We start from the raw sequence: 56,113 nt of genomic DNA, 5'->3' as shown, positions 1-56,113 counted from the left end.
CGGGGCGCTCCAAAGACTCCGCCAACCCATCAATCGACAGCGACGAGGTATTGGACGCCAACCAGGCGTCCTCACCCAGCTGCTCTTCCACAGCCCGCAGGGCACCCACCTTCAGGTCCCAGTTCTCGGGCACAGCCTCAACCACCAGCTGGCGGTCGGCAAAATCACCGTAATCCACCGACACCGCAAACCGCTCGGTTAGCTCATCAAAATTACCGTCAAAAGCCCCGCGCTCCAGCGACTTAGCCAAATCGCGCTCCACGCGCTCGCGGGCAGCCTCGGCCGCCTGGGCGTCCCGCTCAACCACCACAACCTGGGCCCCGGCTAGCAGAAAAGCATGGGCAATACCCGCGCCCATGCGTCCGCCGCCCAGCACGCCCACGCGGGCAGGGACCTTCAACTCGTGAATTTCAGTCATCACTTACCTCTACTTCTTCTTCCGATCAAGAAAAGCCTGCATACGGTCAAACTTGGCCTGGGACTCAAACAAAATCGCCTGGGCCAGCTCGTCAATGTGGGGGTGGGCCTCGCGCGGGGCTCCAAAAACCCGCTTGGTCACACGCACCGCCAGCGGATCCTGGGCCCCAATACGGTCTGCCAGAGAGTGGGCGGCAGATAGAAGCTCGGACGGCTCGTGCAGCTCAGTGACCAGGCGCAACTCAAGCGCCTCGTCGGCAGACAGGATTCGACCGGCCATGAGAATCTCAAGAGCCACCGGCTCACCGACCAGCTCTTTGAGCCGCCAGAGGGCACCGGCGGCGGCGATAATGCCCAGGTTGGTTTCGGGCTGGCCCATCTTGATGTAGGGGGTACCCAGACGGAAGTCAGCCGCATAGGCCAGCTCCGCCCCGCCACCCAGGGCGTAGCCGTCAATGGAGGCAATCACCGGCATGGGGAGCTTGTGAATGCGGTCAAAAATTTGCGAATTGACCCCGCGCAGGGCGTCCTCCCGGCGGCGCTCGCGCAGCTGGGCAATGTCTGCCCCCGAGGCGAAAATTCCGCGTCCGTTGACCTCGCACCCGGTCAGAATCAGAATCTTGGGGGTGACCTCTAGGTAGGCGCAGACCTCGTGCAGTTCAGCGACCATGGTGGCGTCAATAGCGTTGCGCACTTCGGGGCGGTTCATGCGAACCAGCAGGCGGTCCTCACCCTCTTCAACGGTCAGGGCGGTGAAATGCTCAAACATTAGACAGCCTCCACCAGCAGGGCAGCGCCCTGGCCCACGCCAATGCACATGGTGGCCAGGCCCTTAGTGGCCCCCTCGCGCTCCATGCGGCCCAGCAGGGTAATGACAATGCGGGATCCGGACGAACCCAGCGGGTGACCCAGGGAGATGGCCCCGCCGTCGCGGTTGACAATCTCCTCGCTCAGGCCCAGGCGGCGCATGGAGGCCAGGGACTGGGAGGCAAAGGCCTCGTTGAGTTCTACGGCCTCCAGGTCGGCCACCGTCCACCCGGCCTTGGCCAGGGCCTTTTCGGTGGCCGGAACCGGGCCCAGACCCATGATTTCGGGGGCCAGGCCAGCGGACGCCCCGGCGACGACGCGGGCTCGGGGGGTGAGTCCGTACTTCTTCACGGCTTCTTCGGAGGCCACGATAATGGCTGAGGCCCCGTCGTTGAGGGTGGATGAGTTACCCGCCGTCACTACAGACCCGCCAGCGACAACCGGCCGCAGCCCAGCCAAGACCTCAGTGGTCGTGCCGGGGCGGGGGCCTTCATCGGTATCAACGACGGTTTCCCGGCCCTTGCGGTCGCGCACGATTACGGGCACGATTTCGTCCTTAAAGTGCCCGGCCTCAATGGCCGCGATAGCCCGCTCGTGGGAGCGGACGGCAAAGGCGTCGCAGTCTTCACGGGAAATCGACTCAACCCGGGCCACCTCTTCTGCGGTTTCAGGCATGGAGTAGGTGAACTTGTCGCGGGCTGCAAAAACAGGGTTGACGAAGCGCCAGCCGATGGCGGTATCGAAGCTCTGGCCGGGCTTGGCGAAGGCGGTGGTGGGTTTTTCCGTGACCCAGGGGGCGCGGGACATAGACTCAACACCGCCCGCAATGACGATGTCGGCGTCCCCTGCCTTAATCATCTGGGTGGCCAGGGTAATAGCGCTGAGCCCTGAGGCGCAGAGGCGGTTGACGGTGATGCCGGGGACGCTCTCGGGGTAGTCGTTGAGGAGCCAGGCCATGCGGGCGACGTTACGGTTTTCTTCACCGGCCCCGTTGGCGTTGCCCAGGATCACCTCGTCAACAGCCGCCGGGTCAAGTCCGGCCTTGTCGATGACGTCCTTAATCACCAGGGCGGCAAGGTCGTCGGGGCGGACGGACGAGAGGGCACCACCGTAGCGGCCGACGGGGGTGCGGGAGCCCCCCACCAGATATACCTGGGACATTCTTACTCCTTCGTGAGAACGCTATGGTTCGGTCAGGCCAGAAATAACTGACCAATCGTTCACTAAATCTTGTCACTTTAAGTGATGCAGGTCAAGAGAGACCAAAGACCCCCGTAACCTTTCCGCACAGAGAACGGGAGGTGACGGGGGTCTGGGACGGGGGCTTGCGGGCAGGGTATGCCCTCCTGTGTCTAGCCCCGCGCTACCTAGAGCGGCAGGCTATGAGTTCTTCGCAGGCTGGGGAGCGGTGCCCTCGTCCTCGGGGTGCAGGTCGATTTCCTGGATTCCCTTGGGGACCAGGCTGACCGCAATGAGGGAGACCAGGGTGATAACAACCAGGTAGACACCAATCATCCAGGACTGGCCGGTTTCCCGCAGGATCATCTGGGCAATCATGGGGGCAAAAGCTCCACCCAGAATCGCACCGATGGCGTAGCCGATAGAGATACCTGAGAAGCGGACGGAGGCCGGGAACATCTCAGCGTACATAGCCGACTGCGGGCCGTAGGAGGGGCCCAGGCCGATAGTCAGGACGAAGATGGCCAGGGTGAAGAGGAAGACGCTGCCGGAATCTACCAGGAACCACATGGGGATTGACCAGAGGAGCATGATGCCGTAGCCAATCTGGAAGGTGCGGACGCGGCCGAACTTGTCGGACATCCAGCCGCCCAGCATAGTGAAGGTCAGCCAGCCGAGGCCGCCGATCAGGGAGGCGGTCATGGCGTCGCCGCGGCTCATGCCCAGGGACTTGACGCCGTAGGAGATGAAGAAGGCGATGACCAGGTAGCCTGCAGCGTTATTGGCGATGAAGATGAGGGCCGCCAGGATGACTTCCTTGGTGTTGGACTTGAAGAGCTGCTTGAGGGGGGCTGATTCTTCCTTCTTGAGGTTCTGCATTTCCTTGAAGACGGGGGATTCTTCAACAGAGTGGCGGATGTAGAAGCCCACCAGAATCAGGATGATGGAAGACCAGAAGGGGATACGCCAGCCGAAGCTCAGGAACTGCTCTTCGGTCAAAATAGCGTTGAGCAGCAGGTTGACCAGGGTTGCCAGGATCATACCCAGGGGGACGCCGACCTGGGGGAAGGCGCCGAAGAAGCCGCGCTTGTTGCGCGGAGCGTGCTCAACGGACATGAGGGCCGCGCCACCCCATTCGCCACCGGCGGAGAAACCCTGCAGGACGCGGAGGGCAATAATGATGAGGGGGGCTGCAATGCCAATCTGGGCGTAGGTGGGGACGAAGCCGATACCGACGGTGGCAACACCCATCAGAATGAGGGTGAGCACCAGGGTAATCCGGCGGCCGAACTTATCACCGATATGGCCTGCGACGATTGCGCCGAGGGGGCGGAAGATGAAGCTGATACCGAGGGAGGCCCAGGAGACGATCTGGGCGATGGTCTTGTCTTCACCTTCGGGGGTGAAGTACTGGGTGGCCAGAATCAGGCCTGCGGCCTGGGCGTAAATGAAGAAGTCGTACCACTCGATGGTGGTGCCAATCAGGGTGCCTGCGAGCACCTTGCGTTCTTCGCGACTCACCTTGTGAGGCATGGTGGCTGTTGAAGACATCAGTGTCTCCTTGTGTGCTGGGGTGTGGATAGAACCGCTGTGAGGCGGGTGTCACATTTTGTGTATGCAGAGAATCATATACGAAGCGAGGGACTTCGCAACAGGGGTTGGGCAAAAAATTTTTTACCGTTTGGTCAGTAAATCATGCCCGGGGTGCTATTTCCCGTGGTGGCAAGGCAAAGGGGCCGGTGGGCGTCCTGGTAAAAAAATCAGGACGGACGCGCCCCGCCCCGCCTGACGCAAGGCCGGGCGGGGCGGGGTAAAGAATCTGCTGGGACCTATTCGCAAATAACCTGGGGGATACCCATATGCTTGAGGCCCTCGACGCCGAACTCAAGGCCGTAGCCAGAGGTTTTGATGCCACCGAAGGGAACCCGGGGGTCAATGGCGCCGTGCTTGTTGATCCAGACGGTGCCAGCCTGAATCTTGGCAGCTACCTCCCGGGCCCGCTCGATATTGGAAGACCAAACCGAGGCACCCAGGCCAACATTCAGCTTATTGGCTTCTTCTAGGGCTTCCTCCAGGGTGGAGTAGCGGATAATCGGCAGGGCCGGGCCGAACTGCTCTTCAACCACCAGGGGGTTATCCTTGGCGATGTCGGCCACCAGGGTGGTGGGATAGAAGAAGCCCTTGGCCTCTTCGTCCGGGTTGCCACCCAGCAGGACGCGGGCGCCGCCGTCCTTAGCCTTTTGCACCAGGTCAGCCACGATGTCGTACTGGGCCTTGTTTTGCAGGGGGCCCAGGACGTTCTGCTCCTCAAGGCCCACACCCATGGGCATGTTCTGGGCGACGGCAACCAGCTCCTCGCAGACGGCGTCGTAGAGGGAATCGGGCACGTAGAGGCGCTTGAGGGCTGCGCAGGTCTGGCCGGTGTTGATGAAGGCACCCCAGAAGAGGCCCTCGGCAATGGCCTTGGGGTCGGCGTCGTCCAGGACGATACCGGCGTCGTTGCCGCCCAGTTCCAGGGTGAGGCGCTTGAGGGTGTCGGCGGTGGAGGCGGCAATCTTCTTGCCGGTTGCGGTGGAGCCGGTAAAGGTGATCTTGTCGATTCCCGGGTGGGTGCTCATAGCCGCGCCGACCTCGGGGGTGGCGGGAATGATCTGCACCAGGCCCTCGGGCAGGACGCTGTTGATAACCTCAACCAGGGCCAGGACGCTCAGGGTGGTGTACTCGGAGGGCTTGAGCACAATGGTGTTACCCATACGGAGGGCCGGGGCGATCTGCCAGATGGTGATCAGCATGGGCCAGTTCCAGGGGCCAATGCCGCCCACGACGCCAATGGGGCGGTAGTTCATGACGGCGCGGGTTTCGCCGTCGTCCACCAGGGTTTCTTCTTCCAGGCCGAAGGAGGCGGTGGCGCGGGTCCAGGCGGCGCAACCCCCCACCTCAAAACGGGCATTGGGGCCGTTGAGGGGCTTGCCCTGCTCGCGGGACAGTAGTTCAGCCAGGGGCTCGGCGGCAGCTTCAATGGCGTCGGCCATTTTCATGAGGTAGTCGCTGCGCTCGGCATGGCTCAGGGCGGCCCAGGCGGGCTGGGCGGCGCGGGCCTTGGCAACCATTTCGTCGAGGACGTCGGTGCCCAGCTCGGGTGCCAAGCCGATGAGTTCCTCGGTGGCCGGGTTGAAGACTTCCCGGGTGCCACCTGCGGTAACGCGCTCTAGGAGTTCTGCGTAGGTGGTGGGTAGTGACGACATTGTCATCTCCTTGATGTTGGGTACGGTTACATCTATGATGTAAGTCACCACCCCTGCTGTGTTAGGTGGCCCGTGCAGAAACTTTGTCTTACTGTGCTGTAGGTCACGAATTCTGGTGGGGGCCGCCCAATCACCTGTGAAAGGCAGTTCATGCGCGAGACAGAAGCCCCCGAACCCTACAGCTTCCGCCAGCACGAACACATGAACCTGCCCCAATGGATCGCCGGGGCCCGGGAAAGCTTCGGCCTACTCAACATCACTGCCCCCGATTCCGAAAACTTTATCGCCAGCGTCCGCACCGCCTCCCTGGGGGAAGTCCACCTCTTCGACATGCACACCCCCGCCCACACCGTCACCCGCGAACCCACCGCCGACGACCTAGTCCACGGCGGCTACTGTAAGCTCAGCCTGCAGCTGGAGGGACAGGCAACCATCACCCAGGACGGACGCACCTGCACCCTGGGGCCAGGAGATCTAGCCCTCTACGTCACCAAACGCCCCTACCAGTTGGACTATATCGATAATCAACGCAGCCTCATCGTCCTCTTCCCCCAAAACTTCATCCACCTGGGAGCAGACTACCTGGGGGTTATCACCGCAACCCCGGTGTCAGACTCCCAGGGGCTCGGAAAGTTCGCCGTGCCCCTCTTTGAGCAGCTGGCCGCCAACATTGAAGAACTGAGCGGGCCGCACGCCCTGGCCCTGGTGCGGTCAGCCCTCGAAATGGTGATTACCGTGATGGTGGCAGAATCCAGTGAAGCCGGGCGCCAGCCGGGCAATATGCTCTACCACCAGGCGGTTGCCTACATTGAAGAACACCTCTCAGACCCCGACCTGGGGCCGGGCAAGATTGCCGAAGCCCTCTATATCTCCCTGCGGCAGCTGCACGGGCGGTTCGCTGCCCAGCAGCAGACGGTGTCGAGCTTTATCCGCTCCCGCCGCCTGGAGTGCATTCGGGAGGATCTTGCTAATCCCCTCTACCGGGGGGATTCGGTGCAGACCATTAGCGCCCGCTATGCCCTGTTTGACCCGTCGCATGTGAGCAAGGCTTTTAAGGCCGAGTATGGGGAGTCACCTTCGGTCTATCGGGCGCGGATGATTCTTGAGTAGGGGTGGGGTCTAGCCCCCAAAATGCTTTCCTGGTAAAGTAATGCCTGTAAGGAAAACTACCCTGAAAGGCATACAATCATGGCACCTAAAATAGGCTTCCTCTCCTTCGGTCACTACGGCGACTACCCCGGCTCCAAAACCCGCACAGGAGCCGACATGCTCCACCAGGCCATCGACCTGGCCGTCGGCGCCGAAGACATCGGACTGGACGGGGCCTTCTACCGCGTCCACCACTTCGCCCAACAGCAGATGTCCCCCTTCCCCCTGCTGGCCGCAGCCGGGGCCCGCACCTCCGCCATCGAGCTGGGCACCGGCGTCATCGACATGCGCTACGAAAACCCGCTCTACATGGCAGAACAGGCTGCCATGGTCGATCTGATTGCCGGTAACGAGCGCCTGCAGCTGGGTATCTCCCGCGGGTCCCCCGAAACCGTCTACAAGGGCTTTGCCCACTTCGGTTACCTGCCCGCCGAGGGCGAGGACGAGGCTGACATGGCCCGCCGCCACACCGCCCTCTTCCGCGAGGCCATTGCCGGTAAGGGCATTGCCCAGAGCATTTCTGACCCCACCCAGCTCGACCCCATTACACCCCAGTCACCCGGCCTGCCGCGTCGTATCTGGTGGGGCGCTGGTACACGCGATACCGCCCGCTGGACCGGCGAGCAGGGCATGAACCTTATGTCCTCCACCCTGCTGCTGGAAGATACCGGTGTGCCCTTTGATCAGCTGCAGGCCGAGCAGCTACGTATTTTCAAGCAGGCTTGGGCGGACGCCGGGCACGAGGGTACCCCGCGCACTTCGGTCTCGCGCTCGATTATCCCGATTATCGATGAGCAGAGTAACTACTACTTCGGCCTGCGTGCTCAGGCTGAGGGGCAAGACCAGGTCGGTATTCTGGACGGTGCTGTCTCCCGCTTCGGCAAGAGCTACATTGGTGAGCCCGACAAAATCGCCGAGGAACTGGCCCAGGACGAGGCTGTGGCAGAGGCAGACACCCTGCTGGTGACCATTCCCAACATGCTGGGAGTGGACTTCAACCTGCGCCAGCTGGAGGCAATCGTCCGCGACATCAAGCCCGCGCTCTAACCCCGTCCCGCCCCTAGCAAGGGGACCTCATTTCTTCAAAAGGACCGCATAATATGCGGTCCTTTTGAAGTTTTGCGATCCCCTTGAGAATGAGGAGTTACTTGACCCCTTCAATCTCGGATTCAGTGACCCACTTATGGTTCTTCATGGTCATGCCACCGGCAGTGAAGTCCACCATATAAACGGTCTCATCGGTGGACGATTCAACCGTCCCCTCAGCTCCCTTCATGCCGGTCATGTGCTCAGCCTCGATGGTCACGGGGGTGCCGTCGGAAAGGCGCTCGCTCCCGGCGTCCGCCAGTTCTTCCTGCACAACCCACTTGTGGTCAGTGACGGGGTCAGACCCGTCGGTAGGGGTGTAGTTCACCGAGTAGGTGTAGGTCTGATAGGCGCCCACGATGGTGGCGGTAGCCCCGTCCATGCCACTCATGTGGTCAGCGGCGAGAACAACCTCGGTGCCAACCGGGTAGGTGGGGTCTGATGCTTCAGCGATACCGGCAGGTGCGGGCCCGCCATCTGTCGGGTGGTTGGCGTGATCAGCGTGGGCTGCGGCAGCTGACGAGACCAGAGCCTCAGCCTCGTTTTTAGCATTTGACTCGTTGGACCCGCAGGCGGTCAGAGCCAGCAGAGATAGGGCAGCGAGGGTGAGGACGCGGGTGGGTAGGGTTTTCATAGGTGCCTCCTGGGGCGTTGGTTGGGGTGTTAGGAAAAGCGGAGCAGGCGGGTGGAGTTGAGTACCACGAAAACCGAGGAGAAGGCCATGGCTGCTGCTGCAATCATGGGGTTGAGCAGGCCAGCTGCTGCCACCGGAATAGCCACCGTGTTATAGGCAAAGGCCCAGAAGAGGTTGCTCTTAATGAGTCGCAAGGTGGCCCGCGAGAGTCGAATGGCTGTCGGCAGTGAGCCCAGGTCGCTGCGCACAATGGTCATGTCGGCAGCCTCCATAGCCACGTCGGTGCCCGACCCCATGGCCACGCCCACATCGGCCTTGGCCAGGGCGGCCGCGTCATTCACGCCGTCGCCCACCATGGCGACCCCCACCCCGCCCTCTTGCAGGCGGGTGATGGTGGCCAGCTTATCGGAGGGGCTAACTCCCGCATAAACATTCGCGGAGTCAATGCCCACCCGGGCAGCTACCGCACGGGCGACGGGTTCGGCGTCCCCGGTCAGTAGAACCGGGGTGAGCCCCAGGGCCTTGAGTTCTGCCAGGGCTTCGGACGCCCCCGGCTTGGGGGTATCTTGCAGGGCCAGCAGGGCCGCGGGCTGCCCGTTGAGAGCAAGGACGACGGTGGTGCGCCCGGCCTCCTGCCCGGCCAGTAGGGTGCGGGTGTGGGCTTCGCTCAGCTCGATACCTTCGGCAGCCAAGAAGCTAACCTGACCCACTAGAGCCGTGATTTCTCGGCTTTCACCTGGGGAAACCTCTTCCAGTAGGGTGGCTCGCACACCCCCGCCTGGGGCTGACTCAAAGGCGGTGACTTCAGGCAGGGAGGAACCCGCCCCAGCAGTCTGGGCTGCCTGGGTGATAGCCCGGGCAATGGGGTGCTCAGAGCGGCTCTCAGCCGCCCCGGCCGCCGCCAGCAGACGTCCGGCGTCCTGGGCTTCAAAGCCCGCTAAGGGGGTTACCTCAGCCAGGGTGAAGGCACCGGTGGTGACGGTGCCGGTCTTATCGAGAACCACGGTGCGCAGGTGCTTGGTGGATTCGAGCACCTGGGCTGAACGAATCAGAATACCCAGCTGGGAACCGCGCGAGGTGCCTGCCAACAGGGCCGTAGGGGTAGCCAGACCCAGGGCGCAGGGGCAGGCGATGACCAGCACCGACACGGCTGCGGTAAAGGCGGCGTTGAGGTCGCCTGTCACCAGCAGCCAGCCCGCCAGGGTGGCCAGAGCCAGCCCAATGACAATCGGAACAAAAACCGCAGAAACCCTATCTGCCAGGCGGGCGATAGGAGCCTTGGTGGACTGGGCCTCCGCCACGGTGCGACTCATCTGGGCCAGCACGGTATCGGCCCCCACCCGGGTTGCCCGCACCGTCAGGGAGCCGGACGTATTGACGGTCGCCCCGACAACGGCGTCCCCAACCCCCACCTCAACCGGCACAGACTCACCGGTCAGCAAGGAGGTATCAACCGCCGAGCGGCCCTCGACAACCTCGCCGTCCACCGCGATTTTCTCGCCGGGGCGCACCAGAAAGATGTCTCCGGGCAGCAAGTCCTTGACGGGAATCTGCACTTCCCGCCCGCCCTGCAGCACCGTGGCCGACTTTGCCCCCAGGTTCAGCAGGGCCCGCAGGGCCTGGGACGAGCGCCGGGCGGTACGGTGCTCAATGGTGCGGCCAGCCAGCAGGAAGAGGGTAATCATGGCGGCGGCATCGAAGTAGAGCATGTGGTCCATGCCGTGGCTGCCAGGCGAGGACGCCCCGTGCCCGGCATGGGCGGTCATAGCCGGATCCATGGCCAGCTGCCAGAGCGAAAAAGCGTAGGAGGCAACCACACCCAGAGAAATGAGGGTGTCCATGGTGAAAGAGCCGTGCCGCAGGTTAGTCCAGGCCGGGCGGTGGAAGGGCATAGCCGCCCAGGTGGCTACCGGCAGGGTCAGGGCAGCGACCACCCAGCCCCAGTGGGGGAACTGGAAGGTGGCAAACATAGATATCAGAAAGACCGGCAGAGTGAAGAGCGCCGCCACCCACAGTCGCGGGACGAGCGAATCCTGCCCGGCCTCGTCCGCCTGCTCCACAGCGTCCTGCTTGAGACTGGCCGAGTAGCCGGCCTTCTCAATGGTTTCAATCAGCTGCTCATCGGTGATAGAGGCGGGTGCAACCACGCGGGCGGTCTCCAGCGGCAGGTTGACCGAGGGCTCCACCCCAATTTTCTTGAGCTTGCGCTCCACCCGCCCCACGCAGGACGCGCAGGTCATGCCTCCCACGTTCAGATTCACGATGCGGGTATCACCGGTGAAAACCTCAGCGGTGGATTGGGTGGGCATGACGCCTTCTTTCACTTAGTTCGTGGTGTTTGGTGCTTGCAGGGTGCGGACGCGCGTCGTCCCCTGAACCAGGGATTAGGCGACGGGGGTGAACCCGGCTTCTTCGATGGCGGCTGAGACGGCTGCGGCGTCCAGGTCGCCGGTGTGGTTGATGGTGACGGTGGATTCGCCGCCCTTGACCACATCGACCTCGACTCCGGTGACGTTCTCAATCTCTTCGATTTCTTCGCGGACGCTCATGGCGCAGTGGTTGCAGGTGAGGCCGGTTGCCTTGACGATAGTTGCTGACATGGGGTTTCTCCTTGTTCGGTAGGGGGCGCGGACGCCCGTACTTGGGGTGGCGGGAAGCGGTGGGCTTCCGCCGGGTTTAGCTCTTGATCAGACGGGTAATGGCTGCCATGGCCTCGCTGATTTTGTCGTCGAGCGGGGCGGTGTCGCCGGTGGCCTCTGCCTGGGTGGCAGCTTCGACGACGCAGTGCCGCACATGGTCTTCTAATAGCTGGATGGAGACGCTGTGCAGGGCCTTGTTGATGGCAGAGACTTGGGTGAGGATGTCGATGCAGTAGACGTCCTCGTCGACCATGCGCTGGATGCCGCGCACCTGCCCCTCGATGCGGCGCAGGCGCTTGAGGTAGGCGTCCTTGTCGGCGGTGTAGCCGTGCTGGTGCCCCTCGTGCGGGCTGGCCTGGTGGGTTGCGCAGTGTTCTTTGCTCATGACTTAAGCATATACCCCCCAGGGGTATATTTGCAAGGGGGTGAATCTCGAATGCCCACGAAATTGCCCAAAGTGCGACATTAGAGGGCACGGATGAAAATTTCGGAGACATTCGGCACCGCCAGCCAATACTAAGCGCCCTGTTAGACTGGTTCTATGGCTTCTTTCATCGAGGATTACGCCCTACTCTCAGACATGAACACCGGTGCGCTGGTTTCCCGCAGCGGCTCCATTGACTGGTTCTGCGCCCCCCGCTTCGACTCCCGGGCAGTCTTCGCGGCCCTCCTAGGCGAACGAGAACACGGCCGCTGGCTCCTAGCCCCCCTCGAATCAGTCAACCCCGCCCCCGTCGAAGAAGTCCGTACCGAACGCTCCTACCTCGAAAACACCTTTATTCTGCAAACCGTCTGGTCAGTCGGGGAAGCCTCCGTGCGCGTCACCGAATTCATGCCCCTCTCCGGCGGAACCACTATCGTCCGCAACGTCGAAGGACTCACCGGCGACATCACCATGTACCACGAGCTCGCCCTCCGCTTCGACTACGGCAAAACTATCCCCTGGGTCACCCGCTACGAAAGCACCGACCCCGCAGGCAACCCCGACCCGGCCGCCTCCATGCTCGTCGGCATGGCAGGGCCCCACGCCCTCGTCTTCCGGGGGGACTCCCTGCCCGACGGCGACCCCGAATCCAAGGCCGAAACCTTCACTGTCTCTGCAGGCCAGAGCTACACCTTCACCCTGTCCTACTTCGCCTCCAACCACAATCCCCCCGCCCCCGTTGACTACCTCGCCGCCCTCACCTACACCCAGGACCAATGGCGCGAATGGTCAGACCTCTACACCCCCGCCCCGACCGTCCCCGCTGGCCAGGACGTCCCCGCCCCGGCCTCCACCACTATCTCAGCTGAACTAGAACCACCGGCTGACCTGGAGGTATCCCCCGCCGAAGAGCCCCGCCCCTCCCTCCTGCGGGAGGCCGGCTCCAACACAGCTACCCCCGAAGTCGACCACGACACCTACCAGGAACTCGCCCAAACAGCCGCCCAGCGCGTCGTCCCCACTGAAGCAGACCACCGCGAAGAAGCCAACGCCCGCTACCGAGAAGCCCGCCTGCGCTCCCTCCTTCTGTTACGCTCCCTCATCTCCCGTGAAACCGGGGCCCTGGTCGCCTCCGTCACCACCTCCCTGCCCGAAGTCATCGGCGGCAAACGCAACTACGACTTCCGCTTCACCTGGCTCCGTGACGTCGCCATGACCATGGACGTCATGCTCACCCACGGCCACGAACGCGAAACCGCCCAGCTGCGCAACTGGATCCTGCGGGCCCTTGCCAACAACCCCCGCCGCGTCCACGCCGTCTACGGGCTGGCAGGCGAAAAGGACGACATCGAGCGCCGCCTGGCCCTGCCCGGCTATGAGGGCTCCCAGCCGGTGAGAAGCGGAAACGGGTCGGGCGACCAGTTCCAGGGGGACGCCCTGGGCCAGGTGCTCGTCACCTTCGCCAACCTGCGCGAAGCGGGCGTGGCAGAAGACCACCTCTCCTGGCCCCTGCAAAAGGCCCTACTCAATGCTGCAGCCGACCGGATCGGGGAGCCTGACCGCTCCATGTGGGAAACCTTCGGGGAACCCGCCGTCTACACCCACTCCCAGGCCATGCTCTGGGCCGCCTTTGACGCCGGGGTTTCGGCGGTGCGTGATTTCGGGTTGGACGGGGACGCCGCCACCTGGGAACACTGCCGGGACGCTGTTGCTGAAGAGATCCTTGACCGGGGTTTCAACGCTGATTTGGGCTGTTTCGTCTCCACCTACGGCGGGTCATCGGTTGATGCTTCCCTGCTGCAGCTGCCCCAGATTGGTCTGGTGGCCTGGGACGATGAGCGTATGCTGGCGACCGTTGCGAAAATTGAGCAGACAATCTCCCACCCCTCGGGCATGATTTACCGCTACGACAACTCCGACTCCCACGACGGTTTTGAGGGACAGGATAACCCCCACTTCATCTCCTCCCTCTGGCTGGCCGAGCAGTACATTCGCTCGGGTCGTGAGGAGGACGGCCGCGCCCTGCTTGATACCGTGCTGGATTGCGCCAATGACCTGGGGCTGATGAGTTCTGAGTACGACTTTGACCAGCAACGCCTGACCGGCAACTTCCCGCAGGCCCTGGCCCATATTTCCCTGATCCGGGCAGTGGAGGCCCTGGGGCTCTAGGCAGACACCCCCACCCCCGAGTAGGTACCATCTAAATCAGAAAAACCCACCAACTAGGTGGGTTTTTCCGATTTAAATGGTCCTTTCCGTATGGGCGTACCACCCAGGCTGCCCTAGAGCAGCTTGTGGGCCGCCTCTACCAGAATCAGCACACCAAAGACCAGGAGCACCGCCCCGGCGATTCCGTCGATGATGAGGGTGGCACGCGGATGCAGCAGCCACTTCATGGCCAAGGCTGCCAGTGAGATAATCAGGGTAAACCAGAGCACGTTAATGCCGCCGTGGATCAGGGCCAGTAGGCTACCCATAATGAAGGGGTGTACGCTGGCCACCATAAAGGGCGGCACACTGGCAATGTAGAAGACCGCGATTTTCGGGTTGAGAATGTTGGCGATGAAGCCCGCCAGAAAGTCCTTACCCACCTTTTTCTCGTTGGCCGGGGCGGGGCCGTCCTTGCCCTCGGGTAAGGACGCCGCGCGACCAGGCAACGAGGCCAGGGCGGCCTGTTCGGTTTTGAGGACGGTCACCTGCCCCCAGCGCCTGAGGTTGAGCAGGAATTTGATGCCCAGGTAAATCAGGTAGAGGCCGCCCGCCACGGTGATGAGGTCAAAGATGAGGGGCGCGGCGGCCATGAGCACGGCCAGGCCGGTGGCGGCTGTGACGCCCCAGATCAGCAGGCCAGCCGTAATGCCAAAGACACAGGCGTAGGCGCTTCTTTTGCCCCCGGCTACGAGAGAGCGCAGCACCAGGGCGGTGTCTGTGGCCGGGATAATCGTAATCAGAAAAGCGATTCCGGCGAAGCCAAGGAGGGCCTGGGTAAGGGTCATGGGCACTACTGTAAGCGAGAGAGTAAACCCGGTTCAATTCCATGTATGTAACCGATTCCAGCTGGCAGCTGCACTCGGCCTTTGGGCGGCTATGCCACCGCCCGCCTGCTCATTGATATTCTGCGGGAGTTGAACCCGGGAACGTCCTAACCCACCCAGCGGTAGCCGGTTCCCTTGCGTCCTCGCTCGCCCACCATCGCAACGAGGCCTGCCTTAAGGAGTTGCTCTACAGCGTAGCGAACCTGGGCTGGGCTGAGCCCGGTCTGGTCGACGAGCTGAGAGCGCGTCAGTACCTGCCCGGAGGCAAGCGCCTGTGCAATAAGAGGGGTATTCTTGCCGACTCCCTGGGGTAAAACCGGAGCAGGGGCTTGGGGCTGAGCGCTTGGGGCGGCTACCGAAGCAGGACGTACCGGTTGGTTCTGACGGACAGGCAGGGGGTTCTCTGCAAACCAGAGAACCACCCGAAACTTGACCCCGGTATCGGTGAAAATAGGGGCGGGTGCTCCTACCTCTTCAAGGGCCTGCCGGATCTCCCGAATCCCTCCACCCTCGCCCTCAATCACCCGGGCCCCATCTGGGGTTTCGCTTTGCTTCATCAGGTGATAGAGCCTCTGGTTGACCGCTGCCTGAGCGTGTTCTTCGCTTAAGAGTTGGTGGGTAGATAGACCGCGTAACCCACCGGGGCTCTCAACGATGAGGCACCGTTCGGTGATGCGGACCTGCACAGACTTGCCGGTGCTGAGCGTTAGGGGGCTGAGATCACGGTGAACTAGGGCATTGGCAATGACCTCGCGCACTGCGGTCATGGGGAGAACTGTTTGGTCGTAGAGGTCCCCGCTGGTGCTGTAGACCTGGTAGGTGGGGAGGTTGGCCTCCACCCAGTTCGTGAGGTCTGCAAGCAGGTCAGGCACGGCTCCATCGAAATGTTCAAGATTGCGGCTTCGTGACGTGCCGTTGCGGGTGGTGAGGACGGCAGCAGTCACCCCGAGAGCAGGTTCAGGGCCCTGCGGGTAAAAACCTAGTCCGTACACACCCGCTACCGTGGGGACGCCCTGGGGGTCTAGGACGCCTGTTGCCCTGAGAATATCTTCGTCCTCTAGCTGCCGCATACGCCTGCTGCTTGCCCGAGCGTGCTCCAGGTAGCTCTTGACGAGCCGGGGGTTTAGGTCCTCCCTGGAGGTATTGGGGGCAGGCTGGGCGTCGTACCGAATGTGCTCAGAGGCGTGGAGCTTAGCGACCTCAATCATGCGTAGCTCCACGGGGTTCATGGCGTAGTCGCCGTCTGACTGGCGAAGATACGATACGCCCTTGTAGGTGGCTGGCTTGGCTGTGGTAGGGAGCCCCTGCACATCGACGACGAGTACGGTGGTAGTTTCGTCCTCCTCTGGGGCGAGAGCTGTGAACTCTAGGTAGGGGGCTGGGACGACGTCGTTTCGGTTGTGAGCGGCGATTGCTGCTTCAAGCTGGGCAACCTGGGGTACCCCGGTAACGGTGAACCCTGCCTTCTCGTCGATACCTAGGATAATAGTTCCACCGCCAGGCATATTGGCAAAAGCGCAGAGGGTTTCTCCTAGGCGGGTCGGCATGCCTGCCTGGGCTTTTTTGACTTCAAGGGTGGTGGTGTCGCCTTGGCGTTGGCGCAGTTGCTTGAGGGTTGCCGTGAGGCGGGCGGGTGTCCAGGTCATGGTTAAAGCATGGAAGTGTCATGGTGAAAAGTCAATGTCAATTTTCACCATGAAGGACAATTGTTTCACCATGATTTTCACCAGGATGCCGCCGCCCGCCTCCTCGTTGACATTGGGCGGGAGCTGAACCCGGCGTCGTCATGGTGAAAATCGGCGGTCATTGCTCACCATGATGGGCGATTTTCACCATGATAGTCTCCATGATGTTCGCTATGAAGACTCCACCTGCCTGCCCCAGCGGGCGGCCTTGGCCGCGCAAATCATGAGCTGAACCTGGTGGAAGATCATGAGTGGCAGAATCAGGGCACCCACGGCCCCGCCCCCGAAAATCACGGCAGCCATGGGTAGGCCGGTGGCCAGGGACTTCTTCGAGCCGCAGAACTGCACCGCCACCCGGTCGCCGTAGCTAAAGCCCAGCTTCTTGGCCACAACCCCGCTGAGCCAGAGCAGGAACTCCACCAGGGCAAGCGACAGAAGAACCAGAAGCAGAATCTGCCAGGGACTGATGCGGGTCCAGATACCCTGCACGATGCCGTCCGAAAAGGCCGCGTAGACCACCATGGCGATAGAGAACCGGTCAACGTGCTTGGTCAGCTTGTTCTTGGCAATCTCGCCCACCCAGCGGCGCAGGAGCTGGCCCAGCATGAAGGGCAACAGGAGCTGAAGGGCAATATCACCGAACACAGAGCCGGAGATAGTGAGCTGATCGCTCTGCATCAGCAGCATGACCAGCAGGGGGGTGGCGACCACGCCCACGATATTTGAGGCACTCGCGCTAACAATTGCCCCGGCCACATTGCCCTTAGCGATCGAGGTGAAAGCCACCGAGGACTGCACAGTGGAGGGCACCAGGGTCATGAAGAGCAGGCCCAGGTAGAGCTCCCGCCCGATCAGGCCCTGAAGGGGGTAGAGGGCCAGGCCAATGAGGGGGAAGATGAGGTAGGTAAAGCCCAGAATGGTGCTATGAAGCCGCCAGTTCTTCAGGCCCTGCAGGGCCTCCTGGGGGGAGAGCCTCGCCCCGTAGAGGAAGAAGAGCAGGCCGATAGCGATTTTGGTGGCGACGCTGAACCCCTCAGCGAAGTCCCCGCGGGCCGGGGCAATTATCGCCAGGGCAACGGCGAGCAGAATCAGGGTGATGAGCGGGTCTGGGCGCCAGGAGCGCAGTTTCTGGGGTAGGGCCATTTAGCCCATTTTACTCTTTGCCCTTTTCAGCCTCATACCATTTGGCGCCGCCGAGCGCTGCTAGAACCAGGGCAACAATACCTGCGATAGCGTAGAGAAAACCCATGGGGCTCACCTTCTTTCTGAGGGCTAATAAACCCCACCCTAACCCATGCTTGTGATTTAGGCAACAGGTTGGGGTGGGGTTTTCGTGTCGAGGCTTAGCCCTGGTCAGCCGACGGGTTGCCAGGGGCGGACGCCGGGCGCTCGCCCTCCCAGGGGCTGGCAGCCGGGGCGGCCCCTGCGTCCTGACCCTGCTGGTCAGGTGAATGCTGGCCGGGCACCTGCTGGCCTGGTGCCGGAGGCTGGGGCGCGACGTCCTGCCCGTGAGAATCCTGCCCGCCAGGGACGGGTGCTGCCCAGGTGGGCGGGGCGGGCTGGCGGAACTGCGGGGGTACCCAGCCGGTGTAGAGCATATCGCCCACGGTACGGTCGCGGTACTGGGCGGGGCGGCGGTAGGTGGTGTTAACTGAACCCCAGTGCTGGTTGTCGGCCCGCTCGGGGTAGGTGGCCAGGTGGTCGGTGGCCTGCAGGGGATCAGCCCAGGCTTCGGCAGGCTCTGCCGCCGGAATCATAGACAGCGGGTAGGGCGGGTTGTTCTTGGGACGCCAGATGAGGCGGCCGGGTTCGGTGCGGTCGCGGAGGGAGTGGGCTCGCCAGGTGACGGGCGGGTGGGTTGAGTTAAGGTTGGCGACCCAGGTGAAGAAGCCCCCCTCGTAGACGGCCCGGTTGGCTAGCTCGTGGAAGTTGACGTCGTTCATGAGGTACTTGCCAGCGGCCAGGACGCAGGTGGTGGTTTCGGCACCGTCGGGGGCGTAGCGGTAGCCGAAGTTGTCGGCGGTGTATTCCTGGGTGCGGGAAAGCAGTTTGCCGGCGAAGGGGATTTGCATGAAGAAGCTGGTGAAGATTAGGCGGAAGTAGCTGGTATGACCGGCGGCGATATGCCCTACCTCGTGCCCGATGATGAAGCGCAGGGCTTCGGGGTTGCGGGCTGCCCCGCCGATTTCGAAGAGGTCGGAGTAGATGGCGATGAAGCGGCGGTGGCCGTGGCCCGAGGCGAAAGCGTTGATTTGGCCGTTGCCGAGGACGACGTAGGCGTCGGGCACGCGGCGCAGACCGGCGGCGTGGGCGGCTTGCGCCACCATTTGGTAGGCCTCGGGGAACTGGGTGGGGGTGATACGCACCCCGCTGAGGCGCAGGCGTCCGTACATGGCACCGCGTACAAAGAAGATGCCCAGGGGCAGGTAGATGGCGATGGCGATGAGCTGGCCCATGAGGTTGCTGATGCCCATGCCGGTGCTTTCAACGCCTGTGGCGATGAAGCTGATGAAGGAGGAGATGAGGTAGATGCCGCCGCCGATGTAGATCAGGAAGGTTAGGGCGTAGGCCATGATGACGAGGGGGAGCTCGGCGGGGTGGCGGATTGAGTTGAGGAACTTGAAGGGGAGGAGGGATTGGAAGCCGAAGAGTTTGGGTGCGGGCAGGGGGGAGATGGGGTGCTGGCGCATGTCTTCGGGTAGCCAGCCGCCGCTGAGGTCATCGGGTAGGGGCTGGTGCAGGCCGGGTTGGGGGGCTTGCGGGCCGGACGCCTGTGGGCGGGCTGCGCCGGGGTGGGGCGGCTGGTTGCTGGGCTGGTTGTCGCCGGGTGTGTTCTCGCTCATGCCTGTTCCTGCTAGGTGGTCTGCTATCTTCTGATACCCACACTAGCAAATAGGCAGGAATGCCTCCTTTGTTATTTGAGTATTCTGTTGAGTTCTGGTTCAAAGGGGTCTGTGTCGGGGTTCAAGATGAGAGAAGTCAGGGAAACAGGTAGGGCGGCTGGGTACCCACTGTAGTCGTAACTGAATCTGTATGTGACGCTACCACGGATCAGGGTTATAAGTGCCTGGCTATGATGGTTGCTGAGGTGGAGTAGCTGGATAGGGAGGGAAGGTGATTCTTCAGAAAAAACATTGTAGTAGGAACCGAGATCATCAAGAAGGTTGGGCCAGGTTTGTTGAGGATCATCAGTTATATCGGGTTGCATCTGGGAAGGTTCGCAAAGGTCTTCTCCAAATTCATGATGAAACATTTGGTATACACTTTGAACGGCGCAACTTTTATTTAAATGGATACTTTTAGAATTTTTGAACTTTATATTAGCTGCAGATGACTCGGGGTCAATCTTTATGGACTGAATACAGTGTATTTGCTGCGAATATTCTATCTTTGCTAAACAAACTAGCAACTTTGCTGTGGAGTCAGTCATATGTTAAGTGCTTTCTTTACAAAATCTGGGCATAAATCGCCACGATTTTTACAATAGGTTGTAGTGACTCCAAAATGTTTCCCATCGGACGTATTGGTTCTGAAATCAACGCTAGTTAACAAAATAAAAACCTGCCCGAAAGGTTTGGTTTTCATGGGGGATTTCCTTGGATGCTTGGTCAGCCGCCTTTGGTTGAAACTTGGGGATCGAGAAAGGTTCGCGTAATCGTGATTCTAGGGCGATTAGAGTAGCGTGGCAAGTGTTATCTGAAAATTTTTCAATATTTTTTTATCTAAGGTGTTCTGCTTGCCGCCGCACCTTCCCCACTCACCGGCGTCCTGCCCCTTAAAACGAACCCCGCCCTTCTCGCCGAACGTCCGCGCATATGCACGGAGTTTCGGCGAGAAGGGCGGAAGTTTGCGATAGGCTCCGACCGTATACCGGCCGGGTGATCCTCAAAGAACTAGGCGACCAGGGCCTCGGTAGCCTCAGCGATAGCCTTTTCTTCGTTGGTCGGAACAACCAGTACGGGGATGGCTGAGTCTTCGGTGGAGATGATGCGGGGCTCGTCGCCGCGTACCTTGTTGGCTTCGGCGTCCAGCTTGATGCCCAGGGCGCCCAGGCGCTCAACGGCCAGCTCACGGAACTGGTGGGAGTTCTCACCAATACCGGCGGTGAAGACCAGGGCCTTAGCGCCACCAACAGCTACATGGTAGGCGCCAATGTACTTAGCCAGGCGGTAGGAGGTCATGTCCAGGGCCAGCTTGGCGCGCTCGTCCCCAGCTTCCATAGCCTCAACCACAGCGCGCATGTCGTTGTTGCCAGCGATAGCGAGCAGGCCGGATTCCTTGTTCAGCAGGGAGTCCATCTTGGCGGGGGTCATTTCGGGGTCGCGCATCATGATGGAGGTCAGCACGGAGGGGTCAATATCGCCGGAGCGGGTACCCATGACCAGGCCAGCCAGGGGGGTGTAGCCCATGGAGGTGTCCAGGCACTGACCGCCCTCAACGGCGGTGACGGACGCGCCGTTACCCAGGTGGGCAATCACGCCGTTGAAGTCGGAGCGGTCCAGGCCCAGGAAGTCAGCGGCAATGCCGGTGACGTAGTCGTGGCTGGTGCCGTGAAAGCCGTAGCGGCGTACGCCGTACTTCTCCACCAGTTCTTCGGGCACAGCGTAGCGGTAGACGTGCTCGGGCATGGTGCCGTGGAAGGCGGTGTCGAAGACGGCAACCATGGGGACGCCGGGGTAGGTTTCCTGGGCCGCCTTCAGGCCCAGCACGTGGGCGGGGTTGTGCAGGGGAGCCAGAGGGGAGAGCTCATCAATCTTGGCGATGACCTCGTCGGTGACCAGCACAGGCTCTGAGAAGACGTCGCCGCCCTGAACGATACGGTGGCCGATAGCGTCGATAGTCTTACCGTGCAGGGGCTCAACCAGGGCCTTAGCCATGATGTCGAGAGCTTCGGTGTGGGTGGGAATCTCAGCTGAGCCGATGTTCTCCACCAGGCCCTTAGCGATGACCTGGTTCTCTTCACCGGTAGCGGCGGTGTCACGCACCTGGTACTTCACAGATGAGGAACCGCAGTTAATAACGAGTACGAGCATGAAAGTGTTTTCCTTTAGTTGCTTACTTAAGTTCGATGTCATGAGGGGCACGCGGCCGTTCTGCCAACCCAACCCCGTACGTCCTACTTACAGGGTCTGAGCCTGGATCGCGGTGATAGCTACGGTGTTGATGATGTCATCGACGGTAGCGCCGCGGGAGAGGTCGTTCACGGGCTTGCGCAGGCCCTGCAGGACGGGGCCGACGGCTACAGCGCCGGAGGTCTGCTGAACAGCCTTGTAGGTGTTGTTGCCGGTGTTCAGGTCGGGGAAGATGAAGACGGTTGCCTGACCTGCGACCTCTGAGCCGGGGAGCTTGGAGGAGGCGATGGACATGTTGGAGGCCGCGTCGAACTGGATGGGGCCCTCAAAGGCGAAGTCTGGGTTGGACTCGCGCAGCTTCTCGGTGGCTTCGACGACGAGTTCGACGTCGGTGCCGGAGCCGGAGGTGCCGGTGGAGTAGGAGAGCATGGCGACCTTGGGGTCAACACCGAACTGGCGGGCGGTCTCGGCGGAGGCCTTGGCGATGTCGGCCAGCTGCTCTGCGTTGGGGTTGGGGTTCACGGCGCAGTCGCCGAAGACGAGCACGCGGTCTTCCATGAGCATGAGGAAGACGGAGGAGACGACCTTGACGCCTTCGCGGGTCTTGATGAATTCCAGGGAGGGGCGGATGGTGTTGGCGGTGGTGTTCACGGCGCCGGAGACCATGCCGTCGACGATGCCCTTGTGTACCAGCATGGTGCCGAAGTAGGAGGGGTCCATCATGCGGTTCTGGGCGCCTTCGAGGGTCATGCCCTTGTGGGCACGTAGTTCGGCGTAGGTTTTGGCGAAGTCCTCGGTGTAGGTGTTGTTGTCGAGGTCGATGATGGTGACGCCGCGCTTGCCGTCCTCTGCGATGGGCAGGTCGATGGATTCGCGCTGGCAGATTTCTGCGATTTTTTCGGGGTTGCCGATGAGGGTGAGGTCGCAGAAGTCGCGGCGGACGATGATGGAGGCTGCGCGCAGGATGCGGGGATCGTAGCCTTCGGGTAGGACGATGGAGCGGCGGTCGCTGCGGGCCTTTTCGATGAGGTTGTGCAGGAAGCGCAGGGGGGTCATGGTAGCGGGGCGTTCGAGTTCGAGGCGCTCGAAGAGTTCCTTTTCGTCGACGTTGCGGAACCATTCACCCAGGGCGGTTGCAATCTTGCGGGGCTGGCCGAGGGCCAACTGGCCGCGCACCATGGAGACGGCGCGGCCGGCCTTGAAGGTGTCGAGCTGGGTGGAGAAGACGGGGAAGGGGGCCTTTTCGACCAGCTGGCCGATGGCGGTATCGCCCTTGAGTTCTGCTGCAAGGCCGCCGGTCAGCAGCATGCCGGAGGGGGCGGGGAAGCTGGGGGAGAGGGCGGAGGCGAGGGTTGCGACCATGATGTCGGAGCGGTCGCCGGGGACGATGACGAAGTCGCCGTCGGTGAACTGGGAGAGGAAGTTGGAGACGGTCATGGCCGCGATCTTGATGTCGTGGATGTCGCGGTCCAGGAAGTCCTGGCTCATGCCCTCGTGGTTGAGGCCGAGGTTGTAGACGACTTCGGCGACGGTGGGCAGGGAGATTTCGGGCAGTTCGGGCAGGACGTAGACGGGGCGGTTGGAGGGGCCGCGCTTGACGTTCTTGAGGATTTCTTCGCGCAGTTCGGGGCGGGCGCGGTTGACCATGATGGCCAGGACGTCTACCTTGGCGCCGTGGAGTTCGGTGCGGGCGACGTCAACGGCGTTGACCACATCTGAGACGGTGGATTCCTGGGCGCCAACGACGGCGATGACGGGGGTGCCGAGGTCTTTGGCGAACTGGGCGTTGAGGTCGAATTCTACGGTTGCTGCGTTGTGGGAGAGCAGGTCGGTGCCGTCGACGATGATGGCGTCGCAGTGCTTGGCCATGTCGGAGTAGACGGAGACGGCGATGGAGGACATTTCTTCGTGGTCGCCGGAGGCCAGCAGTTCGCGGCAGCGTTCGAGGGAGACGCCGCCGCGGGCCTGGTCGTCGCTGAGGTTGTACTTGGTGCGGAGCAGACGGATGAGGGGGTCTTGTGACTCGATTTCGCCGCTGAAGACGGGGCGGAAGAAGCCGACGCGGTCGGTTTCTTTGAGGAGGGAGTCGAGCAGGCCGATGGCGATGAGGGACTTGCCGGAGCCTTGGTTCATCGCGGAAATGTACATGCCGTTGGTCATCTGGGTCTACATCCTTGGTGGCTGTGTTTTCGTGGGTTACGGAGCTGTCGCGCTACCGTAGGTTTACTTCTGAGTTTATTCCTTTGGGTGGGCTTAAAGACCTTCGGGGCGTGTGTTTGTGTGGCATCTCATGTGGTGATTGGGCTTGCTGACAGGGTGTGCCCGGACGGGAACGGGGCAAGTGGTTAGGCTGGGAGTCAGAACTATCGTCTGAAAGAAGAGTCTCATGTCTGTGAAGTTCACCCGCCGCGCCCTTGTTAGCACCCTCCCCCTCCTAGGCTTGGTGGCCTGTGGCGGTTCTACCAAGACTGCCGGTGGCGCTTCTGCCACCGCTAGCGCTTCTGCTACCGCGAGCGGGGAAGCGGCGGCGGGGGTCCGCACCGATGCTGGCTACCAGCTCAATGCCGTGACGGACGGGGCCCCCACGGTGACCCTTTACACCGATTTGCAGTGCCCTTACTGCGCCAAGGCCGACCCCAAGTACCGGGAGGCTGCTGCTGAACTGGAGGGCACCATGAACGTGACGGTGCGTCACTTCCCGCTGCCCATGCACGCCAATGCGGTGCCTGCGGCCCAGGCGGTGCAGGCTGCTGAGGCCCAGGGGGCTTATGTGGCTATGGCTGGCCACCTCTACACCCACCAGGCTGACTGGAAGGAGATCACCGATACCGCCCAGTTCGCCACCCTCATGGGTGACTACGCCGAGCAGCTGGGTCTAGATCGCGCCCGTTTTGAGTCTGACCTGGCCAGCGATGAGGCCCTGGCCCTGATTGAGCAGGAGTACCAGGACGGCGCTGCGGTAGGGGTCAAGGGAACCCCCAGTTTCGTGGTGGAGGGAACCAAACTTGAAAACGTGGATTCGTCCACCAGCACCGCCGACATGGTGGCAGCCTTCAAGCAGGCAGCTGGCCTCTAAGGCCCCTGCCGCGGTTCAACCAAAACGTCATCTGCCCCCTTCATACCCGGGCAGGTGACGTTTTTTGCCGGTGGAAAGCGGGTTGGGGGCCTGGCCACCGCCCGCTGCGCCCTCTAGAGTTGAAGGTATGAAGATTGCTTTGGCCCAGATGCTCAGTACCAAGGACTTTGCCCGCAATGTCGAGACAATCCGTGAATACACGGCGCTCGCAGTTGAGCGCGGTGCCCGGCTGGTGGTCTTTCCCGAGGCAGCCATGCTGAGTTTTGGTGGGCGTCTGTATGATGACGCGGCCCAGCATGAGTTCAGCTTCCGGGAAGCCCTGGCTGAGGTGGCCCGCGAGAACTATGTGACGGTGGTGGCAGGCGGCTTTGCCCCGGTGCAACTGGCTGATGAGTGGAACCTGCGGGTTTATAACAACCTCTACTGCTTCGACCAGAACGGGGTTGAGACTGTTTACACCAAGGTTCATCTCTATGACGCTTTTGGTTTTAAGGAATCTGAGGGCGTCAAGGCCGGGGAGCAGCTGGTGACCGTCACCGTGGACGGCACCAAAATTGGCCTGGCCACCTGCTATGACGTGCGCTTCCCCAAGCTTTTTGCCGACTACTCCCGGGCCGGGGCCAAGGCTACGATTGTAGCGGCCTCCTGGGCTGGGGGGCCGGGCAAGGTGGGCCAGTGGCAGATTCTCACCAGTGCCCGCGCCCTGGATTCCAACATGTTTGTGCTGGCTGTTGACCAGGCGTCCCCCACCAGCGCTGACCCGCGGGCAGATATCACCCAGCCGACCGGCGTGGGCTACTCCCGGGTAGTTTCCCCCTTCGGCGTGACCCTGGCGGAGGCCGGTGAAGCGCCCGAAATTCTGGTGGTTGATCTTGACCTCACCGAGGTAGATCGGGCCCGCCAGGCCCTGCCCGTCCTAGCAAACGCCAAGCTAGGCTACTAGAGAAAGAGTCTTCTGACATGGGTTTCTTTGACATTTTCACCGATAAAACACCCGCTGAACCTGCCGAGGCCCAGCTTATGGCGACCGCCTACGGCCATGTGCAGGGCGTGGGTTTCCGCTGGTGGGTCGCCGGTATCGCCAAGCCCCTGGGGCTGGTGGGCTACGCCAAGAATATGGACGACGGCTCGGTTGAGATTATCGCCCAGGGCAGCGCGGAGGCCTGTGAGCAGCTTTTGGCCGAACTGACCGGTGGGGACACCGCCGGGCGGGTCGACCACGTTGACTCTGAGATTACCCAGCCGGTAGGCTCCTATAAGGGATTCGGCATCTATTAGTTTCCCCGGGGACTGGTTCTGTAGGCTAGAAGGCACAGCCCGCCGTGTTCTTGCCCTGGGTGGGGGCCGGGAGGGGATTTCAAGCGTGCGGGGGCAAAGAGCACCCGCAGTAGAGATGGGAAAGAGTCCGCCTGATATGAGCCGCACGATCCAGCTTTCTTTTTCTGGCCTGAGCGCATCTGTTGCCCCTGACGGCTTCTCAGAGACCGGCCGGATCCTTGAAATTGGAGGGGCAGAGCAGTCCCATGTGGATCTAGCCCACCCCGACTTCATCTTTTACGAGTACCTACGCCGGATAGGTAACCTGGTTGATCTTCAGGGGGTACCCGGGGAGCCTATCACCGCCGCCCACCTGGGGGCAGGGGCCCTGACCCTGGTGCGCTATATTCAGGCCACCCGGCCCGGCTCAACCCAGCTGGCTGTTGATATCGAGCGGGAGCTACCTGGTTTTGTGATGGAGCAGCTGCCCCTGCCAGAAGGCACTAACTGCCAGATTTTGATTGAGGACGCCGCCGCGGCAGCTCCCCGCCTCAAAGAGGAGCTGGGGGCCCCGGGCGGGCTGGATGTGGTCGTCCTCGATATTTTCTCGGGCTGGGAGGCCCCGCCCCACCTGACCACCGCCGAGTTTTACGCTGACCTGCGCGATTCCCTGGCTCCGGCTAGCGGCGATAGCGCGGGCGGCCTGCTGGCCGTGAACGTGGGGGACGACGCCGGGCTCAGCTTCTTCGTGGCCCAGGCTAGAACCCTATTAGAGGTCTTTGAGCACGTTTGGTGCCTGGCCGATACCACCATGCTGAGCGGCCGCCATGCGGGCAACCTTATTCTGGTGGGCTCCCCTGTGCCCCTCACCCAGGACGCCGCGACCTACCTGGTGGGTGCCGGACCGCACCCGGCGTCCGCCCTGGGCACCGATGAGCTGGTGGAGCTGCTCGAAAAGCTGGGCTAGTGCTTTGTACGGAGTACGTTTAAATACAAAAATTTCTTGAGAAGCCAAGCGGCAGTAGGTAGTATAAAGAATAAGATTTCAGCACTAGCTGAGGTAAGTGAACCCGAGACCCTTCCGGACGGTTGTGGCGCTCGGGTTTCGCGTTTAAGACGGTAGGCTAGGCTGGGCGCTCTTCCACTATTGGAGTGATCATTTTCTTCCACTCTCCACCTCTATTCCATGCCCAGCCTACAGCGTCCGGGATACAGAGAAGAATCTCTGATTTTGCTGGTAAATGCTGGTATCTAATTTCGTGCACAGCATTGTGTCTGTGGAGAAACTGAGCGATTACCTGTCGATCTCGTGCGTCCATGGTTTCGTCACTCTCTAAACACACGTTGCGTACAGAGGTGTTGAGTGAATCAGAGAGGAAAGCTCGTAACACATCGGCCCGTGCTTCTACCTGAGACCTGCGAGGAGATGATGTGGTTGCCCTATAAATCACAACATTGATATTGAGAGTTTTGATGAGAGATAGAAGTTCCTTGCGGCGGGAGTCTCTCTCATTTTTCATGTGGAACCGCTCCTGCCCTGGCAATAAGAGTGAGCGGAGCTTTTTCCGGGCGATTGAAAGGTCACCGTGAACCATCAGTGTCGTAATAAGCAGATAGTCTTTATTTTTACTCTCATCAATGAAGACATGGGTTGCTTGCATTCCGTTATCCTTCCAAGCGAGAACTGATGATACGAGCTGGGGGAGCTGGGCTAGAGGGCGTCCACCTGGGCGATAGTGCTGGTGACAGGCGCGGGTTCGCCCGCTGCCCGCTTGGGGCGGGAGGTCGCCGTGATACCCATAGAAGCTACCGTCAACAGCAGGATTGCCGCCCAACGCAGGGCACCGGTGTCTTGGCCGAGTAGCAGCCAGCCGCCAATGGCTGCGATACCAGGCTCTAGGCTGAGCAGAATCGAGAAGACATTATTGGGCAGGCGGCGCAGGGCCGCCAGCTCGAAAGTGTAAGGGACGACGGACGCCAGCAAGCCCGTCCCCACCGCCAGGGCAAGGACGCCCGGGTCGGCAAAGGCCTGGGCAGCCCCGGCCCCGCCCAAGGGGAGGGTAATGAGGGTGGCGACGACCAGTGCCGCCCCCAGGCCACCGGTGCCGTCAATCAGCTTGCCCACTCGGGAGCTGGCCAGGATATAACAGGCCCAGAAGAAAGCTGCGACCAGGGCAAAGACCAGGCCAAGGGTAGAGATGTGCTCAGCTCCGAAGGCCTTTTCAGCCCCGATGAGGGCCATGCCGATAGTGGCTAGTCCAATCCAGAGGGCATCGATAGGGCGGCGGGAGAGCACAGCAGCCAGAACCAGCGGGCCGATAAACTCTACAGCCACTGCCAGTCCCAGGGGCAGCAGCTCGATAGCGTGGTAGAAGGCCCCGTTCATACCGGCGAAGGCAGCCCCGAGCAGGATCACGGCGACCCACTGGGCGGGCGTCCACCGCCAAAAAAGAGGACGCGCCATGGCGCAAATGACCAGGGCCGCTACTCCCAGCCGCAAGGTGGTGACGCCCCAGGCCCCCAGCTGGGGGAAGAGCTGCACCGCAAAGGCAGCCCCCACCTGCAGGGAGATGCAGGATCCGATGACCAAGAGGACGCCGGTGGTCTTATCAGAACCAGAGAGCCGGGAGGTGAGTGCAGGCATGGGTTTTCTTCCTGGAAGAGATCAGGGGTGCAGAACCATTATGCAAAGTATTGGCCCCTTTGCTGATTCAGGCCGCCCAAGGGGCGTCACAAACAGGGGCGGTTCAGGTGCTAGAGGAGGGGCAGTCTGGCCCACCGGGCCGTCACGCCCACGGCGTACACGATAGCAAGCACACTGTGTTTATGGGTGGTAGCCGGTAAACTAGAAACCATGTTCGACTTCAACGCATCCAGCGCCTTTGACGCTAACGGTCAGCCTAAACCCGCAGTGACCCGCACTGTCGATACCGTGCTGAAGATTCAGCGTCCCCTGATTGTTTCCATGCTCAAGAAGATGCGGGAGAAGCACCCCCACGAGACTCCCGACCAGATCGCCAAGCGCCTCGAAAAAGCCTACTTGCGCGACGTAACGGTCGGCGGCGGTGCCGTGGGCGCAACCGCTTTCGTACCCGGCTTGGGCACGGCGGCGTCCGTCGGCCTATCGGCCCTGGCGGTCGGCGGCTACCTGGAGCGCACCGCCATCTACGCCCAGGCTATGGCTGAGCTGCACGGCGTCCACGTCGAAGACCCCGACAAAGCCCGCCTCATGGTCATGGCCATCATGCTGGGCGAGGACGGCTCCGTCCTCATGAACTCGATCCTGGCCCACACCGGCAAGACCGGCAGCGTCTCCCGCAAGTGGGGCATGATGATGGGGTCCAAAGACTCCGGCAAGGTCTTCAGCATCGAACGCACCATTCGCAACATGTTTATCAAGCGCTTCTTGACCCGCCAGTCCGGCGCCCTGCTGGGACGCGCCCTACCCTTCGGCGTAGGCGCCGTCGTCGGTGGTGGAGCCAACCTGGCCCTGGGCAAGAACGTGGTCAAGTCGGTCGAGCAGACCTTCGGTGCCCTGCCCGCCGTCTTCCCCGACGCCCTTGCCCCCGACCGCGCCCCCAAGTTTGAGGGGCAGGACGCGTCCGCCCAGGCGTCCTCGACCTCAGATTCGGAGGCGCTCGCAGGGGAACTGGAAAAGTAGTCCCTTGGCTGTATAAGACGCGGGGCAGGGTGCTGAAACCCACGCCCCGCGTTTTGCCTGTCACAGAGGCTTCTACCAGCTTTTACCCAGTATGCTGAGTGCGTGAGCTTCAACGAAAATCTCGATAACAACTACTCCCAGCGAGGTTCCTCCGGCGGGTCAGGCCGCTCCGGGGGAAGCTACGGCGGTGGCAACCGTGGCAGCATGAACCCGCTGATGATGCTTCTGATGAGCAAGATCGGCCGCCGCTTCGGCCTGCCCGGTATTCTCGTGGTCGCTGGCCTCATGTTCTTTATGAACGGCGGCCTGGGCGGCCTAACCGGTAGCTCAACCTCCATGTACGGCACTGAATCCCAGCAGGAGCAGGTCACTGGCACCGGCTCCTTCGACCACTGCCAGACCTACGAGGACGCCAACCGCTACGACGACTGCCGAATCCTGGCAACCGGCGTAAGCCTCGATATGGTGTGGGAAAAGATGCTACCGGCTGAGTCTGGTGAACAGTACCGGGCCCCTAACCTTGTCATTGCTGAGGGGCAGGTATCTACCGGTTGCGGTAGCGCCAATATTTCCCAGACCGGGCCCTTCTACTGCCCGGGTGACGAAACCGTCTACATGTCGGTTCCCTTCTTTGACCAGCTCAAGGCTATGGGCGGCTCGAACGGCGACTTCGCGGTCATGTATGTAACCGCCCACGAGTTTGCCCACCATATCCAGCAGATTATGGGAACCCTCCGGTATTCCAACTACCAGGATCCTGGCGCTGACTCGGGTGCTGTGCAGGTTGAAGTCCAGGCTGACTGCTACGCCGGTGTGTGGGCAGCCCAGGCTGATAAAGGCGAGAACGCCCTGCTGAATCCGCTGACCGAGAGCCAGATTAAGCAGGCTATTGATACCGCCCGCGCTATTGGTGATGACGCGATTCAGCGCTCTGCTGGTCAGGAAGTCAACCCCGACCTGTGGACCCACGGCTCCTCTGAGCAGCGCGTCAGCTGGTTTACCAAGGGTTACACCGAGGGCACCATGGCTGCCTGCGCCCAGCCCTTCAACTCCTAAGTAGATGATCGGGCAGGGGCCGGGGTCTTCCCCTTCCCCCTGTTCTTGAGGGACCAGATGATTCTGGTCCCTCTTTCTTTAACCCTTGAAGCGGGAGCGGGCGCGGACGAAGGCACGGGCAGCCAGGCGGGCCCCCTTGGCGGTTGCCCCGTCGGCTGCTGCCAGCTCTTCGGTGGTGCTTGCCCGGACTTCTGCCGGCGGGGCGACGGGGGCGGGGGCCGGTAGGTCTGAGGCGGTGATATCAGCCGGGGCTTCTACTTCGCTGGCTTCTACCGGTTGGGGGGATTCGATTGCGGTGATTTCCTCGGCGGTGAGTTCGAGCAGGTCAGCGTCATCGCTGGCAGGAGCCGAGCTGCTGGTGCCCTGCCCCGCCCCTGTGCCCGGGGTGCCGGCGTCCTGACCGCTGCCTAAGACCGCGAGGGTGCTGGCAGGGAGCTGGCTGGGGGCGGCCCCCAGGTTCTGCTGAACCTGGTCGATGAGTTGGCGGGCAAAGTCTCGCCGCACCTTTTGGCTGGCTAGGACGGCCCCGCCTGCCTTGACCAGCTGTTCACCTGCCTTGACCAGGAGCAGGGTTTGGGGGTTGCGCAGGCCAATGGCGGCTACAGCCCCGAGGATATTCATCTGTTGCCCGCGGGTGGTTTCGGGGCGGGCGGTGTTGAGGTGGGCAAGGAGGTCGTTGACGTCTGCCCCCAGGACGGCGGCGGCAGCGTCGTCACTGGTGGCAGCCGGGATTCCGTAGATGAGGGCGATTCCGTGTAGGTAGGTTTTGACGGCCTGGGCGCTACCGACGTGGGCGGTGGTGTTGATGCCGGTGGTAGCTGCCCGGTTGTAGGTGGCGATGCCCTGCTGGACGGCGCCGAGGTGGGTGGCTGCCTGGGTGATTCCGGCGATGCGGCGGTTGCGGGTGACGGTGCCGACGAGGTCGGGGGTGAGTTCGGTTGCCCCGGCCTGGGCTGAGCCGACCAGGGTGAAGTCGCGGATGAAGATCCCGCCGAGGCGTTCGGCCAGGTCAGCGGGGGTGGCTTCGGGGCTGCGGGCCTGGAGTTTACGCAGGCGACGGACGGCCAGGGGAACCTGCTCGGGGGAGCTGTCGGCGGGGCGGGAGGTTTCGGTCATAGGTCTATTGTATGAATCCGAAGATTGAGCCAGCTCGCCCTTCACTAACTATAACGTGATACAAGCAATAGAAATATGTAGATTTTTAGTCGCATTGTTGTATAAAACCCAACAGTGGTGAGTGGAAACATGCTTATGAAGAAAAGTTACTCGCCAGTAACCACTAGGTGAGATGTTTTTGACTGGTAGGGTTGAGATGTTTTGCGCGAAACCGAAACCCCCACAGTCCCTATTTCTCATGGAGCAGATATGACCTCTTCACTTTTCGCCCGACCCCTTTTTATTACCGGTTCTCTGGCCATCGTGCTGGGCTTGATGGCTATCATCTGGCCCGGTATCACCCTCAGCGTTATTGCCGTCATGTGGGGTATCTTCGCCCTGATTGAAGCAATTTCCACCTTCTCCCGTGTGGGTTCAGCCGATAAGTCAGGTAAGTTCTTCTACATTCTTTCTGGTGTCATCGGTATCCTGGCCGGTCTGGCCGTTATCCTCCAGCCCCTCTGGGGTGCAGCTACCCTCACCTGGGTGCTGGGCTTTTGGTTGATGGTACGAGGCATTATTGAAATCGTGGCAGCTATTCGCTTGCCCAAGGAATCCCCCAAGGCCTACCTGATCCTGGCAGGTGTGCTTTGGTTGCTTGCGGGTCTTCTGGTTATGGCTAGCCCCGGTGTTGCTATGATCAGCATGATCGTCTGGATTGGCCTGCTCACTATCATTCTGGGTATTACTCTCATCGTTGCAGGCTTCAAGTCTCGTTCGGCTGCTAAACGAACTGCTGCTCTGTAAAGACATACCTTCATAACGCGGAGCGGGGCTCCCCACCATAGTGGGGAGCCCCGCTCTCTCCTTAGTGTTCCTTAGCCGCACCCGAGTTGCGGGCCTCAACCAGCTTGACCACCAGCGTCCCTACTGCCGAAGCAACTAGCAGGGGTCCCAGGGCGGTGCCGGGCAGCATGAAGACCATAATCAGCACGATAGCCAGAGGCTTTTTAACCGCCACCGTTGTCGCCGCAACCATACCAGCGGCCAGGGCGGTGCCGGCGTCCGTCCCCGGTAGCAGGGCCGTGGCAAGCAGACCTGCCGCTGCCCCCGCAAAAGCTAGGGGGAAGAACTCGCCACCGGGCCAGCCAGCAGACAGGCTCAGGACGGTGGCCAGCACCTTGAGGAGAGCCAGGCCAGCAAGAGCCCACCAGGCAGAATCCTCAACCAGGGTGACTAGCTCCGGCAGTTCCGCGTGTCCCGAAAAACGCAGCAGGGGGACGGCCGCGAGTAGCCCAGCTAGCAGGGTAGAGCCTAAAAGAACTCGGGCCCAGGGGCGGGCAAAACGCTCGGCGAAATGATCCACCCGGTGGTGTAGCCAGCCAAAGAACAGGGCCAGGGAGCTGGCGAGAAGAGCGGGGAGCAGGGCCTGCCACCAGGTGCTGACATCCCCGCGCGGGGCCAGGGGGAGCTCCACAATATGCCGCTCCGCCCCCAGCAGGTTGAGGACTGCCATAAAGACAAGAAAACCGCTCACACCGGCTAAGAAAGAGGGTACTTTCGAGGGCGTCAAAGAGTCATCAGCATAAGAAGCTGCGGCAGGCGGGGAGCCATAGACACTGGCTAGGGCCGCTGCGGTACCGGCTTCACCGAGTGCCCGTGCCTCTTCGCGGGTGCGGGCAATCTTTGAGCTGACCAGTATCGACAGCTCGGCCACCACAGCCACCAGGCCGGCTTCGGGGCCAATGGAGGCCCCAAAGGCCACAGCGATAATGGCAGACAGGGCGAGGACGCCGGTCTTGCGAGCCCGGGGCCGGGCAGGATCGCTTGCTTCGGCAATGGCCTGGTTTAGGCTGGCCATGTTGTGGCGGTGCTGAAGGGCAGCCAGCAGAATACCGCCGACCATGACAGTCGCAAAGATAAAGAGGGGGCCAGAGCCTAGGGCCCAAATGTGGTGCTGCAGGCCAAGCATGGCCATGAGCGTTAGGGCCGAGATAGCCCCAGCCAGGCCGCCGTAGAGGAAGGAAACCCAAAGGATTTTACTGTTCATGGTTCTTTCGAAGCTGGTGTGAGCGGTGCTCCCGGGCGGTGCGGAGCGTCTCGCTCATGGCATGTCCCAGGGCTGCAATGAAAATAAGGTCGAAGATAATCATAGCGATGACTAGCAACTTTGCCTCTTGGCCCACGGGGTGAATGTCGCCAAACCCTACGGTAGACATGGTGACAACCGTGAAATAGAGGGCATCGGTGCGGGTGGTAAGCCCCTCGAATTGGTGAGGTTCTTGGGCAGCTAAGACGTAGCAGGCAAAGGCGCAGGCATGGGCTGCGATGAACATGAGGGCAACTAGGTCGAAGAAACGGCGGTCCTGTTTGCGAATTTGGGTGGTAATTGCCCAGGCCAGGGCAAGCAACATCAAACCGGCGAGAAGACCCTGCAAGTAGGAATCGTTATCGAGCCTAATCGGCATGAGGTAGAAGATAGCGATAGTGCAGGTGTAAATGAAGATTTGTTTGAGAGCGTAGGGTGTCACGGTGCGAGAGTAGGTAGGGCAAAGGGGGCAAGAAGCCGGGGTTCGCGTTGCTAAGCTGTGTGCAGTAGCTGGCGCGAGTGAGCGGAATCTTGCCCCCTAGCGGGGTGAAGAAGTGGCGGGGGCCTAAGCCCTGAGGGTTTTAGCGGGTGGCGTGCTCCAGCAGGGAGGGGGCCAGGCCGATGTAGGTAGCCGGGGTGAGCTCAGAGAGCCGGGCTTCGGCGTCCGCACTCAGACCGAGTTCAGCGACGAATTCCTTGAGGCGGGCGGCATCGACGCGGTGGCCGCGGGTCAGCTCCTTGAGGCGCTCGTAGGGGTCCTCCATGCCGGGGACGCCCGCGATTGCCTCGGCCCGCATGACCATCTGGATGGCCTCGGCCAGCACCTCCCAGTTCTCGTCCAGGTCTTGGGCGATGACGTCGGTGGCGATGTCTAGGCGCTCCAGGCCCTTGACCACGTTAGAGATAGCCAGCACGGAGTGACCGAAGGCGACGCCGATGTTGCGCTGGGAGGAGGAGTCGGTCAGGTCGCGCTGCCAGCGGGACTGCACCAGGGTTGAGCCCAGGGTGTTGAAGAGGGCGTTGGAGATTTCCAGGTTGGCTTCGGCGTTCTCGAAGCGGATGGGGTTGACCTTGTGGGGCATGGTGGAGGAGCCGGTCGCGCCTGCTACGGGAATCTGGCGGAAGAAGCGGATAGAGATATAGCTCCACACGTCGGTGCAGAGGTTGTGCAGCACCTGGTTGAAGTGGGCGATAGAGGAGTAGAGCTCGGCCTGCCAGTCGTGGTTTTCAATCTGGGTGGTCAGGGGGTTCCAGTTCAGGCCCAGGCCGGTGACGAACTCTTCAGAAATCTTCTGCCAGTCGGCGGTGGGCACAGAGACGACGTGGGCGGAGTAGGTGCCGGTTGCACCGTTAATCTTGCCCAGGAACTCGGCGTTTTCAACGTGCTTGATCTGGCGGTTCAGGCGGTAGGCGAAGACAGCCAGTTCCTTGCCCAGGGTGGAGGGGGTGGCGGGCTGGCCGTGGGTGCGAGAAAGCATGGGCACGTCGCGGGCCTCTTCGGCCAGCTTCATGATCTGCTCAACCAGGCCGCGGGCGGCGGGCAACCAGACATTGGTGACGGCGTCCTTAATACCTAGGGCGTAGGAGAGGTTGTTGATGTCTTCGCTGGTGCAGCCGAAGTGGACCAGGGGCTTCAGACGACCCAGGCCCAGGGGTTCGAGGCGGCGGGCGATGAAGTATTCGACAGCCTTGACGTCGTGGACGGTGACGGCTTCGATTTCTGCCAGTTCGGCGGCAGATTCTTCGGTGAAGTCGGTGACGATGGCACGCAGGCCGGCCCGCTGCTCGTCGGTGAGGGGTTCGAGGCCGGGCAGGACCTGGTGGTCACAGAGGTAGATGAACCATTCAACCTCAACGTGGATGCGGTCGCGGTTGAGGGCGGCTTCTGAGAGGTAGTCGACCAGGGGTTCGGTGGCGGCCTTGTAGCGTCCGTCGAGGGCGCCCAGGGCAAGGCCTGCGCCAGTGAGGGAATGACGGCCAGAGGGCAGGGTAGTGCAATTATCGCGGTGAGACATGCCTCTAGTTTCTCATGTTCGTGTGGGGGAGTGCATGTTTTCCGGGGAGGATGGACAGCTCACCGTATAGATGGCGTCATATTGGTTCGCTTGCTTCACCACTTTTGGGCTTAAAACTTGTCTTGTCCCAGATGAGAGGAGTGGAGGGCTATCCACAGGTGCTGGGTTCTCTGGCGCTTGGAGGGCTGGTTTATCTAGGGTGGGGGCACCGTCATATGTTGTGTGTAGGTTAGGAGGGCATACCTTGGTTTCTTTCTACGACATTGCCTCTGCCGCTGGCAGGGCTGGTTTGGGGAGTGAGGCTGCTGCGGGGGCTAGCTCCGGGGCTTGGGGTCTTGCCGCGCGGGTGCGGCAGTGGTCTGCCCAGCTGGCGGGTGAGGTGGAGCATGAGGCCCACTCGGTTCAGGACGCTGCCGCCGAGGCTACCCGGGTGGGGCAGGTTCATTGGGAGTCACACGCTGGTCGGGCCTTTAGCGTGGCCCTTGAAGCGGAGCATTATGCTGGCCAGCACCTTGGGCAGGAGCTTACTGAGGCTGCTGCCCAGGTGCGGGTTGCCGGTGAGATGCTTGCTGCTGAGTTAGAGATAGCTGCGGCTGCGATTGGGGCAGCTGGCGCGGCTCTTGATGCTGCTTTAGCAGGTCTTGGGGCGGTTGAAGGTGTTATGGATGATTTTCTCGGTCATGCTGAGCAAGCTGGTCTTCCTGCCCTGCGGGGTGCACTGGATTCGGCGGTGTCGAATCCACTTCTGGCCCGTGTTAGTGATGCCCTTGTGAGCCTGGGGAGGTAACTGTGACTATCGGCGTGAGGGCTGATTCTTTGTTATCTGGCCCGGCCCTCGGGCTAGGTGGCCGGATCTCCGTGGAGTTCTCTGAACTGTACACAGTCGCTGACGGCCTGCAGGCAGTAGCTGACCGCTATGAGGCAACGAGCCAGCGTATCCTGGCCCTGACCACCCAGGTGGGTCTGCTGGCGTCCTTAGACGTGAGCGGGAATGGAAGCCAAGCGGCGGTCACCCTCGGGGTGGGCAGCACGGCCCTGTGGGCTCTGGTAGCTGCCCTGCGCAGACTATCGGACGGTGTGCGTCGTTCGGCTGAAAACTACGAGGCAGCAGAAGCCTTCGCGGTCAGCCTCCTGCACCACAGCGAGCTGACGAAGACCGCTGCTGGCCGCGCAGCCCAGGCTGGTTACGAATCAGCCTTCGGGTACGTCACTGGAACCCTGGCCTTTGTGGTGTACAAGGGCAAGGTTACTGCTGATGCTGTAGCTAAAGTATCGGGTACCTACCTGCGGCACCATCCATCTGGCCAGCAGATGATGAAGGACACCACAGGCTTTGTCAACCGGGTGACTAACCGTATGGGAATGACGGGGCGTCTGCGAGCTACCCGCGATGTTTCACATATCGTCAGCCCTCAAACAGGAGTTGACTATCTCGAACCGGGCAAGAGTATTCCGTCCCCCCAATCCCACCGGCTTCCCACCCGGGTTCCCCTGACCTACCAAGACATGGCAGAAAACCTCCTTGCCGTGAGTCAGCTAGAGAACCGGGCAGATGATCTCCATGCGGCAGGGAACTTCCACGGAGAATGGGATCACCTGCTGGTCCAAACCCTCTACAACCCCGAAACGGGTGAAACCCAGTATCTCGTGACGATACCCGGCACTGATGGGGATCTGCTTCCTAGCGGCGATACCTGGGATCCCCTCCAACAGCACCGTGGGGGCACGAACTCCTGGGGCGGCGCTGCAAGCAACAGCTTGACCGGGAACAACCCTGACCTGCCACCTGAACAGTACACCGCCATGATGCAGCAGGTAGATGAAGCCCTAAAAGCTGCCGGAGCCCCCGACGGCGCAGCTGTCTCCCTCATGGGCTTCAGCCAGGGCGGAATCATCGCAACAAGCCTGGCCGCAAACACCGCCTTCAACCAGCGGTACCGGGTGAAGTTCCTGGGCACCCAGGGAAGCCCCATTGACCACATCAAACCCAAGGACGGCGTCGTCCACCTTGATCTGAGATACGAGGGCGACCTCGTCCCCGCTCTCTCACCTGACCGGAAGGATTACCAGCCAACCCGCTCCCACACCCTAACCCGCAAACCAGAGGGGTCAGGTTCCCACGGGGCCCAGGAATACGCTGATATGGCTTCCCTCGACACCGCAACCAGCCGCCCCGTTCCTGAACTTGAAGAGATGTTTGGCGGCTATGAGGTAAAGGACGCCCTCCTGTTTGCAGGAACCACCCAGAAACCCGATATCACGCGGACAGAACAGACTCAGATAGGGGTTGCTGGAGTAGCCAACCTCGTCAATGCAAGTGCCCAGGAGCTGGGGGCACCGAGCATTAAATTCTTCGACAGCACCCAGGTCAACCCCGCCAACCTTTACCAGGACGTCGATGACCTGCTAGGGGACTTCGAAAGGGGCCTCATTGACCCGGCTGACGCATGGATTGACGAGCAGGTAGAAGGAACCAGCATCTTCGGAGTAGAAATCCATAACCCCCGGATTACCTTCCCGCCGAGTGCGGAGCCGCCACCTGCCCCACAGAACACTAGTGGAATCACCGTCTATGAAGCTACCACCGAGCATCATCTGCAGAACCTGGTGGATGTTGCAGGGCTTGGTGATACGTCCCTAGACGGGGCAACTGATGAAGCTGCGGACCTTATCGACAGGGGCATCGAACTCTTTCACACCACCCAGCCGATTGAACCCGAAACAGTATAGGAAGGAGGAGAACACAGAGCAGCCCACCTGTTTCTTACTCGAACCAGGTGGGCCTCCACGAACTAGCCGGAACTCCTTAGCCCGCTGGATAGAGCGGGTTGTGGCCAGCGGTGACGCGCTCGCTATCGCGCACCGGGGCAGGGGCGGTGGCCCCGGCGTCCGTATCGAAGGGGGAGCCGCCCAGGGCTTCGCGGCCGTGCGGGGTGAGCCAGCCGGAGAGGTCAGGGCCAGCCGGTACGATACCGGTGGGGTTGATGTCCTCGTGAACAATAAAATAGTGTTCCTTGATTTGCTGGAAGTCCACGGTGTCGCCAAAGCCAGGGGTCTGGAAGAGGTCGCGGGCGTAGCCCCAGAGGTTGGGCATGGAGGCTAGGGTCTGGCGGTTGCACTTGAAGTGGCTGTAGTAGACCGCGTCAAAGCGTACCAGGGTGGTAAAGAGGCGCACATCGGCCTCGGTGATGTGGTCCCCCATGAGGTAGCGGCGGGTGGCCAGGCGCTCTTCTGCCCAGTCCAAGGCCGTCCACAGGCGCTCATAAGCTGCCTCGTAGGCTTCTTGGGAACCGGCAAAGCCACAGCGGTAGACCCCGTTGTTGATTTCGGTGTAGATGCGCTTCATCACCGCCCGCATCTCGTCTTCAAGGTCGGTGGGCCACAGGTTAGGGGCACCCTCGCGGTGGTAGGCCTTCCATTCTTTAGAGAAGTCCTCGGTAATCTGCGGGAAGTTATTGGTGACGACACCACCGGACTCAATATCGACCACGGCAGGCACGGTAATACCGCGGGGGTAGTCGGGGAAGCGCTTGAAGTAGGCCTGCTGCAGACGTTCAATACCCAGTACCGGGTCCTTGCCGTCTTCGTCGAGGTCAAAGGTCCAGGAGCGGACGTCGTGGGTGGGGCCGGGCAGGCCGATGGAGATAGCATCTTCCAGGCCCAGCAGGCGGCGGACGATCAGGGTGCGGTTGGCCCAGGGGCAGGCGCGGGCGGCTACCAGGCGGTAGGCGCCGGGCTTGACGGGCCAGAGCTGGTGGTCGGGGTCTAGCTGGGCGGTGGCAGCGGGGTCTGCGACGATACGGTCTTCGATGTAGGTGGTATCGCGGTTGTATTCTTCCCCGGCGTGAACGTAGGCGCCTCGGGTGGAGTGGTCGGTCGTGCTGGTGCTCATAGAAAAACTTTCCCACAAAATACTTTCAATGTAAAGCATTTCCTGGGGTGGCGGCGCTGTGTAACCAGCGCCTTACTGGGCTAGACGGGAAAAGCAGGGCCGGGGCAGGACGTCCACGACGGCTAGCCCCTAACGGGAGGGCAAGGTCAGGCCCCGGTACATGCGAGCGGTCTGAGCCGGGGCCCAGGCTCCACCGCAATCGACGGGAATCCCCTCGTCCTTAAAGCCCCGGCGACGGTAAAACTCCCGAGCCCGCTCATTACCCACGATGTACCAGAGATAAGCTGGCTCATCAGGGTAAAGCACAGCATCAAAAAGAGCCGCGCCCAACCCCGTCCCGTGAGTAGAGGCAAGGGTATAAAGATGGGTCAGCTCCCGGGTGCCCTCAGCAACCGGCGGCAGACCGATTTCTAGCTCCCAAGCCAAGGGGCCGGGGCGGGACAGGGCAAAACCGACCGGGGCATCCCAGTCAATCACCCCGCCAACAGCACACGAGAGCCCACCGGCGGGCGTCCACGCCGGGTTCTCGTAGGCAAAAAAGGCGCGGGCACCGGGTGCTGCGATATTCTCAGCAAACTCCTCCAACCAGCCCCCTCGGTTAGCCGCTTGCCGGGCCCCAAACCCCGGGTCTACCAGCCCGTTATAAGTCTCTGCCAGGCACCGCAGCTGCAGGTCAACATACTTCTCAGCGTCCTCAGCACCCACCGGTGCCACCACATACCGGCCATCAGCCACAAACCCCACGGGCGTCCGTCCTTTCAGTTTACTGTCACTGCCCTCTCACTCTAACAAGTCCCACAACCCCCAATCACCCACTAGGCTAGAGGGGTGGCACAACGCAGACGAACCCCCAAAAAACAGGTAGAAACCCCCGCAGCCCTGATCGAAGGCACCTACCCCATCGATACCGGCATCGCCGAACTCATCGAAGACGACTACACCCCCGGCGGCTGGGTCCTCGAAATCAACGGCATGGAATCCTCCCACATCGTGCTCGGCCAACCCCGCGAACTCGACTTTGAATACATGCGCTGGCTGGCAGCCGTCATCGAACCCTTCGTCGACGCCAACCTCGACCCGGCCAAGCTCCGTATCACCCACCTGGGTGGCGGGGCCTGCTCCATGGCCCGCTACCTGGCCGACGTCTACCCGGCCTCCCACAACACCGTCGTCGAACTCGACGGCAAACTCGCCGCCTACGTCCGCGAATGGTTCGACCTGCCCAAGGCCCCCACCCTCAAAATCAGGGTCGGTGAAGCCCGCGCCGTCACCGAAGGTTTTGCCCCGGCATCGCGCGATATCATCATCCGCGACGTCTTCGCCGGCTACATCACCCCAGAACCGCTGACCACCCTCGAATTCACCCAGCTGGCCGAGCGCTCACTGACTGCAGGCGGGCTCTACATCATCAACTGCGGTGACGACCGCTCCCTAGCCGGGGCCCGCGCTGAGGCTGCCGCTATTACCCAGGTCTTTGAGCACACCTGCATCGTGGCAGACCCGGCCATGCTCAAGGGGCGGCGCAAGGGCAACGTCATTATTGCCGGCTCCCACGCGCCCCTGCCGGTGGCAGGCGACCTGGCAACTGCCGCCATCACCAAGCGCCTACTGGGTGGCGGGGTGCCCGCCCAGTACAAGGACGACGCCTGGGTGCGGGACTTTGCCCGCTCGGCTGCCCCGCGCCGCGACGCCCGGCCAGAGGCCGACCTACAGGCTTTGGATCGAAAGCTGCGTAAAGAATAGGGCTAGGTTTGGCTGGTGCGGTTCGTCAAGATCACCCAGTGACATAACGCCTCACATCACCATCAATTATCAGTGATAAATTTTTTTATCAGTGATAATTATTAGTGAGAGCATTTTATACTTGATTTATGGAATGGTCTGCTCGCACTCTTGAAGAAACACTCTTAGCGCTCCGCGAGCGGGGGTTTGATAGCACCGAGATTGAAGTCAAAAGTGCTCACCAGGGAATGCCTCAAAATCTAGGTCAAACCCTGTCAGCCTTCGCTAACATGCCCGATGGCGGCACCCTTATTTTAGGGGTTGACGAGAAAAGAAACTTCTCAATCGTAGGCGTTGCTCCTGAGGTTGAAGCTGGTGTGGCCTCACTGGCAAGAGAACATGTTCATCCCAGCCCACATTTAGATTTTCACTCTTTCACTTTTAACAGTGATGATAAAACCCAGCCTTGTACTGTTCTTCTTGTTGCAGTGAAGGGGCTGAACGTGTTGGACCGACCAGCCTTCTACAAGGGCCAGGCCTACTTGCGACAGTCAGATGGTGACTACCCCATGAATGACAGTGAACGTCGCATGATTGAGGTAGCCAAATTACATGCCGAAGAACAAATTTTCTATGACCAGGCTGCTATCCCTAACAGCAGTATCGATGATTTAGACGCTCAGTACCTGAAGGTTTACCTGTCCAACGCCCGATCTAACTCTAAGCGTCTGGCTAAATACAGCAACGATAAAGACGTTTTACGCGTTAAAGGTTTGCTCACAGCAGAGGGGCAAGTGACTTTGGCAGGTTTGTACGCGTTAGGAAAGTACCCCCAGGGGTTTTGTCCCGCTTTGACAGTAACGGCGGCCGTCCGACTTTCCGGTGTAGAGGGTGCTCGTACTCGAAATCGGCGAGATTTCGATGGCCCCCTGCCGGATTTACTCGAAGATATCATGGATTGGTGTGCCGAGAATATTCCTATCGAGCAGGTTTATCAGCCTGATGGGCATATGATTGATCGCCCAGTTCTACCCATGAGGGCCGTACGAGAATTTATTGCTAATGCTCTTATCCATCGTGACTTGGGGCCTTCGACCTTGGGCGAAGGAAAGAGCATTCAGATTCGTCTAGATAGTAGTAAAGGGCTATTTATCGAAAGCCCTGGCGGACTTAGAGGACTTTCAGTTGCCCAGCTGGAATCTATGGAACATACTCAGGCGGCTGTTAATCAAAGACTTTATGACGCTGCAAAGTATCTGCGCACTTCTGAGGGCGACCGCCTTATTGAGGGTGAAGGCGGCGGGATTCAGGAAGGTTTCTCCGCTATGGCCCAAGCCGGTTTGCGTCTGCCTCAGCTTATCAATAGCGGGGTTAAGTTTAAGGTCATTCTTTGGTTAAGCCAGCTGAAGCACGGGCAGCTAGTTGGACAACAGGGAACTAGTTTTTCCCCGCCACCTTTCCGCACGAATGTTCCCTCCCGCAACTCTTACCCAACACAGGTGGATAGTTCCTCACCTAAGCTCAGGAAGAACTCTCCGCTGATCTTAACAACTTTGAGTCATGAGGGCACCTTGTCTGCAACGGAGCTTGCTCAGAAACTCAACCTTACTTTGGCTCAGGTGCGTTACGCTTTGCGTCCTCTTCTTGATTCTGGGGCTGTTATCCGAGAAGGAGGGCAGGGCAGTCATTCTACGGTCTATCGGGCTGCGTAATTGTCAGTCTCAGTTGACCTCACCATCCACGTAGTACCAGGCCCCGTCATCCTTGGTGAAGCGGGAGACTTCGGTCTGCACCCCGCGCACCCGCTCGTCCTCGGGCGTGCCCGGCACTGACCGGTAGTAGGCGGCGAACTCCACCCCGCCGGTGCTGTCAAAGGGGCCACCTGCCGTGCTGAGAATATCGAGGCGGTACCAGCGCAGGCTGCCGTCAAGGTCTAAGGACGCAGGCCGGGTGCTGGGGTGCCAGGTAGCCAGGAGGTAGTCGGGTAGGCCCACCGCAAAGGCACTGAAGCGGGAGCGCATGAGGGCCTCGGGGGTAGGTGCTGTCAGGTCGCCGGTCTGGGCGAAACGGGTGTGGTAGCGGCCGCAGCAGGCGCCGTAGGTTTCGCCGGTGCCGCAAGGGCAGCGGGTATCGGGTTCAAACATGGTTACTACTCTAACGGGTCAAGAAAACCCCCGCTCTTTCTCTCCTGCCTCCGGTGTTTCTGACCGTAGAAAGGAGAAAAAGAGCGGGGGCTCTTGATAAGGGTGCTCTGGTGGCGCCTGCCTGGGTAGACGCTGGGGGGAGCGGGGGTTCGCTGGGCGTGTAATGCGGGTTAGGCGTGCATCCAGCCCTCAATCACGCCCATGCCGAAGAAGACCAGGAAGGCAGCCGAGACAATGTACATGATCGGGTGCACCTCCTTGCCACGGCCCTGCACCAGGCGGATGAAGGTGAAGGCGACGAAGCCGGCGCCGATACCGTCCGCGATGGAGTAGGTGAAGGGCATCATGATGATGGTGAGGAAGGCGGGAATGCCCAGGCCCCAGTCGGTCCAGTCGATGTGAACGGCCTGGCGCACCATCAGGAAGCCCACCACGACCAGGGCGGGGGCAACAGCCTCGAAGGGCACGATGGACACCAGCGGGGAGATGAAGACAGCCAGCAGGAAGAGGGCACCGGTGACGATGTTGGCGAAGCCGGTGCGGGCACCTTCACCGATACCGGTGGCAGATTCTACGAAGATCTGGTGGGCTGAGGACGATGAACCGCCGCCGAGGACGGAACCGGCGGCGTCGATGAGCAGCACCTTGTCGATGTTCTCAATCTTGCCGTCCTCGTCGATGGTGCCAGCTTCGGAAGCCAGGCCCACGGAGGTGCCCATGACGTCGAAGAAGACAGCCAGCAGAATCGCGAACATGAGCATGGTTGCGCCCAGGGTGCCCAGGGAGGAGCCTGAGAAGGCGCCGACCATGTCAACGGAGCCCAGCAGGGAGAGGTCGGGGTGGCCGATCCACTGGGTGGGGATGCCGGGAATCATGAGGGACCAGCCGGTGGCTGAGTCCATGGAGGAGCCGGAGGGCCAGAGCTTTTCAAGCACAATGGCCAGGATGGTTGAGGCGACCACGCCGATGAGGATCGCACCGCGGACGTTGCGGATAAAGAGGGCGATGGTGAGGAAGAGGCCGAAGAGGAAGACGAAGATGGGCCAGCCCTGCAGGTGGCCGCCCGCGCCGAAGGAGACGGGGACGGTGGTGCCAGCTGCATCGGGCATACGGCGGACGATACCGGCGTTGACCAGGCCAATCAGGGAGATGAAGAGGCCGATGCCCACAACGATAGCGGTTTTGAGGGATTCGGGGACGGCTTCAAAGACAGCGCGGCGGAAGCCGGTGAGGACCAGAATGCCCATGACGATACCGGCCCAGACGACCAGGCCCATGATCTGGGGCCAGGTGAGGTTGGGGGTGGTGGCGATGGTGGAGGCCAGCAGGGCGTTGACGCCCAGACCCGCCGCCATAGCGAAGGGCTGACGGGCCCAAATGCCCATGATGATGGTGAGGATGCCGGCGATGAGGGCGGTGGCAGCGGCGACGCGCTCGACGCCGAGGGCGTTACCGGCTGCGTCGGGGCCAAGGCCCAGGATGAGGGGGTTGAGCACCACGATGTAGGCCATGGCGAAGAAGGTCGCTAGGCCACCGCGGATTTCGGTGGAGAGGGTGGAGCCGCGTTCGGTGATTTTGAAGTAGCGGTCGAGGGCGCTGGTGGGCGCTGAGGGTGCGGGTTTGTGAGCCGCGGTGTTCTCAGAAGACATTCGTGAAAATCCGTAGATACTCGTGTGGGTTTGTGTGGCCCAGAAATGAAAGGGCGCCGTCTGTTGGTGTGCGGACGGCGCTGATGTACCTGTTTAGTCTACGCCCGTGAAAGCATAGCAATGGGTAAAAAGGGATGTGAATCAGCGCAAAAGTTTTTGCGCCAGATTCAGGATCTTCTTACACAGTCTAGAAACAGGAAACGTAGTTTTAGCTATCCATTCGGTACAGGAAAGCCGCAATAGCGTCACGGGTAACTGCTGCTTTGGGGCGGTAGGTGCCGTCTGACCAGCCACGAGCATAGTTCATGGAGTGCAACCAGCTAATAGCTTTGTAGTGTTCATCGGCTGGGGAGACATCGGTGAACGGGCTAGCTGTCGGTGGAGTAAAAGTGGGGGACCCTGCTCGTCTGTACAGGAAACTAGCTAAGGCTTCTCGAGTTACTGGGGTGAGAGGGCGGTAGGTTCCGTCTGCCCAACCTGTGGTTATTCCGGTGGCGCGGAGCCACGTAATTTCCTGATAGAAATTGGAATGAGGGGCGATGTCTGTGAAGGGACTAACTGTCGGTGGGGTGAAGCTCGGGGAGCCAGCGAGTCGGTAGAAGAACGCTGCCATGGCGTCACGATTCATGGTTGCCCAGGGTCGGTAGGTTCCGTCTGCCCATCCTGTTGATATACCACTTGTTCTCATCCAATTTATTTCTTGGTAAAAACCGGTGTTGGGAAACACGTCTGTGAACCCTTTGTTGGTAGCCCAGCGAATCCAGGCGGCTAGGTGGGGTGCTAGAGCGTTATGTCCTGCTGGTGAGAGGTGAACGGAGTCTTGTAGTAGGTGAGCAACACCTTTATCTGTAATCCAGAAACGGTTGGGGACTACGTGGATTCCCTCTTGTTTGCCTACAGCTGCTAGGTGGTCTGAAAGTTGGTGGCGGTTGGTTTGCTCAGGTATGCGTCGACTGACAACTTCAGAAAGCATGATGAGGCTGTGGGGGTAGAGCTCTCGGAGGAGTCTGATTATAGTACGTAGGCCCTCGGCAGTATCTTGGTAGCTACGTCCAGTCCAGAGGTCGTTGCCGGACCCCTGGATATAGACGATACCTGGGGAGCCTAAGGGGAGGGCACGGGCATTGTTGATGACGCTATCAAAGTAGGAGGGGTGGTATTGATTTACGGCATGGACGCCGATTCCACCCCAGCTATAGAAATGAGGGCGGTAGCCAGCTTGAGTAAACCCCTGCCCGACCCAGAAGCCGGGGCTAAGGCTGGGATCACCTATTTGTGAGTCTCCGATGAGAAGGGCATCTTGGATTCCAAGAATTTTATTTGCGTCACGTAGGAGGTTACGAGGTCCGGTGCGAATGAAGTTTTGGGGATTGCCGGGGTAGAAATGGCTTCCGGAATGGAGGTTCCAAATAATAACGCCGTTGCTAAAAGGCTGGTATGAGGTAACTGGACTGAGAGCTTGCTCGGGGCTGAGGGGCGAGCCAAAACGGGTTGGATTGGTAACCCAAAGAGACCGGATTCCTCCGACGACGGGGATGGCAGCGTGTGCCTCTGTTGAGTTAAGGGCAGCTCCAGCTAGTCCTGATGCTGCAAGCGCAAGTGCCTGTGCGCGGGTTACCTTAAGTTTCGGGGGGGGGTGTGCATGATTGAAGCCTCTATAGTATTTCGCGAGTGGACAAAGTGTTCTTGTCACATGTAAGTATAGGTTGAGCGGTGAAAGGTGATGGGAGTGCCGGCGGAGTGATTTTATGTGGGGGCGTGGAAGGGAAATCCCTCAGGTAGAATATTAGGTAACCCTAACTTCTAGGAAAGGTTTACCCATGCAGAACCCTGTCTACCCTGATATTTCAACGATGTCTGCCCGGTCGCGGGCTGTCGTCCTCACTGACCGCCCTGCCCGCTACGCCAAACAGTTGGCTAGCCATCTGGGGCATAAGATCCTGGCTGAAGAGGTGGAGGGCGGCCACCGGCTCACCTTTAACCGGGACGGTCATTTTGGCGGTTACGGGGAGGTGCTGGTGCAGGAGGTGGACGGCGTCGAGCGTCTTATTCTGCTGACTTACGCTGAGAGCCCCGAGGGGCGGGAGCGCCTGGAGGGCGTGCTGGGTCGCCACCTGGAGCGATTCGGTGAGAAGGACGGCCTCACCGTCACTTTCGTAGTCCTCTAGGCTCTTGGCGCAGGCGGGTGTATGTTTGAAACTGAAATTTTTTCCCCGCTGCACCGTTGGAGCGTTATGAGTCAGAGAGACCCCCGCGACCTTGAGATTGCCCGCGATTTCCTTGCCGAGCTTTCGTCCCGTCTGAACCTTGACCCTGCCCTGATGGAAAATGCTATGCCCCATCTTCTGGGCATGACCAAGCATGTGGCGCACGGGGTGGTGCGCCCTGCGGCCCCCTTGGCTGCTTTCCTGGTGGGGTACGCTGCCGGTCAGGCTCCGGGGCAGGACGCTGATGAGCAGGTGGAGGGCGTCCGCGCAGCTTTGGAACAGGTGGAGGCCTTGATCGAGGAGTACCGGGAGAACCATGGGTAGGCTGAATCGCGTCGCCCCGGCCACCCGCTACGTGCTGAAAGATGACGGCACCTTTTCGGTAGACCGGCGGGCTGATGCCCTGACCGCCGAGGAGCCCCTTGAAATCAGGCTGGACGGCCAGACCGTCACCACCACCATGCGCACCCCGGGGCACGATATTGAGCTGGCCCACGGCTTCCTGCACGCCGAAGGGCTGATCAAGAGCGCAGCAGAAATCAGCACCGCCCGCTACTGCGCCGGGGCCACCGGGCCCGATGGCGCTAACACCTACAATGTGCTTGACCTGAGCCGCACGGCCCCCGAAAATCCCCAGCCCTCTTCGCCCGGCGGCGTCCTGCCCCTTTTCGAGAAGGCCGCGCCCCTGCGCCTGACCGTGACCAATTCGGCCTGCGGAGTCTGCGGGTCGGCCTCGATTGACTCGATTATGGGGAAGGCTACCCGCCCTATTCCTCCTACCGCCCTCACTCCGGCCCAGGTGCTGGAACTGCCTGCCCGCCTGCGCGACCACCAGGTGATTTTCAAAAAAACCGGCGGTATTCACGCCGCGGCTGTCTTTGAACCAACCGGTGAGCTGATCGTGGCCCGCGAAGATATCGGCCGCCACAACGCCGTCGATAAGGTGGTTGGTCACCTGCTCATGAACGGCGGGCTAGAACCCCCAGCCCCGGGCTTGCCGGGGCGGACGTTGGTGGTCAGCTCGCGGGCGTCCTTTGAGTTGGTCCAAAAGGCAGTTCTTGCCGGTTTCTCAGCGCTTATCGCTGTATCAGCCCCGTCTTCGCTTGCCGTTGATCTTGCCAAGGAATCCGGTCTGACTCTCATCGCTTTCGCCCGTGAGCACCGTTTTAACCTTTACTCCGGAACTCTGGATAGTTAGCACAAGTAATATAGCCCACATGGCGCTAGACTAGGGCTATGACTACGGTAACCAAAAACGAAGAAGTCCCCCTCGTCAGCCGCGTGAGCGAAGAAGCTAACGCCTTTGACAACCCGAGGGTTGGCCGCCGTACCAAGGCCGCAGCAGGTCTGGGCGGCGTGATGCACGCTATGGCCCACGCTATTCCTGCGCGGGGCCTGCTCCCTTTGGTCAATATGAACCAGCACGGGGGTGTCGACTGCCCCGGTTGTGCCTGGCCAGAGCCCAACCAGAAGGACCTCAACTTCGTTGAGTTCTGCGAGAACGGCGCCAAGGCAATTGCTGAGGAAACAACCTCTGACCGCGCCGGTGTTGATTTTTGGGCCCAGTATTCGGTCACTGAACTCCGTGATAAGACCGATCACTGGCTGGGTAAGCAGGGCCGTATTACCCAGCCCCTGCTGTATGACCGTTCTAGCGGGGATGACCACTACCGTCCTATCAGCTGGGACAAGGCCATCGGTATGATCGCTGACCAGCTCAAGAAAACCGACCCTAAAAAGGCCGTTTTCTACACCTCGGGCCGCGCTTCTAACGAGGCTGCCTACTCCTTCCAGCTGCTAGCCCGTCGCCTGGGATCCAACAACCTGCCCGACTGCGGTAATCTCTGCCACGAGTCCACCGGCGTTGCCCTTAAGGAAGTAGCCGGCCTGGGCAAGGGGTCTATCACCATGAACGACCTCGAAACCACCGACCTGCTCATCTCTGTAGGCCAGAACCCCGGCACCAACCACCCGCGGTCGCTGACCAGCTTCAAGAAGATGAAGGAAAACGGCGGCAAAATGGTGGTGCTTAACCCCATGCCTGAAACCGGTTTGATGGCTTTCAAGGAGCCCCAGTCGCCGGTGGGTATGTTCAAGCCTGAGAAGTTGGCGGACGAGTACCTGCAGGTGCGGCTGGACGGCGACCGCGCCTTCTTCCAGCAGCTCAACAAAGAGCTGATTAGGCGCGACGCCATTGATCACGTCTTTATTGAGAAGTTCACCAGTGGCTTTGAAGAGCTGAAGGAGCACCTGCTGGGCCTGGACGACGCCGAGCTGGAGCGGGGCTCCGGCATTTCGGCTGCCCAGGTGGGCCGGGTTGCTGACCTGGTTCAGCAGGCTAAGACCGCTATTGTCTCCTGGACCCTGGGCGTCACCCAGCACCGCGAATCGGTGGGTACCCTGCGGGAGATGATGAACTTCCTCTTCCTCACCGGCAATATGGGCAAGCCCGGGGCGGGCTCTGCGCCTTTCCGTGGCCACTCGAACGTGCAGGGTAACCGCACTGTGGGTATCTGGGAGAAGATGCCCGAGTCCTTCCTGGCTGCTGTTGAAGACTACTTTGGCTTTCCCGTGCCCCGCGAAGAGGGGTTAGACACCGTGGATGCCCTGCGCCAAATGCGCGACGGCAAGAACCAGTTCTTTATGTCCCTGGGCGGTAACCTGGTGCGGGTTGCTTCAGATACCACCGCCTGTGAGAAGGCCATGAGCCAGCAGGAGATGACTGTTCATCTGTCTACCAAGCCCAACGGTTCTCATGCCTGGCCCGGCGAGAAGGCCCTGATCCTGCCCGTCCTGGCCCGAACTGACCAGGACATTCAGAAGTCTGGCCCGCAGAAAATTACAGTGGAGAACTCCTTTGGTATTGTCTCCGCTTCTATCGGTAAGCGCACCGCTAACGAGGATCTTGACCTCAAATCAGAGGTAGATATTATCTGCTCGGTGGGCCGTGAAACCTTCGGCGATGATTTCTGGCAGCCCATGATTGACGACTACGGCGTGATTCGTGAGGCTATCGAGGGTACTCTTCCCGGGTTTGAGGGCTATAACGAGCGGATTGAGAAGCCCGGCGGCTTTTACCTGCCCAATGGCCCGCGTGAGCGTGTCTTCAATACGGCAACCGGTAAGGCTATGCTGACGGTCAATGAGACTAACGTGTTGGAGGTTCCCGAGGGGCACCTGCTGCTGTCGACGGTGCGCTCGCATGACCAGTTCAATTCCACGATTTACGGGCTGGACGACCGCTACCGTGGGGTGCGCCAGGGCCGCCGCGTGGTCTTTATGAACAAGGCTGATATTGCTGCCCTGGGCCTGGAGGACGGCTCCCTGGTGGATATTGTCTCGGTCTGGGAGGACGGCGAGCGTCGGGCTCCTAACTTCCGCGTAGTTGAGTACGACCACGCCCGCGGCTGCTGCACTGTCTACCTGCCCGAGGGGAACGTGCTGGTTCCGCTGGATTCGGCGGCGAAGCGATCGAACACTCCGGTCTATAAGTCGGTGCTGGTGCGCCTGGAATCGCTGGGGCGTAAGGCTTAACCGGCGGTAGCGGGCGGACGGACGTCCGCGCCCCCAGCCCGCCCACGGTAGATTTCGAATATACCCGGAATTAAGTGAAATCTGGCCTGTCATTTTAGGTGTACCTGAAATGACAGGCCAGATGAATTTTTAGTCCAGCACCGGGAAGTTGTGGTGCCCGGCGTGTACCAGGAGCTGGGTGCGGGTGGTGACGCCCATCTTTTTGTAGACCTGTGAGAGCGTGTTTTTGATAGTTGAGAGTGAGTAGTTCAGTTCCTGTGCGATTTCCTGGTTGGTGCGCCCCAGGCAGACGAGCTTGGTGATGCTCTGCTCGAGGTCGGTAAGTTCGCTCCAGGGGTCGCCCTGGGGTGGTTGGGTGAGGTTCATGGAGATAACCAGGCTGGCGAGGGCCCGCCGGTCGATGATGGCCCGCCCTTCAACCGCAGCTGTGACTGCTTGTTTGATTTCCTTGGCGCGGGAGTTTTTGAGGAGGTAGCCGTGGACGCCTGCGGCGAGGGCTTGGCTGACGTAGCTGTAGCTATCGAAGGTGGTGACGGCGATGATTTTGGTGTCTGGGTGGGTTGCCAGGATGTGTTTGCTGGCTTCTATGCCGTCCATGACGGGCATGTTGAGGTCCATGAGGAAGACGTCGGGGCGTAGGGTGTTGGCGATGGTGATGGCCTCTTGCCCGTTGCGTCCTGTGGCGATGAGGTTGAGGTCGGGGTCGTTTTTGATGTAGAGGCCCAGGAGTTCGTTGAAGTCGGGGTCGTCTTCGATGAGGGCTACGGTGGGTTGCTGCATGGTGGGTGCTTTCTAGGCGGTGGCGAGGGGTAGGTGGATGGTGAGGTTCCAGGTTGTGCCTGTTATTCCGTAGTGCATGGTTCCGCCGAGGGCACGGATGCGCTCACCTATGCCGACGAGCCCGTAGCCGGTGCCTCGGGTGTGTTTTTTGGGGTTGCTGGGGGCGGCGGGGTTGGAGGTGGTAACGGTGACGCCGGTGAGGTTGGGTTTGGCGGTGACGGTGATGGTGCAGCCTGGTTGGGCGTATTTTTTGGCGTTGTGGCAGATTTCTTGGATGAGTTTGTGGAAGGTGGGGCGCACGCCGTCGGGTAGGTCGGCTTCGGTGATGGTGATGTTTTCCTGCAGGGTGAAGCCGTGGTCGGTGAGGTCTTTGCGGGCTTGGGCTAGGGTCTGGGTGAGGTTGACGGTGGGGGCGGACGTCTGGGGTAGGGCTGTGGGGTCGGTGTCGCCTCGGGTGGTGCGGATGAGCAGGCGCATGTCTGTGAGGGCTTTGTGGGTGTGTTCTTCGATCGTCTGCAGGGCGGCGTCTTTGCCGCTGGGGTCGGTTGCATCGAGCCCTTGGCCGGTGCTGAGGCCGATGACGCTGATGTGCCGGGCTACGGTGTCGTGGAGTTCGCGGGCTAGGGCGCGGTTGGATTCAGCTACCTGTTCTTTGTAGTCGGCGTATTCCTGGGCCAGGGTCTTTTTCTGTTCCCAGGAGATCCGTAGTGCTAGGGGGAGGGTAATAAAGAGGGTAAGACTGAAGATCAACGAGGATGAGCTAAAGGACTGCTGTAGAGCGTAAGCCGTAATGATTTCTCCAGCTATGTGTGAGATGGCGAGGAGAAAAATACCTGGTAGGGGGCCGGTGAGAACGAACAAAAAGGTGCTCGCAAGAATGAAGAAGGCCAGCAGGGCAGATACCTGGTTGTAGTAGGCCGAGCTGAGAAGTATGAGCGCGTATAGGGCGTATACAGAGTGCCGGTAGGCAGTGCAGTAGAGCGCCGCACCAGAGGGCGATGAGCGCGAAGAAAGCGATATGCAGGGGTAGGTGGCCGTCGGGGCGGCTGACGGCTTGGAGGAAGACTGTAGTGCCAATCGCTAGGGACAGGACGAGTGTGGCGAGCCGGACTGCGCGGGAAGGACGTGCGGTCGGCAGGGACCGTAGGGTGTGTAGTAGCTGGGTCACTGGTGTGCTTGCTTGCAGAAGGGTGGCTTGTACTGGAGGAACTTGCAGAGAAACAGGGGGTCTTGACTGTGTGTTTCTGTGGTGGCGTAGGTTGGGGCTACTGGCGTGAAGAGAAAACTGGCGGCAAGGAGGGCTGTGGCAAGGACTTTCACTGGGTTTGCCTTTCCTGTAGACGGGGTACTTCTCCCTCTTTCTTAGCCCATGGATGTGAGGTGCGTCAAGGATTCAGGTGAAGGTCAGTACTAAGGTACTGACCTTGCCTCCATAAGCTGTTTTTCCTTGCCTGGGGTGCTCTTCGATACCTACTATTGAAATATGACGAGAAACCTGCGGAGAAACACCAAGGAGTTTCAGTTATCCGCTATATCTCAGTTATTCAAAGGAGAATAAAATGTCTACTTCTATCCTGAGCTACCTTACGGTTTTCACGCCTTAAAGATGGATAAAAAATCAGTCTGGGTCCTTTGTTTGTCTGCATTTTTCACCTCTATCAGTTTAAAAGCATTAGAATCGTGGTATTCAGGTGTGGCTTGGACTATCTATGTTGCGATACCGGCACTCTTATTGCTTTTAACCACAGGAATATGGTGGAAGATCAATAAGCCGTCAGGATATTAACCCAAATATTTTAAATAGGAGCGAAACATGACTTCAGAAACTCTCAGCTCGCTTCTGAGCTACATCACCTACGGTGGTGCAATTGCTACCTTGTGTGTTGCTACGGTAACTCTGTATCGGCACCAAAAAGCTAAGCGCGAGAATCAGTAAATAGACACCGCTAGGCCTGCATCTTCAGCTGTGAGATGCAGGCCTAGCGGTTGTCAGAAACACTTCAGTTAAAGTATGCACCTGACCGTTTACTTCTATGTCTACTTAGCTTGGGGCTGTTGGCGTGAAGAGGAAAATACCCTTAAGGAGTGTTGAGCCAAGTTTCTAAGCACAACTCAGTACTTAAGTACTGAAGGTGCTTCTATCTCTTGAAAACTTCAGATGTGTCTGGTGGAATAATTACAATTCTTGGCATTCAAAGGAGATTGCACCATGCCACGTCGAGCCCTTCCCCTTGCCCTACTCATTCCGCTACTGGCGGCCTGCTCCAGCGGCGCGTCCACCACAGCTGAGGCACCAAGCTCCACCCCGAGCGTCCACACCACCACTGTGCCTGCGCCTACCATCATGGAAACTATCCCGCCAGAAGAGCTAGCGCAAGAAGGACCTTCTATCTCTGAAGAAGACATGCAAAAGGGCATCGAAGAGGGAAATATCTACGTGGTCTACTCCGGCGTCATGTGCTTCGGCGGAACCCTGGTCACCCCCGAAGAATACGCTGAACTTCAACCCAGCGCCCAAGACATGTCCGTTGAAGAATACCGCGACTACTACACCAACATTCCAGCTGAGGTCATGGCCCAAAACGAAAAGAACGCGGGTCATGGTTTCTTCACCGCTCCCCAAGAATGCCTAGACGCTGGCTGGTCCCACGCCGGAGCCATCTAAAGCAGGGGTCCTACACGGCATTTAAGGCTCAGATAGAGCGAACTCTCAGGCAAGAAGAGGCGAATAAGGTAACCCTAACCCGGTGCTCACCGGTAAACTGGTGACCAACTGTGTACAAACGTCCTCAGCTGGTCACCGCGCTCAAGTGTGCCCGGCGCCGAAAGGAAAACCCGTGTCAACCGAAGCCCCCCGCGCCCTGCGCGTCGCCGTCATCGGTGCAGGCCCCGCAGGTATCTACGCCGCAGACATCCTCACCAAAAGCGAAGAAGTCCGCACCGGAGCCGTCCCCGTAGCTATCGACATCTTCGACCGCTACCCCGCCCCCTTCGGCCTGATCCGCTACGGCGTAGCCCCCGACCACCCCCGCATCAAGGGCATCATCAACGCCCTGCACAAGGTGCTCGACCGCGGCGACATCCGCTTCTTCGGCAACGTCAACTACGGCACCGACGTCACCCTGGCCGACCTGCGCAAGCACTACGACGCCATCATCTTCGCAACCGGCGCCATTAAGGACGCCGACCTCAACATCCCCGGTGTTGAGCTCACCGGCTCCTACGGTGCGTCCGACTTCGTCTCCTGGTACGACGGCCACCCTGACGTGCCCCGCACCTGGCCGCTGGAAGCCAAAGAAATCGCAGTGCTCGGCAACGGTAACGTAGCCCTCGACGTCGCCCGCGTGCTCTCCAAGCATGCCGACGACCTGCTCGTTACCGAAATCCCCGACAACGTCTACCAGGGCCTCAAAGCCTCACCCGTCACCGACGTGCACGTCTTCGGTCGCCGCGGCCCCGCCCAGATCAAGTTCACCCCCCTCGAACTGCGCGAACTAGCCCACTCCCGCGACGTTGACATCGTGCTTTACGAAGAAGACTTCCAGTTCGACGACGCCTCCCGCGAAGCCATGGAAACCAACGCCCAGACCAAGGTCATGATGAAGACCCTCAACGGCTGGCTCGAAGAGCAGAAGGAAAACCCCGGCACCGCCTCCCGCCGCCTGCACCTGCACTTCCTCCAGTCACCCGCCGAGATTCTCGGTGAGCACGGCAAGGTCACCGGAATCCGCATGGAACGCACCGAGCTCAACGGCAACGGCGGCGTCACCGGCACCGGCGAATTCATCGACTACCCCGTGCAGGCCGTCTACCGCGCCATCGGCTACTTCGGCTCCGAACTGCCCGAGGTCGGCTACGACAGCGAACGCGGCGTCATCACCAACGTCGAGGGCCGCGTCATCGACGACAGCGACGTGCCCGTCCCCGGCCTTTACGCTACCGGCTGGATCAAGCGCGGCCCCGTCGGCCTGATTGGTTCCACCAAGTCAGACGCCCTCGAAACCGTCACCCACCTGCTCGAAGACCGCGAAAACCTCTACACCGCCGAGGCCGCCGACCCCGCAGCCATTGAAGCCTTCCTCGAAGCGGCCGGCGTCCGCTACACCACCTGGGAAGGCTGGCACCGCCTGGACGACCACGAAAAGGCCCTGGGTGCAGAGGCTAAGGACGCCGCCGGCGAGCCCCGCGCCCGTATTAAAGTTGTTGACCGCGACGAGATGACCGCTATCTCCCGCGGCGAGTAGCGCGGGGCTCGCAGCCCGGCTGACGCCGTGCGTCTGGCCCTAGATTTTTTGTTCCTCGCGCGCTCGGAAAATCTACGGCCAGCCCGCGCCCGTATCAAGGTGGTTGACCGCGACGAGATGACGGCGATTTCCCGCGGCGAGTAGCGCCCACTTTCTTGTAGAAAAGACCATCTAAATCAGAAAAACCCACCTAGTTCGTGGGTTTTTCTGATTTAAATGGTACCTACCCGGGGAGGGCAGGGGCGGGGACGGCTAGCGCATCAGCACCCAGTCCAGGTAGGGGTTGAGGAAGAGCCCCTCGGGGTCAAGCTCCTCCCGCA

At 60.7% G+C, this 56,113-nt stretch carries 51 protein-coding genes (2 of these 51 running past the window's edge); 21 read left to right on the top strand and 30 right to left on the bottom strand.

Annotation, left to right across the window (positions count from 1 at the left end; genetic code table 11):
* The 5 genes from ACMXX3_RS05380 to ACMXX3_RS05360 all read right to left on the bottom strand — a co-directional run.
* Positions 1-418 carry the 5' portion of a 3-hydroxyacyl-CoA dehydrogenase family protein gene (locus ACMXX3_RS05380; protein ID WP_421083723.1) on the bottom strand. Its footprint begins 449 nt before the window's first position, so 418 of the gene's 867 nt are visible here — the first part of the coding sequence; it begins with the start codon at positions 416-418; the stop codon falls past the left edge of the window.
* A gap of 9 nt (positions 419-427) precedes the next feature.
* Positions 428-1,186: an enoyl-CoA hydratase/isomerase family protein gene (locus ACMXX3_RS05375; protein ID WP_421083722.1), complete on the bottom strand. Its 759-nt coding sequence runs from the start codon at positions 1,184-1,186 to the stop codon at positions 428-430.
* Positions 1,186-2,385, bottom strand: a complete 1,200-nt coding sequence (locus ACMXX3_RS05370; protein WP_421083721.1) for a thiolase family protein — start codon at positions 2,383-2,385, stop codon at positions 1,186-1,188. Before ACMXX3_RS05370 ends, ACMXX3_RS05375 begins: the two co-directional genes overlap by 1 nt.
* Before the next feature lie 219 nt (positions 2,386-2,604).
* Positions 2,605-3,954 carry an MFS transporter gene (locus tag ACMXX3_RS05365; RefSeq protein WP_421083720.1) on the bottom strand — a complete coding sequence of 450 codons (1,350 nt, stop codon included), beginning with the start codon at positions 3,952-3,954 and terminating at the stop codon, positions 2,605-2,607.
* Positions 3,955-4,232: 278 nt separating this feature from the next.
* Entirely contained in the window at positions 4,233-5,648 is a 1,416-nt protein-coding gene (locus ACMXX3_RS05360) for an aldehyde dehydrogenase family protein (protein WP_421083719.1), read from the bottom strand.
* 150 nt (positions 5,649-5,798) lie between these two features.
* Here ACMXX3_RS05360 and ACMXX3_RS05355 point away from each other — a divergent pair, with 150 nt between their 5' ends.
* On the top strand, positions 5,799-6,758 hold the full coding sequence (locus ACMXX3_RS05355; protein ID WP_421083718.1) for a helix-turn-helix domain-containing protein: 960 nt from the start codon (positions 5,799-5,801) through the stop codon (positions 6,756-6,758).
* Positions 6,759-6,836: 78 nt separating this feature from the next.
* The gene (locus tag ACMXX3_RS05350) at positions 6,837-7,844 is read left to right on the top strand and encodes an LLM class flavin-dependent oxidoreductase (protein WP_237208517.1); all 1,008 of its coding nucleotides are present in this window, start codon (positions 6,837-6,839) and stop codon (positions 7,842-7,844) included.
* Between the two features lie 97 nt (positions 7,845-7,941).
* Here ACMXX3_RS05350 and ACMXX3_RS05345 read toward each other — a convergent pair whose 3' ends face one another.
* From ACMXX3_RS05345 to ACMXX3_RS05330, 4 genes are all read right to left on the bottom strand, one after another.
* The gene (locus ACMXX3_RS05345; RefSeq protein WP_421083717.1) at positions 7,942-8,517 is read right to left on the bottom strand and encodes a YdhK family protein; all 576 of its coding nucleotides are present in this window, start codon (positions 8,515-8,517) and stop codon (positions 7,942-7,944) included.
* 29 nt (positions 8,518-8,546) lie between these two features.
* On the bottom strand, positions 8,547-10,826 hold the full coding sequence (locus tag ACMXX3_RS05340) for a heavy metal translocating P-type ATPase (RefSeq protein ID WP_421083716.1): 2,280 nt from the start codon (positions 10,824-10,826) through the stop codon (positions 8,547-8,549).
* 75 nt (positions 10,827-10,901) lie between these two features.
* Positions 10,902-11,117 carry a heavy-metal-associated domain-containing protein gene (locus ACMXX3_RS05335; RefSeq protein WP_237200687.1) on the bottom strand — a complete coding sequence of 72 codons (216 nt, stop codon included), beginning with the start codon at positions 11,115-11,117 and terminating at the stop codon, positions 10,902-10,904.
* Between the two features lie 76 nt (positions 11,118-11,193).
* On the bottom strand, positions 11,194-11,541 hold the full coding sequence (locus ACMXX3_RS05330; protein WP_421083715.1) for a metal-sensitive transcriptional regulator: 348 nt from the start codon (positions 11,539-11,541) through the stop codon (positions 11,194-11,196).
* Between the two features lie 156 nt (positions 11,542-11,697).
* On the opposite strand from ACMXX3_RS05330, the gene ACMXX3_RS05325 reads away from it, so the two are divergent.
* Positions 11,698-13,749 (top strand): glycoside hydrolase family 15 protein, encoded by a 2,052-nt coding sequence (locus ACMXX3_RS05325; RefSeq protein ID WP_421083714.1) that lies wholly within the window; start codon positions 11,698-11,700, stop codon positions 13,747-13,749.
* 113 nt (positions 13,750-13,862) lie between these two features.
* Here ACMXX3_RS05325 and ACMXX3_RS05320 read toward each other — a convergent pair whose 3' ends face one another.
* The 7 genes from ACMXX3_RS05320 to pta all read right to left on the bottom strand — a co-directional run bounded on the left by ACMXX3_RS05320 (position 13,863) and on the right by pta (position 23,532).
* Entirely contained in the window at positions 13,863-14,576 is a 714-nt protein-coding gene (locus ACMXX3_RS05320; protein WP_421083713.1) for a LysE family translocator, read from the bottom strand.
* 146 nt (positions 14,577-14,722) lie between these two features.
* Positions 14,723-16,261: an ATP-binding protein gene (locus ACMXX3_RS05315; RefSeq protein WP_421083712.1), complete on the bottom strand. Its 1,539-nt coding sequence runs from the start codon at positions 16,259-16,261 to the stop codon at positions 14,723-14,725.
* A 210-nt stretch (positions 16,262-16,471) separates the two neighbouring features.
* Positions 16,472-17,443, bottom strand: a complete 972-nt coding sequence (locus ACMXX3_RS05310; RefSeq protein ID WP_421083711.1) for a bile acid:sodium symporter family protein — start codon at positions 17,441-17,443, stop codon at positions 16,472-16,474.
* 200 nt (positions 17,444-17,643) lie between these two features.
* Positions 17,644-19,143 (bottom strand): M48 family metalloprotease, encoded by a 1,500-nt coding sequence (locus ACMXX3_RS05305; protein WP_421083710.1) that lies wholly within the window; start codon positions 19,141-19,143, stop codon positions 17,644-17,646.
* 71 nt (positions 19,144-19,214) lie between these two features.
* The gene (locus ACMXX3_RS05300) at positions 19,215-19,730 is read right to left on the bottom strand and encodes a hypothetical protein (protein WP_421083709.1); all 516 of its coding nucleotides are present in this window, start codon (positions 19,728-19,730) and stop codon (positions 19,215-19,217) included.
* Positions 19,731-20,193: 463 nt separating this feature from the next.
* Positions 20,194-21,333: an acetate/propionate family kinase gene (locus ACMXX3_RS05295; protein WP_421083708.1), complete on the bottom strand. Its 1,140-nt coding sequence runs from the start codon at positions 21,331-21,333 to the stop codon at positions 20,194-20,196.
* An 87-nt stretch (positions 21,334-21,420) separates the two neighbouring features.
* The gene (gene pta, locus ACMXX3_RS05290) at positions 21,421-23,532 is read right to left on the bottom strand and encodes a phosphate acetyltransferase (RefSeq protein ID WP_421083707.1); all 2,112 of its coding nucleotides are present in this window, start codon (positions 23,530-23,532) and stop codon (positions 21,421-21,423) included.
* A gap of 226 nt (positions 23,533-23,758) precedes the next feature.
* Between pta and ACMXX3_RS05285 the strand changes: the two genes are divergently transcribed.
* The 4 genes from ACMXX3_RS05285 (at position 23,759) to ACMXX3_RS05270 (ending at position 26,672) form a co-directional block, all read left to right on the top strand.
* Entirely contained in the window at positions 23,759-24,448 is a 690-nt protein-coding gene (locus ACMXX3_RS05285; RefSeq protein ID WP_421083706.1) for a DsbA family protein, read from the top strand.
* A gap of 127 nt (positions 24,449-24,575) precedes the next feature.
* Positions 24,576-25,391: a carbon-nitrogen hydrolase family protein gene (locus ACMXX3_RS05280; protein WP_421083705.1), complete on the top strand. Its 816-nt coding sequence runs from the start codon at positions 24,576-24,578 to the stop codon at positions 25,389-25,391.
* A 17-nt stretch (positions 25,392-25,408) separates the two neighbouring features.
* Positions 25,409-25,726, top strand: coding sequence for an acylphosphatase (locus tag ACMXX3_RS05275; protein ID WP_421083704.1), 318 nt, complete (start codon positions 25,409-25,411; stop codon positions 25,724-25,726).
* Between the two features lie 136 nt (positions 25,727-25,862).
* Positions 25,863-26,672 (top strand): spermidine synthase, encoded by an 810-nt coding sequence (locus tag ACMXX3_RS05270; protein ID WP_421083703.1) that lies wholly within the window; start codon positions 25,863-25,865, stop codon positions 26,670-26,672.
* A gap of 157 nt (positions 26,673-26,829) precedes the next feature.
* Here ACMXX3_RS05270 and ACMXX3_RS05265 read toward each other — a convergent pair whose 3' ends face one another.
* A complete protein-coding gene (locus ACMXX3_RS05265) occupies positions 26,830-27,366 on the bottom strand; it encodes a hypothetical protein (RefSeq protein ID WP_421083702.1) in 537 nt (178 codons plus the stop codon).
* 50 nt (positions 27,367-27,416) lie between these two features.
* On the bottom strand, positions 27,417-28,349 hold the full coding sequence (locus tag ACMXX3_RS05260) for an EamA family transporter (RefSeq protein ID WP_421083701.1): 933 nt from the start codon (positions 28,347-28,349) through the stop codon (positions 27,417-27,419).
* A gap of 210 nt (positions 28,350-28,559) precedes the next feature.
* On the opposite strand from ACMXX3_RS05260, the gene ACMXX3_RS05255 reads away from it, so the two are divergent.
* Both ACMXX3_RS05255 and ACMXX3_RS05250 read left to right on the top strand, forming a co-directional pair.
* Positions 28,560-29,366 (top strand): di- and tripeptidase, encoded by an 807-nt coding sequence (locus tag ACMXX3_RS05255; protein ID WP_421083700.1) that lies wholly within the window; start codon positions 28,560-28,562, stop codon positions 29,364-29,366.
* Positions 29,367-29,468: 102 nt separating this feature from the next.
* On the top strand, positions 29,469-30,422 hold the full coding sequence (locus ACMXX3_RS05250) for a neutral zinc metallopeptidase (protein ID WP_421083699.1): 954 nt from the start codon (positions 29,469-29,471) through the stop codon (positions 30,420-30,422).
* A gap of 78 nt (positions 30,423-30,500) precedes the next feature.
* On the opposite strand, the gene ACMXX3_RS05245 is transcribed toward ACMXX3_RS05250, so the two are convergent.
* Entirely contained in the window at positions 30,501-31,538 is a 1,038-nt protein-coding gene (locus tag ACMXX3_RS05245; RefSeq protein ID WP_421083698.1) for a hypothetical protein, read from the bottom strand.
* Positions 31,539-31,787: 249 nt separating this feature from the next.
* Here ACMXX3_RS05245 and ACMXX3_RS05240 point away from each other — a divergent pair, with 249 nt between their 5' ends.
* Positions 31,788-32,324, top strand: coding sequence for an HdeD family acid-resistance protein (locus ACMXX3_RS05240; protein ID WP_421083697.1), 537 nt, complete (start codon positions 31,788-31,790; stop codon positions 32,322-32,324).
* A 61-nt stretch (positions 32,325-32,385) separates the two neighbouring features.
* On the opposite strand, the gene ACMXX3_RS05235 is transcribed toward ACMXX3_RS05240, so the two are convergent.
* From ACMXX3_RS05235 to purB, 3 genes are all read right to left on the bottom strand, one after another.
* Positions 32,386-33,567 carry a chloride channel protein gene (locus ACMXX3_RS05235; protein ID WP_421083696.1) on the bottom strand — a complete coding sequence of 394 codons (1,182 nt, stop codon included), beginning with the start codon at positions 33,565-33,567 and terminating at the stop codon, positions 32,386-32,388.
* Positions 33,557-34,048 carry an ion channel gene (locus tag ACMXX3_RS05230; RefSeq protein ID WP_421083695.1) on the bottom strand — a complete coding sequence of 164 codons (492 nt, stop codon included), beginning with the start codon at positions 34,046-34,048 and terminating at the stop codon, positions 33,557-33,559. Before ACMXX3_RS05230 ends, ACMXX3_RS05235 begins: the two co-directional genes overlap by 11 nt.
* Before the next feature lie 139 nt (positions 34,049-34,187).
* Complete coding sequence (gene purB, locus ACMXX3_RS05225) at positions 34,188-35,621, bottom strand: adenylosuccinate lyase (protein ID WP_421083694.1); 1,434 nt, start codon at positions 35,619-35,621, stop codon at positions 34,188-34,190.
* 244 nt (positions 35,622-35,865) lie between these two features.
* Here purB and ACMXX3_RS05220 point away from each other — a divergent pair, with 244 nt between their 5' ends.
* Both ACMXX3_RS05220 and ACMXX3_RS05215 read left to right on the top strand, forming a co-directional pair.
* Positions 35,866-36,408, top strand: coding sequence for a hypothetical protein (locus ACMXX3_RS05220; protein ID WP_421083693.1), 543 nt, complete (start codon positions 35,866-35,868; stop codon positions 36,406-36,408).
* A gap of 2 nt (positions 36,409-36,410) precedes the next feature.
* On the top strand, positions 36,411-38,351 hold the full coding sequence (locus ACMXX3_RS05215) for a hypothetical protein (RefSeq protein ID WP_421083692.1): 1,941 nt from the start codon (positions 36,411-36,413) through the stop codon (positions 38,349-38,351).
* 76 nt (positions 38,352-38,427) lie between these two features.
* On the opposite strand, the gene ACMXX3_RS05210 is transcribed toward ACMXX3_RS05215, so the two are convergent.
* A complete protein-coding gene (locus tag ACMXX3_RS05210) occupies positions 38,428-39,513 on the bottom strand; it encodes a glutathione S-transferase family protein (protein ID WP_421083691.1) in 1,086 nt (361 codons plus the stop codon).
* A 129-nt stretch (positions 39,514-39,642) separates the two neighbouring features.
* Positions 39,643-40,257, bottom strand: coding sequence for a GNAT family N-acetyltransferase (locus ACMXX3_RS05205; protein ID WP_421083690.1), 615 nt, complete (start codon positions 40,255-40,257; stop codon positions 39,643-39,645).
* 84 nt (positions 40,258-40,341) lie between these two features.
* Here ACMXX3_RS05205 and ACMXX3_RS05200 point away from each other — a divergent pair, with 84 nt between their 5' ends.
* Together ACMXX3_RS05200 and ACMXX3_RS05195 are read left to right on the top strand one after the other, a co-directional pair.
* Entirely contained in the window at positions 40,342-41,256 is a 915-nt protein-coding gene (locus ACMXX3_RS05200; protein ID WP_421083689.1) for a spermidine synthase, read from the top strand.
* 128 nt (positions 41,257-41,384) lie between these two features.
* Positions 41,385-42,947, top strand: a complete 1,563-nt coding sequence (locus tag ACMXX3_RS05195) for an RNA-binding domain-containing protein (RefSeq protein WP_421083688.1) — start codon at positions 41,385-41,387, stop codon at positions 42,945-42,947.
* Between the two features lie 9 nt (positions 42,948-42,956).
* Here the strand turns inward: ACMXX3_RS05195 and ACMXX3_RS05190 are convergent, their stop codons facing one another.
* The 3 genes from ACMXX3_RS05190 to ACMXX3_RS05180 form a co-directional block, all read right to left on the bottom strand.
* Positions 42,957-43,379: a YchJ family protein gene (locus ACMXX3_RS05190; protein ID WP_421083687.1), complete on the bottom strand. Its 423-nt coding sequence runs from the start codon at positions 43,377-43,379 to the stop codon at positions 42,957-42,959.
* A 170-nt stretch (positions 43,380-43,549) separates the two neighbouring features.
* A complete protein-coding gene (locus ACMXX3_RS05185) occupies positions 43,550-45,028 on the bottom strand; it encodes an NCS2 family permease (RefSeq protein ID WP_421083686.1) in 1,479 nt (492 codons plus the stop codon).
* A 208-nt stretch (positions 45,029-45,236) separates the two neighbouring features.
* Positions 45,237-46,721, bottom strand: a complete 1,485-nt coding sequence (locus tag ACMXX3_RS05180) for an S-layer homology domain-containing protein (RefSeq protein ID WP_421083685.1) — start codon at positions 46,719-46,721, stop codon at positions 45,237-45,239.
* A 127-nt stretch (positions 46,722-46,848) separates the two neighbouring features.
* Here ACMXX3_RS05180 and ACMXX3_RS05175 point away from each other — a divergent pair, with 127 nt between their 5' ends.
* The 4 genes from ACMXX3_RS05175 (at position 46,849) to ACMXX3_RS05160 (ending at position 50,769) form a co-directional block, all read left to right on the top strand.
* Positions 46,849-47,196, top strand: a complete 348-nt coding sequence (locus ACMXX3_RS05175) for a DUF2218 domain-containing protein (RefSeq protein WP_421083684.1) — start codon at positions 46,849-46,851, stop codon at positions 47,194-47,196.
* A 66-nt stretch (positions 47,197-47,262) separates the two neighbouring features.
* Positions 47,263-47,559 (top strand): DUF6457 domain-containing protein, encoded by a 297-nt coding sequence (locus tag ACMXX3_RS05170; protein WP_421083683.1) that lies wholly within the window; start codon positions 47,263-47,265, stop codon positions 47,557-47,559.
* Positions 47,552-48,433 (top strand): formate dehydrogenase accessory sulfurtransferase FdhD, encoded by an 882-nt coding sequence (gene fdhD / locus ACMXX3_RS05165; RefSeq protein WP_421083682.1) that lies wholly within the window; start codon positions 47,552-47,554, stop codon positions 48,431-48,433. The genes ACMXX3_RS05170 and fdhD overlap by 8 nt, the downstream gene beginning before the upstream one ends.
* Before the next feature lie 38 nt (positions 48,434-48,471).
* The gene (locus ACMXX3_RS05160; protein ID WP_421083681.1) at positions 48,472-50,769 is read left to right on the top strand and encodes an FdhF/YdeP family oxidoreductase; all 2,298 of its coding nucleotides are present in this window, start codon (positions 48,472-48,474) and stop codon (positions 50,767-50,769) included.
* Between the two features lie 129 nt (positions 50,770-50,898).
* Here ACMXX3_RS05160 and ACMXX3_RS05155 read toward each other — a convergent pair whose 3' ends face one another.
* Positions 50,899-51,549, bottom strand: coding sequence for a response regulator transcription factor (locus tag ACMXX3_RS05155; RefSeq protein WP_421083680.1), 651 nt, complete (start codon positions 51,547-51,549; stop codon positions 50,899-50,901).
* A gap of 12 nt (positions 51,550-51,561) precedes the next feature.
* Positions 51,562-52,626: a sensor histidine kinase gene (locus ACMXX3_RS05150; RefSeq protein WP_421083679.1), complete on the bottom strand. Its 1,065-nt coding sequence runs from the start codon at positions 52,624-52,626 to the stop codon at positions 51,562-51,564.
* A 736-nt stretch (positions 52,627-53,362) separates the two neighbouring features.
* Here ACMXX3_RS05150 and ACMXX3_RS05145 point away from each other — a divergent pair.
* From ACMXX3_RS05145 to ACMXX3_RS05135, 3 genes are all read left to right on the top strand, one after another.
* Positions 53,363-53,485 carry a hypothetical protein gene (locus ACMXX3_RS05145; RefSeq protein WP_257617982.1) on the top strand — a complete coding sequence of 41 codons (123 nt, stop codon included), beginning with the start codon at positions 53,363-53,365 and terminating at the stop codon, positions 53,483-53,485.
* 273 nt (positions 53,486-53,758) lie between these two features.
* A complete protein-coding gene (locus tag ACMXX3_RS05140) occupies positions 53,759-54,214 on the top strand; it encodes a hypothetical protein (RefSeq protein ID WP_421083678.1) in 456 nt (151 codons plus the stop codon).
* Between the two features lie 172 nt (positions 54,215-54,386).
* Positions 54,387-55,793: an FAD-dependent oxidoreductase gene (locus ACMXX3_RS05135; RefSeq protein ID WP_421083677.1), complete on the top strand. Its 1,407-nt coding sequence runs from the start codon at positions 54,387-54,389 to the stop codon at positions 55,791-55,793.
* A 252-nt stretch (positions 55,794-56,045) separates the two neighbouring features.
* Here the strand turns inward: ACMXX3_RS05135 and ACMXX3_RS05130 are convergent, their stop codons facing one another.
* Positions 56,046-56,113, bottom strand: partial view of a D-arabinono-1,4-lactone oxidase gene (locus tag ACMXX3_RS05130; protein ID WP_421083676.1) — the final stretch only. 1,267 nt of this gene lie beyond the right edge of the window; the window shows 68 of its 1,335 coding nt (coding positions 1,268-1,335); its start codon lies off the right edge, out of view; the stop codon is at positions 56,046-56,048.

The organism is Rothia nasimurium, from assembly GCF_049068285.1.
Lineage (GTDB): Bacteria > Actinomycetota > Actinomycetes > Actinomycetales > Micrococcaceae > Rothia > Rothia nasimurium_I.
Note: the sequence above shows the minus strand (reverse complement) of the source record. Positions and strands in the feature narration are given on the sequence as shown.

What these genes read in the sequence shown, in the direction of transcription:
- ACMXX3_RS05265 (WP_421083702.1), bottom strand. Translation starts at nt 27,366, where the DNA reads ATGCAAGCAACCCATGTCTTCATTGATGAGAGTAAAAATAAAGACTAT.
- ACMXX3_RS05255 (WP_421083700.1), top strand. Translation starts at nt 28,560, where the DNA reads ATGTTCGACTTCAACGCATCCAGCGCCTTTGACGCTAACGGTCAGCCT.
- ACMXX3_RS05340 (WP_421083716.1), bottom strand. Translation starts at nt 10,826, where the DNA reads ATGCCCACCCAATCCACCGCTGAGGTTTTCACCGGTGATACCCGCATC.
- ACMXX3_RS05235 (WP_421083696.1), bottom strand. Translation starts at nt 33,567, where the DNA reads ATGAACAGTAAAATCCTTTGGGTTTCCTTCCTCTACGGCGGCCTGGCT.
- ACMXX3_RS05315 (WP_421083712.1), bottom strand. Translation starts at nt 16,261, where the DNA reads ATGACCTGGACACCCGCCCGCCTCACGGCAACCCTCAAGCAACTGCGC.
- ACMXX3_RS05335 (WP_237200687.1), bottom strand. Translation starts at nt 11,117, where the DNA reads ATGTCAGCAACTATCGTCAAGGCAACCGGCCTCACCTGCAACCACTGC.
- ACMXX3_RS05295 (WP_421083708.1), bottom strand. Translation starts at nt 21,333, where the DNA reads ATGCTCGTACTCGTTATTAACTGCGGTTCCTCATCTGTGAAGTACCAG.
- ACMXX3_RS05275 (WP_421083704.1), top strand. Translation starts at nt 25,409, where the DNA reads ATGGGTTTCTTTGACATTTTCACCGATAAAACACCCGCTGAACCTGCC.
- ACMXX3_RS05185 (WP_421083686.1), bottom strand. Translation starts at nt 45,028, where the DNA reads ATGTCTTCTGAGAACACCGCGGCTCACAAACCCGCACCCTCAGCGCCC.
- ACMXX3_RS05245 (WP_421083698.1), bottom strand. Translation starts at nt 31,538, where the DNA reads ATGACCGAAACCTCCCGCCCCGCCGACAGCTCCCCCGAGCAGGTTCCC.
- ACMXX3_RS05145 (WP_257617982.1), top strand. Translation starts at nt 53,363, where the DNA reads ATGACTTCAGAAACTCTCAGCTCGCTTCTGAGCTACATCACCTACGGT.
- ACMXX3_RS05365 (WP_421083720.1), bottom strand. Translation starts at nt 3,954, where the DNA reads ATGTCTTCAACAGCCACCATGCCTCACAAGGTGAGTCGCGAAGAACGC.
- ACMXX3_RS05240 (WP_421083697.1), top strand. Translation starts at nt 31,788, where the DNA reads ATGACCTCTTCACTTTTCGCCCGACCCCTTTTTATTACCGGTTCTCTG.
- purB (WP_421083694.1), bottom strand. Translation starts at nt 35,621, where the DNA reads ATGTCTCACCGCGATAATTGCACTACCCTGCCCTCTGGCCGTCATTCC.
- ACMXX3_RS05210 (WP_421083691.1), bottom strand. Translation starts at nt 39,513, where the DNA reads ATGAGCACCAGCACGACCGACCACTCCACCCGAGGCGCCTACGTTCAC.
- ACMXX3_RS05140 (WP_421083678.1), top strand. Translation starts at nt 53,759, where the DNA reads ATGCCACGTCGAGCCCTTCCCCTTGCCCTACTCATTCCGCTACTGGCG.
- ACMXX3_RS05305 (WP_421083710.1), bottom strand. Translation starts at nt 19,143, where the DNA reads ATGAGCGAGAACACACCCGGCGACAACCAGCCCAGCAACCAGCCGCCC.
- ACMXX3_RS05360 (WP_421083719.1), bottom strand. Translation starts at nt 5,648, where the DNA reads ATGTCGTCACTACCCACCACCTACGCAGAACTCCTAGAGCGCGTTACC.
- ACMXX3_RS05280 (WP_421083705.1), top strand. Translation starts at nt 24,576, where the DNA reads ATGAAGATTGCTTTGGCCCAGATGCTCAGTACCAAGGACTTTGCCCGC.
- ACMXX3_RS05155 (WP_421083680.1), bottom strand. Translation starts at nt 51,549, where the DNA reads ATGCAGCAACCCACCGTAGCCCTCATCGAAGACGACCCCGACTTCAAC.
- ACMXX3_RS05190 (WP_421083687.1), bottom strand. Translation starts at nt 43,379, where the DNA reads ATGTTTGAACCCGATACCCGCTGCCCTTGCGGCACCGGCGAAACCTAC.
- ACMXX3_RS05350 (WP_237208517.1), top strand. Translation starts at nt 6,837, where the DNA reads ATGGCACCTAAAATAGGCTTCCTCTCCTTCGGTCACTACGGCGACTAC.
- ACMXX3_RS05285 (WP_421083706.1), top strand. Translation starts at nt 23,759, where the DNA reads ATGTCTGTGAAGTTCACCCGCCGCGCCCTTGTTAGCACCCTCCCCCTC.
- ACMXX3_RS05355 (WP_421083718.1), top strand. Translation starts at nt 5,799, where the DNA reads ATGCGCGAGACAGAAGCCCCCGAACCCTACAGCTTCCGCCAGCACGAA.
- ACMXX3_RS05370 (WP_421083721.1), bottom strand. Translation starts at nt 2,385, where the DNA reads ATGTCCCAGGTATATCTGGTGGGGGGCTCCCGCACCCCCGTCGGCCGC.
- ACMXX3_RS05160 (WP_421083681.1), top strand. Translation starts at nt 48,472, where the DNA reads ATGACTACGGTAACCAAAAACGAAGAAGTCCCCCTCGTCAGCCGCGTG.
- ACMXX3_RS05345 (WP_421083717.1), bottom strand. Translation starts at nt 8,517, where the DNA reads ATGAAAACCCTACCCACCCGCGTCCTCACCCTCGCTGCCCTATCTCTG.
- ACMXX3_RS05260 (WP_421083701.1), bottom strand. Translation starts at nt 28,349, where the DNA reads ATGCCTGCACTCACCTCCCGGCTCTCTGGTTCTGATAAGACCACCGGC.
- ACMXX3_RS05270 (WP_421083703.1), top strand. Translation starts at nt 25,863, where the DNA reads ATGAGCCGCACGATCCAGCTTTCTTTTTCTGGCCTGAGCGCATCTGTT.
- ACMXX3_RS05300 (WP_421083709.1), bottom strand. Translation starts at nt 19,730, where the DNA reads ATGACTGACTCCACAGCAAAGTTGCTAGTTTGTTTAGCAAAGATAGAA.
- ACMXX3_RS05375 (WP_421083722.1), bottom strand. Translation starts at nt 1,186, where the DNA reads ATGTTTGAGCATTTCACCGCCCTGACCGTTGAAGAGGGTGAGGACCGC.
- ACMXX3_RS05175 (WP_421083684.1), top strand. Translation starts at nt 46,849, where the DNA reads ATGCAGAACCCTGTCTACCCTGATATTTCAACGATGTCTGCCCGGTCG.
- ACMXX3_RS05310 (WP_421083711.1), bottom strand. Translation starts at nt 17,443, where the DNA reads ATGGCCCTACCCCAGAAACTGCGCTCCTGGCGCCCAGACCCGCTCATC.
- ACMXX3_RS05325 (WP_421083714.1), top strand. Translation starts at nt 11,698, where the DNA reads ATGGCTTCTTTCATCGAGGATTACGCCCTACTCTCAGACATGAACACC.
- ACMXX3_RS05330 (WP_421083715.1), bottom strand. Translation starts at nt 11,541, where the DNA reads ATGAGCAAAGAACACTGCGCAACCCACCAGGCCAGCCCGCACGAGGGG.
- ACMXX3_RS05195 (WP_421083688.1), top strand. Translation starts at nt 41,385, where the DNA reads ATGGAATGGTCTGCTCGCACTCTTGAAGAAACACTCTTAGCGCTCCGC.
- fdhD (WP_421083682.1), top strand. Translation starts at nt 47,552, where the DNA reads ATGGGTAGGCTGAATCGCGTCGCCCCGGCCACCCGCTACGTGCTGAAA.
- ACMXX3_RS05320 (WP_421083713.1), bottom strand. Translation starts at nt 14,576, where the DNA reads ATGACCCTTACCCAGGCCCTCCTTGGCTTCGCCGGAATCGCTTTTCTG.
- pta (WP_421083707.1), bottom strand. Translation starts at nt 23,532, where the DNA reads ATGACCAACGGCATGTACATTTCCGCGATGAACCAAGGCTCCGGCAAG.
- ACMXX3_RS05170 (WP_421083683.1), top strand. Translation starts at nt 47,263, where the DNA reads ATGAGTCAGAGAGACCCCCGCGACCTTGAGATTGCCCGCGATTTCCTT.